Source organism: Methylobacterium sp. DB0501, assembly GCF_011043735.1.
Lineage (GTDB): Bacteria > Pseudomonadota > Alphaproteobacteria > Rhizobiales > Beijerinckiaceae > Methylobacterium > Methylobacterium alsaeris.
Map to the genome: position 1 here is coordinate 229,984 of NZ_JAAKGV010000005.1, position 57,671 is coordinate 287,654.

A 57,671-nucleotide genomic window follows, 5' to 3' on the forward strand; every position below is an offset into this window, starting at 1 on the left:
TCGACGCCGTCAGCGCCATGACGGTGGGCTATGCCAACGAGCGCCGGCAGTTCGGCCGCGCCATCGGCCAGTTCCAGGCGGTGCAGCAGAGCCTCGCCGTGCTCGCCGGCCAGGCGGCCTCGGCGGCGGTGGCCGCCGGCCTCGCGGCGGAGGCGGTGGCGGCATGGGCGGGGGCATCGGGGCCGGGCCTGCTGCCGGCGGTTGCCGCCGCCAAGGTCCGCACGGGCGAGGCGGCGGGCCAGGGCACGGCCATCGCCCACCAGGTCCACGGTGCGATCGGGTTCACGCAGGAGCACCGGCTCCACCGCTATACGGGCCGGCTCCGGGCCTGGCGCGACGCGTTCGGACGCGAGGCCGAGTGGGCGCAGGTGCTCGGCCGCCACCTGATCGCCGCCGGCCCGGACGGGCTGTGGCCGGCGATCACGGCCGCCTGAGGGTTCTGTCGATGTCCCAATTCACCATGTCTCAATTCGCCTTCCCGCCGCCGCCGCCCTCCCCCGCGGCGGACGCCTTCCGGGCCGAGATCCGGGACTTCCTGGCGGCCGAGGTCGAGCACCGCCCGGCACTCGACCGGGCTCAGAGCTGGAACGGCCTCGACCCCGCCTTCTCGCGCAAGCTCGGGGCACGGGGCTGGCTCGGGCTCACCTGGCCGAAACGGTATGGCGGGCAGGAGCGCTCGGGCCTCGAACGCTACGTGCTTCTGGAAGAGCTGCTCGCGGCCGGCGCGCCGGTCGGGGCGCACTGGATCGCCGAGCGCCAGAGCGGCCCGAGCCTGCTGCGCTACGGCACCGAGGCGCAGAAGGCCGCGATCCTGCCGCGGATCGCCGCCGGCGAGTGCTTCTTCTGCATCGGCATGAGCGAGCCCGATTCCGGCTCCGATCTCGCCTCGGTCCGCACCAGGGCGGAGCGCGAGGGGGACGGCTGGCGGGTCAACGGCACCAAGCTGTGGACCACCAACGCCACCCACTGCCACCTCATGATCCTGTTCTGCCGCACCGGCCCGCTCGACCGCGAGCACCGCCACGCCGGCACGAGCCAGTTCCTGGTCGACCTCACGCTGCCGGGCATCACCATCCGGCCGGTGCGCAACCTCGTCGGCGAGCATCATTTCAACGAGGTGGTATTCGAGGACGTCCGCTTGCCCGGGGACGCGCTCCTCGGGCGCGAGGGCGAGGGCTGGGCCCAGGTCACCGGCGAGCTCGCCTACGAGCGCAGCGGGCCGGAGCGTTTCCTGTCGTCGTTCCGGCTCCTCGTCGAGCTGGTGCGGGTGCTCCGGCCGGCGGCCGATGCGCGGGCCGAGATCGCGCTCGGACGCCTCGGGGCCGAGATCATCACGCTCCGGCGCATGTCGCGCTCGGTCGCGGGCCTGCTCCAGGCCGGGGCCGACCCGGCGCTCGAGGCCGCGATGGTCAAGGATCTCGGCGCGCTGGTCGAGCAGGCGATCCCCGAGATCGCCCGCGACCTCGTCGCCGACGGGCCGCCGACGCCGCAGGCCCGGGCCTTCGCGGAGGTGCTCGCCTATACGACGCTGCACGCGCCGTCCTTCTCGCTGCGCGGCGGCACCCGCGAGATCCTGCGCGGCATCATCGCCCGCGGCCTCGGGCTCAGATGACCGGAGAACAACCATGACCGACGCGGTGCTCTACGAGCAGAATGGCGGCATCGTCACCCTGACGCTCAACCGGCCGGAGACGCGCAACCCGATCTCCGAGCGCGACGTGGTCGACGGCCTCGTCGCGTCCCTCGGCCGGATCGGCGCCGATCCGACGGTCCGGGTCGCGATCCTGACGGGAGCCGGCAGCGCCTTCTCGTCGGGCGGCGACCTGCGGGCGATGCAGACCGCCCTGGAGGAGCGCGCCCGGGATCCGAGCGCCACGATCGCCTACTACATGCAGGGAATCCAGCGGATCCCGCTCGCGTTCGAGGCCCTCGACGTGCCGGTGATCGCCGCCGTCAACGGCCCGGCGATCGGCGCGGGCACGGACCTCGCCTGCATGTGCGACCTGCGCATCGCCGCCGACACGGCGCGCTTCGCCGAGAGCTTCGTCAAGATCGGCATCATCCCGGGCGACGGCGGCGCCTGGCTCCTGCCGCGGATCGTCGGCTGGTCGAAGGCCTGCGAGATGGCGCTGACCGGCGATGCGATCTCGGCCGCGGAGGCGCTGGCCTGCGGGCTGGTCTCGCAGGTGGTGCCGGCGGGCGAATTGGCGGCGGCGAGCCGGCGGCTCGCCGAGCGCATCGCCGTCAACCCGCCCCAGGCGGTGCGGGCGACGAAGCGCCTCCTGCGCGAGGGCCGCTTCTCCAGCCTGCCGACGCTGCTCCAGCTCTCCGCCACGGCCCAGGCGATCGCCCACACGACGGAGGAGCACCGGGAGGCGCTGGCCCGGGCCCTGGCGCGGCCGTCGAAGGGGTAGGAACCAACCTCGAACGGTGCCGTGCGAAGGGCGGCAGGGGGTGAGCGGCAGGCGTCGCCGGATCCGGGCCGTGCAGTCCCCGGCGATGTCCCCGCCGCTTCATCCCCCGCATTCTGAAGTTCTTGTGGGAGTTGCATTTTTACAGCAGGCAGGTCGGCCGGCATCGTCTCTAAGCAGGGAGTCCGAACCACTTCACGCCTGAGGCCGTCGCGCGATCATGACCGGAAGCATCCAGCCCATCCGACGCAAGTCGGCCGCGGCGGTCGCCCTGCTTGCCCTTTCGGGTCCGGCGCCGGTTCAGGCGCAGCCGGGCGGCACGCCCGGGACGCACCGGGATGGCACGCGTGAGGGCGGCCAGGACAAGGCGGAGAAGTCCGGCAAGGGGAACGGCGAGAAGGATGTCGATACCGAGCACCTGTTCGGCTTCACGGAAGGCGCCGATGCCGGCGAGAAGGGGGAGCAGGAGGCGGTGGTCGATACCGTCACGCGCATCGGCAAGCGCAGAGACGGCCCCGGCTCATCGACGTTCCGCGTGCTCGACACCCGGTTCGCCTACCAGTTCAATCCCATCGACAAGCTGAGCGTCGAGCTCAGCGCCTTCGGCATGCTGCGGCGGCAGCGCAACATCCTGGATCTGGACGACAAGTCCTACGGCACCTTCGACGGCGTCTCCATGGAGGTGAAGTACCAGTTCCTCAAAGGCTCGAAGGAGCAGCCGCTTGGGCTCGCCCTGGAGGTTCGCCCCCGTTTCACGCGCATCCTGCCGGTGGAGGGCAACGGCGCCGACATCTTCGACATCGAGAGCCTGCTCCAGCTCGACGTTCAGGTGGTCCCGGACAAGCTCTGGTACGGCAGCAACATCAGCTTCGAGCCCGCCGCCGGTCGCCAGCGGGGTGGCGGTCCCGGCTACCGCTCCTCGACATTCCTGTGGTCGAACGCGCTCGTGGGGCGGGTCGGGGAGAACACCTATTTCGGTCCGGAAGTCCGCTACCTGCGCGGCTACGACGGAACCTTCCTGAACAAGCTGGAGAGCGTCGCGCTCACCGTAGGCCCCGCGCTGCATCACAGGTTCACCGAGAAGATCTGGCTGACCGCCGCCTATGCGGGGCAGGTCTGGGGCCGCGACGCCGATCCGTCCCTGATCGGCCGCGCCCTCGGGCTGAACCAGTTCGAGCGGCACAACGTCCGGGTCAAGTTCGGCATGGAGTTCTGACCGACGGTCGCACTCATCGTTCGGCGCCCGCCCAAGTCACGAGGCCGTCGGGCGGAATCTTCGGATGGCCTGTCGCGCGCCTAAGGTCGACACCCAATCAGTTCGACCGTGCAAAGGGCCTTTGAGGGTGGTTTCCCGCCTGTCGGCTTGGACGCCTAGGAAGAGTGGATCTCGGAATGAGAGTTTTGTTCTTGACCCATCCCGAGGTCACGATCGACCCGGCCGTGCCGGTGACCGACTGGGGGCTTTCGGCACGAGGTCGTGAGCGCATGGCGGCCTTCTGCGCACGACCCGAGGCAACGAGCATCGGCCGTATCTTCGTCAGCGATGAGCGCAAGGCGCGAGACGGAGCCGATATGCTGCACGCGCGACGTGGGTGTCCTGTCACGACCAATTCGCGCCTCGGCGAGAACGACCGCTCGGCCACCGGCTACGTTGCGCCGCCTCGCTTCTGGGAGATTGTGGATCGATTCTTCGCCGAGCCGGAGACGAGCGTTTTAGGTTGGGAGCGAGCGGTGGACGCGCAGGAGCGTATCAAGGCAGCGGTGCGGGACTGTATCGCCACCCATGGCGACGGTGCCGGTGACCTGTGCATCGTTTCGCATGGAGGGGTCGGCACGCTGCTTCTGTGTGACCTGCTGGGCGAGCCCATCTCACGGGACCATGGTCAGCCGATAGCAGGGGGCGGCTGTTTCTTCGCATTCGACGGCGCGACATGGATGCTGGAGCATGGTTGGCGCGACATCGTGCCATGATCACGTGGCCACAATGGAGAGTGCCAGGGTTCTCATTGCATGTCTCGAACGCCGCCGTTCGCACGGTCAAGCTGACCGGGTTTTGACCCTCGATCATTTTCCGACGAGGCAGATACTGGTTCGTCGTAGAAACGCGGCAAAATCGAAGATCTAGAGCAGCGCTCGATTGCATCGCGATCGGGCGCTGCTCTAGCCAATTCGATCGTCGCCCCGACGGGCATCATCCGAATGCGTCGCGAACGGACGATGCCCGAGTTTTGGATCGCGCCGCATCCCCGGTAACGTCACGATATTCCAAGCAGATCTTGCACAGGCGGCTGCCGGTTTTGCAATAAAAATCTGCGGTTACAAGAACCCAAGCGGATGAAGCGTCGGCCTGCCGATGCTTCATCCGCTTAGGCCGAGAGCGCCTCGCCCCGCGTCTCGGGCGTGGCCAGCATCGTGGCGACGCCGACGAGGCTCGTCGCGATGACGTACCAGGCGGGCGCGAGGGGATCGCCGGTGACGCCGATCAGCCAGGTGACGACGAGCTGCGTCGTGCCGCCGAACACGGTGACGACGAAGGCGTAGGCCACCGACAGGCCGGCGCTGCGCACGCTGCGCGGCAGAAGTTCGGGGATCGCCACCAGGCTCGCCGCGCCGCTCATCGCGCCGAGCGTCGCGATCAGGGCCGAGACGCCGAGCAGGGTGGCGGGGCCGGGATGCTGCGTCATCACCAAGAAGGCCGGGTAGGCGGAAAACAGCAGCAGGACCCGCGGCACGATCATCACCAGCCGCCGGCCGTAGGCGTCGGCGAGGCGCCCGGCCAGCAGCGAGAAGACGAGGACGCACACCCCGACCACCGCCGTCGCGGCGATCGACAGGCTCGCCGGCAGCTTCAGCGTGGTGATCGCGTAGGTGGTCATGTAGTTGCCGACATAGGTCGAGACCGTGCCGCAGAGCAGGATCGGCACCATCAGCGCCAGCGTGCCGCCGTGGTCGCGCAGCAGCCGGGAGAGCACCGCGCCGGTGGTGGCCTCCGCCTGACCGGCGCACTCGCCGGCGGTCTCCGGCATGGCGCGGCGGATGTAGAACCCGACCGGGATGATGAGGAGGCCGATGAGGAACGGGACGCGCCAGCCCCAGTCCTGCATCTGTTCAGGAGTCAGCGCCAGGGACAGGGCGAGGCCGATGGTGCCGGCTGCGAGGGTCGCGATGCCCTGGCTCGCCAGCTGCCAGCTGGCATAGAGGCCGCGCTTGACGGGTGGCGCGCTCTCGATGAGGTAGGCCGTCGAGGGGCCGACCTCGCCGCCGAGCGCGAATCCCTGGATCAGGCGCCCGATCACGATCAGGATCGGGGCGGCGATGCCGATCGTGGCAAAGCCGGGCGTCAGCGCCAGCATCAGCATGCCGACCGCCATCAGGCCGATGGTGAGCATCATGGCGGGCTTGCGCCCGGCGCGGTCGGCATAGGCGCCGATGAACACGCCGCCGATCGGCCGGGTGACGAAGCCGACCCCGAAGGTCGCCACCGAGGCGAGCAGGCTGAGCCAGGCGTCGCCGGCCGGGAAGAAGGTGCGGCCGATCGTGACGGCGAAGAAGGCGTAGGTGGTGAAGTCGTAGAATTCGAGGGTGTTGCCGACCACCGCGGCGGCGACGCCGCGCCGGCGCGCGGCGTCGTCCGGGGCGGGGAGCGCGGCATGCCGCAGGCCGGCATCGGGCAGCGGCGCGGGTCCGGCCGTGGTCACGGCCGTCTCGATGGCTGTATTCATGGCGTTCCTCCGGCCGCGTCGCGGCTCTATATTTTGTAAATCAGGTCTTTATTTCCCGATGTTGTCTCGATCCGCGGCACGGCCCGCGATGGGCCGTGCCGCGGCCGTCTCGCGACGGAGCGGCCCGCGCCGGGCGCGCGGGATCAGGCGGCGAGCCGGCGCCCCTCGACCGGGAGGCCGCCCTCGACCGCGTCGGCGGCGATCTGCGCCGTCGCGGCCGACAGGGTCCAGCCGAGATGCCCGTGCCCGGTATTGTAGAAGATGCCCCGCTGCCGGCCCGGCCCCACCCGCGGCAGCATGCCGGGCATCATCGGCCGCAGGCCGCTCCAGGCCACCACCCGGTCGGTCGCCACGCGCGGGAACTGCTCCCGCGTCCAGCGCACCAGGGGCTCGATCCGGTCGTGCCGGATGTCGCGGTTGAACCCGTTGAACTCGGCGGTGCCGGCGACGCGGAACCGGTCCGGCCCGAGGCGGCTCGTCACGATCTTCGTCGCGTCGTCCAGGATGCTGACCTGCGGCGCCGCCTCCTGGCTCTCGGGCGTGTGCAGCTGCACGGTGATCGAGTAGCCCTTCACGGGATAGATGTTCAGGCGGTCGCCGAGCGCGGCGGCGAGATCGCGGCTGGCGCAGCCGGCGCAAATCACCACCCCGTCGACGTCGAGCAGCTCCGGCCGGGGGATCGCCGCGGCGCCGTCGTCGCGCGCCGCCGGCCGCCAGCGGAGGCGCCAGCCCCCGCCCGCCGGCTCGATCGCCTCGATCGCGGCGTCGTAGCGGAACCGCACGCCGCGCCGGGCGCAGGCCTCGGCGAGGCCGCGGGTGAACTTGTGGATGTCGCCGGTCGAATCCGAGGGCGTGAAGAAGCCGCCGTGATACGAGCCCTGCAGGGTCGGCTCGATCCGCCGGATCTCCTCGGGCGTGACCGCATCGCGGGCGAGCCCGCCCTTGCGCAGCAGGGCGTTGACCGCGAGCGCCTTCTCGAACCCGGGCCGGTCCCGGTAGAAGTGCAGGATGCCGCGCTGCTCCAGGTTGAAGTCGATGTTCTCCCGCTCGGCCATGGCGAACATCTGCTCGCGGGCGGCGAGCGCCAGGCGCACCGTCTCGACCGTGTTGGCCTCGTAATGCCGGATCTGGCCGATGAACTCGGCCATCCAGGAATACTTGTGCCAGCTCGGCTTCGGGTTGACGAGCAGCGGCGCGTCGCGCCGCATCATCCACTTGAGGCCCTGGAGGATGGTCGCCGTCTTGTTCCAGACCTCGGCGTTGCTGACCGAGAGCTGGCCGCCATTGGCGAACGAGGTCTCCATGCCGGCGTAGCGGTGGCGGTCGAGGACCGTCACGTCGTAGCCGCGCTGCATGAGCGCATAGGCGGTGGTCACGCCGGTGATGCCGGCGCCGATGACGGCAATGTGGGACATGGATCAGGCTTTCCGTGAACGAGGGCGACCGAAGGCGGGGTGACCCCGCCCATGCGCCCCCTCTGTCACGGTACCTGAGAGCGTCATCCGCCCGCTGGCGCAGGCAGACATCCCCTTCGGTGGACGGCCTGTTTCAGCCGCCTCTCTCCAGAGCGTCCTGACGATACGGTCCGTTTGCCTGAGAGTTTCCGGGGCGGTTGCTCCGTCGGCGTCGGGGTAGCGCGAAGCCCCCCGATCTCTCCCGCATCGTCGTCGTGGACGTCGATACCCGTATCCGCACCGACCGCATCCGTCAAGCTTCGTTTGAAGAAAGATCCGATTCAGGGATGGATCAATGAAGAACAATACAGACTCCCGACCGGCGAGATCAGCTTATCGATCAACGCAAGCTGAAAATCCCGTGCCTTGGGGCAGGACGGGCACATCATCGACCGGACGACGACGGCAATGGCCACCACCGGGACAGGCCTGTCCGGCAATCCGGCGTGCAATGCCGTCCGGGTGCAGTCTGGATGGCCGGCCCGCCGCCGTCCAAGACCGATCGGGAACGATACCATTCCTGCGAGGAATGAATCCGCCAGGAGTCACGCCTGCGCGGCGCTTCCCGCTCCCCGGCTGCGCAAATATCGGGCAGGCCGGCGGAGGCTCGGCCCCGCGGACGCATCGTCGCTCCCGTGCGATCGCCCCGGATCCCCTGCCGCAACGGTTGCCAGGCGGTCCCGCGCAGCCGAACCCGGAATCCATCGGCGGGAACGCGCCGGAATGAGGCGGAAAGCGGTGCGGATTGCCTGATTTTTTCTCAGGCCGGGACCTGCCCAACGATTGACATCCGATCCGGAATGGCGACGATATGTCTAATCATAATCCCGATCGGCGACCGTCAGCCGCCCCGTTTACTCCGTCCTGCCTTGATCCGCCGGCTTATCTCTTGGGAGACCTGCATGAACAAGCGTTTCTTCGTACAGATCACCCTCGGGCTCGGCCTGGCGATGACCCTGCCGGGGATGGCGCACGCTCAGGACGCCCTGGCGCGCGTCAAGGCGGCGGGTACCCTGAAGGTCGGGACCGAGACGGCGTTCGCGCCGTTCGATTTCATCGACGCCGCCGGTGAGCATGCCGGCTTCAACGTCGATACCTTCGCGGAAGTCGGCAAGGAACTCGGCGTCAAGATCCAGTGGGTCGAGCTGCCCTGGGACGGCGTGCTGCCGGCGCTCGAGGCCGGGCAGTTCAACATGGTGGCGGGGCCCGCCACCATCACCAAGGCGCGGATGGAGCGCTACCGGTTCCTGTCGCCGGTCGCCGAGGCGACCGTCGCCGTCCTGCGGCGCGCGAAGGACGACACGATCAAGGCGCCCCAGGACATCGCCGGCAAGACCGTCGGCGCCGGCAAGGCGACGGCGCAGCTCGCCCAGCTGAAGACCTACAGCGCGACGCTGCCCAAGCCGGTCGAGACGCGCGAATATCCCGGCTTCAACGAGGCCTATGCCGATCTGGCGGCGGGGCGCATCGCCGCCGTGGCGAACTCGCTGCCGAACATCGCCTACGTCGCCTCGAAGCAGCCGAACGTCTTCGCGGTCGTCAAGCCGCCCTTCGGCCAGAAGAGCTATTTCGGCTATATCGGCACCAAGAAGCCGGACGATCAGCCGCTGCTCGACGCCGTGCAGGCGGCGCTGGTGAAGATCAAGGCCGACGGCCGCATGAAGAAGCTGCAGGAGAAGTGGTTCGGCACCGCCTTCGACACGCCGGACGTGGCGCCGGAGCCGAGCTTCTGACGCGGCCGCGACCGTGAGAGCGCGATGACCGTCCGGCTGTTCGAACTGATGCTGAAGGCGGCCGGGTACACGGTCGTCATCAGCGTCGCGTCGATCGCGATCGGCCTCCTGATCGGCATCCTGGTCTGCGCGGCCAAGCTCTCGCCGCGGCCGTGGCTGCGCTGGCCGGCGAGCCTGTTCGTGAGCTTCTTCCGCGGCGTGCCGCTCCTCGTCCAGCTCCTGCTGATCTACAACCTGCTGCCGGCGATCGGCATCGCGGTGCCGAGCGTCGTGGCGGCGCTGATCGGCCTGTCGCTCTGCACCGCCGCCTACCAGGCCGAGAACCTGCGCGGCGGCTTCCTCAGCGTGCCGCGCGGCCTGCTCGAGGCTGCCGACATGGCGGGCCTGTCGCCCTGGCAGCATTTCCGCCGCATCCGCGCCCCGATCGCCCTGCGTCTCACCGTCCCGGCTCTCGTCAACGAGGCGATCCTGATCCTGAAGGCGTCGTCGCTGATCTCGGTGGTCGGGGTCATCGAGCTGACGCGCACGGCACAGAACCTCGCCGCCTCGACCTACGAGCCGCTGCTCTTCTACTCGGTCGCCGGCGGCCTGTACCTGGCGATCAACTGGGTCGTGGCGGCCGGCGGCAGCCTGGCCGAGCGCGCGCTACGCCGGGGGCGGCTCGCATGAGCTTCGACGGATCGGTCATCCTCGCGGCGCTGCCGGCGATCCTGTCCGGGCTCAAGGTCACGCTCGGCATCTGGGTGGCGGCGACCGCCCTGGGCATCGCGCTCGGCTTCGTCGTCGCGGCGTTCCGGCATTTCGGGCCGCGGCCGCTCGGCCTCGCCTTGCGGCTCGCCGTCGAGGTGCTGCGGGGCACGCCCTTCCTGATCCAGATCTTCCTGCTCTATTTCGGCGGTCCCTTCATCGGGCTCAGCCTCGATCCGGTGCCGGCCGGTCTCCTGGGCCTGAGCCTCTACGCCGCGGCCTACTTCTCCGAGATCTTCCGGGCGGGCTTTCTCGCCGTGCCGCGGGGCCATGTCGAGGCGGCGCAATGCGTGGGCTTGAGCCAGGCCCAGATCGTCCGGCGCATCCTCATCCCCGAGATGACCATGCTGGTCCTGCCGCAATGCGTGAACATGGCGGTGATCCTGGTCAAGGAGACGGCCGTCCTGTCGATCATCGCGGTGCCCGAGGCGACGGCGGTCATCAGCGCGCTGGGCTCGCAGCAATACGCCTTCGTGGAATCGCTCTTCCTGCTCGCCGTCATCTACTGGGGCTTGGTCGAGGCCTGCGGCCGGGCCGGCCGGGCGCTCGAAACCCGGCTCTCGAAGTTCAGGTTCGCATGACGCTCCCCGCCCCCGCCATCGCCATCCGCCGCCTGTCGAAGAGCTACGGCCGAACCGAGGTCCTGCACGGCATCGACCTCGAGATCGCCCGCGGCGCGACCACCTGCCTGATCGGCCCGTCGGGATCGGGCAAGTCGACCCTGCTGCGCTGCATCGCGTTCCTGGAGGAGGCGACGAGCGGCACCATCCTGATCGACGGCCAGCCGCTCGGCTTCGAGGAGCAGGCGGCCGGACGGCGCGTCCGCCTCCCGCCGCAGCGCATCCGCAAGGTGCGGTCGGGCATCGGCATGGTGTTCCAGCAGTTCAACCTGTGGCCGCACATGACGGCGCTCGGCAACGTCACCGAGGCGCTGGTCACCGTGAAGGGCCTGTCGCGCCAGGAGGCCGATGCCCGCGGCATGGCGCAGCTGCGCCGCGTCGGGCTCGAGGCGCGGGCCCGGCACTACCCGTCCGAATTGTCCGGCGGCCAGCAGCAGCGCGTCGCGATCGCCCGCGCTCTCGCGCTCGAGCCGGAGATCCTGCTGTTCGACGAGCCGACCGCCTCGCTCGATCCCGAGCTGACCGGCGAGGTGCTGAACGTGATGCGCGATCTCGGCGGCGAGGGCATGACGATGGTGGTCGTCACGCACGAGATCGGATTCGCCGCGACCGTCGGCCAGCGCATCGTCTTCCTGGATCACGGGCGCGTCCTCCTGAACGGCACGCCGGCCGAGCTGTTCGCCGCGCCGCGCCATCCGCGCCTGACCCAGTTCCTCGAAACCTACCTCGACCGCGGGGCGGCCATGTTGCTGAAGCCCGCGTGAGCGCCCCCGCCCAACCCGGTTCCCCTCCGGCCGGCCTCCGCAAGGGGGCGACCCGGCACGACCACATTGTCGAGGACATCCGGTCGTTCATCGTCGACGGGCGCTGGCCGCCGGGTTTCCAGCTCCCGGTCGAGACCGACCTCGCCGAGCGCTACGGCGTGTCGCGCATGACCATGAACAAGGCGCTCGGCCAGCTGGCGCGCGAGGGCTTCCTCGTCCGGCGCAAGAAGAGCGGCACGCAGGTCGCGCAGCCGCGCGCCGAATCCGCCGTGGTGGCGATCGCCGACATCCGCGACGAGGTGCGCCGCTCGGGCCGGGCCCACCGCTTCCACCTGCTCGCGCGCCGCGCCCGGCCGGGCCGGGAGGAGGACGCGCTGCTCCTCGGCGACGCGCCCGGGAGCAGGGAGGTGCTGTGGCTGCAGGGCTTGCACCTGGCGGACGACCACCCGTTCTGCTTCGAGACCCGCCTCATCAATCCCGACGCCGCCGAGGGCGCGAAGGAGCAGGATTTCGCCGACCTCGCGCCCGGCGCCTGGCTGCTCGGGGCCGTGCCCTGGAGCGTGGCGAGCCACCGCGTCCGGGCGGTGAACGCGACCGCGGCCGAGGCCAAGCTGCTCGAGCTCGAGGTCGGCGAGGCCTGCCTGGAAATCGTCCGGCGCACCCAGGCCGCCGGGGACTGGGTCACCGGCGTCCGGCTGCTCTATCCCGGCAGCGAGCACCAGCTCGTGGCGAATTTCGGCCCGGATGCCGGCGGCGGACCCTCCCGGGGGTGAAACCCGCCCGTCCGGCTCCCTTGGCCCGGCGCGCGGCGCCGAGTCGTCGGCCGCGCCGACCGGCTGCGGCCGCCCCGCGACCAGGCCCTCGGCGGCATCCGAGCCGGCGGCAAGAGTCGGCCACGGCCGTCCCGAAGCCCGGCATCGCCGCCCACTTCCTGGTTCGCTGACGGGTTCTCGCCGGCCTTTCCCCCGCCCCGGACGACTGGAACGAAGCGGAAGGCGGTCCGGGATCCAGCATACAGAAGCCGCTTCGCGGCACGTCTCCCCTGGATCCCGGCGCCCTTTGGCGGCCCCGGGATGAGGACGGGTGAAAAATCCGCTCAGCCGAAGACCCGGCTCAGCGCAGCGTCGATCGCCTCGACGATCCGGTCGATGTCGTCCGGGGTCGCGATCAGCGCCGGGCTCAGGCAGAGGGTGTTGTTGAACCCGTCGAGCGAGCGGTTGGTGGCGCCGATGATGACGCCGTTCGCCATGCAGTCGGCGACCACGGCCTGGACGCGGCGCTCGTCCATCGGCTCCTTCGTCGACCGGTCGGCGACGAGTTCCGCGCCGCAGAACAGGCCCTTGCCGCGCACGTCGCCGATGACGGCGTGGCGCCCGGCGAGGTCGTGGAGTCCCGCCATCAGCCGCTCGCCCATCGCCGCCGTGTTCTCGAGCAGGGCCTCGTCCTCGATGATCCGCATGTTCTCGAGCGCCGCGGCCGGGCCGGCGACGCAGCCGCCGAAGGTCGAGATGTCGCGAAAATAGGACATCGGGTCGGACGGATCGTCCTTGAACAGCGAGAACACCGCCTCCGTCGTCGTCGTACAGGCGATCGCCGCGTAGCCCGAGGCCACGCCCTTCGCCATGGTGACGAAATCGGGCTGCACGCCGTAATTCTGGTAGCCGAACCACGCGCCGGTGCGGCCCATGCCGCAGACCACCTCATCGATGTGGATCAGGATTCCATGCCGGCGGCAGATGTCCTGCACCTTCTCCCAGTAGCCCGCGGGCGGGGGAATGACGCCGCCGCCGGCGGTGACGGGTTCGAGGCAGATCGCCCCGATGCTGTCGGGCCCCTCGCGCAGGATCACCGCCTCGATCGCGTCGGCGGCCCTCTCGCCGTAATTCTCCACCTGTCCCCACTGGCTGCGATATTCGAGGCAGTGGGGCACCGCCACGAAGCCGTCGGGGAACGGGCCGTAATGGGCGCGCCGCTGGTCCTGGCCGGCCGCCGCCAGCGCCCCGATCGTGGTGCCGTGATAGTCGCGCTCGCGGTAGAGGATCTTCCACTTGCGTCCGCCATGGTGCCGGTGCGCGATCTGGCGCACCATCTTGAACACCTTCTCGTTCGCCTCCGACCCCGAGTTGGAATAGTAGACCCGGGTCATGCCCGGCATCTTGGCGATCAGCCGCTCGGAGAACAGGGCCGCCGGGATCGAGCCGGCCGAGCCCGCGAAGTAATTGAGCTTGACCAGCTGGTCGCGCACCGCGTCGGCGATGCTGGTGCGGCCGTAGCCGACATTGACGGTCCAGACGCCGCCGGAGACCGCATCGAGGTAGTCGCGGCCGGTCGCGTCCCAGACGCGCATCCCCTTCCCCTCGACCATCACCCGCGGATCGGCGGTCTCGTAGCCTTTGTGCTGCGAGAGGTGATGCCAGACATGGGCCCGGTCGGCCTCGATGACGTGGCGCAGGTCGTTGGTGCGGTGCATGTCGTTCATCGGGCGCCTCTGGCAACGGGCAGGACCGTCGCATTGTATCTGGTCGGGGCGCCGGGCGCTGCCCTCGCCGCGCACCGGACGGGCGCGGCGCGAGCGTCCGCGGGCTCGCGGCCGCCAGCGACCGTCAGAGGGCCGCCGGCTCGCACACCGCCCGCAGGATGGTGAGCGAGATGGAGGCCGGCTCGCTCGGCGCATGGATCCAACCGGCGACGGGGTCGCAGGCGCCGGATTCCCGAGGCCCGAGCCCGGCCGTCACGGGCGCGGTCCGGCCACCACGCCGTCGTCGTGCAAACGGGCGACCTCGGTGTCGCTGTAGCCGATCTCGGCCAGGATCTCGTCGGTGTTCTCCCCCAGGCTCGGCGCCCGCACCGGCGGCACGCGCGCCGCGTCCGAGAAGGCGACGGGGCTGCCGGGCGTCAGGTAGGCGCCGATTCCCGGGTGCTCCAGGTTCGAGAACATCGGATTGTCGGTCGAGCAATCGGGATCCTCCTCGACGACCTGGCGGAAGGAGCGGTAGCGGGACCAGGTGACGCTCCGGGCCTGGAAATCCCCGGCGAACTCATCGAGCCGCCGGCTCGCGAAGAAGGGGGCCAGAACCGCCGTGATGTCGTGGCGGTGGAGGTACCGTTCGCCCTCGCGCTGCAGGTCGGCGCCGAGCCGGGCGGCGAGCGCATCCATCTCCGCCTTGGTGCCGGTCGCCGCCTGCAGGGTGTCCCATTGCCGCTGCGTCAGGGCCACCACCATCACCCGCTCGCCGTCCCGGCAGGTGAAGTCCTGGGCGTAGGCGCCGTAGAGCGCATTGCCGACCTTGGGACGGTCGACGCCGTTGACCGTCACCTCGCCGATGATGCCGAGATTGCCCAGCATGGCGAGCGCCATGTCCTTGAGCGCCAGCTCGACCACCTGGCCGCGGCCGGTAAGGCGGCGGTGGCGTTCGGCCGCCAGGATGCCGAGGGCGGCCTGCTGGCCGGTGATGCAGTCCCAGGCCGGCAGCACGTGCCCGACCGGCTCGGACGAGCCCTCCGCCCCGGTGGCGCCGGGAAAGCCCACCGCGGGGTTGACCGTGTAGTCCACCTGCGGCCCGCCGTGGCGGTCGCCGGTGACCGACATCATGATGAGGTCCTCGCGGTGCTTGCGGAGCGCGTCGTAATCCATCCAGCCGCGTACGCGCAGGTTGGTGAGGAAGATGCCGTTGCCCTCGCCGGGCTGGCAGATGAGGCGGGTCACCACCTCCTGGCCGCGGGGCGTGGCCACGTCGACCGCGAGGCTGCGCTTCCCCTTGTTCAACCCGGCCCAGAACAGGCTGCGGCCCTGGTCGGTCACCGGCCAGCGCGCATGGTCGAGCCCGCCGCGGATGCGGTCGAATCGGATCACGTCCGCGCCCATCTGCGCGAGCGTCATGCCGGCCAGGGGGGCGGCCACGAAGGCCGAGCCCTCGACGATGCGCAAACCCGCCAAGATCTTGACCATGCCCGCCTCCCCGCGCCTCGCCGCCCCGGGCGATGCCATTCGCCCTAGCTTCGGCCGGCCCGAGCTTACGGACGGAGATGCTGCGGTAAAGACCGGAGGAGTGCCGGCGCGTTCATCGGCACGTGGCACCGGGATCGTCCCACCGGCCGGTTCACCGTCGACGAGGGCTTCGCCCGGTCCGCCGGGAGGGGGATTCCGCAGGCGCAGATCGTCGCCACCGTCCATTCGATGCTGCGCCCGGAAGTCCGGGACCTTGCGTCCGGCGAAAATTCAAGAACGAAATCAAGGGCAAATCCCGAATAGCCGGCGACCGTCACCATCGGCCGGCCCTCGGAAACAGGCGCCGCAAGACCCGGTTTTCCGCGACGATCGCTTTGACAGCCGCGTCTGCCTATGAGACCGCTGAGGCAAGCGGAGCCGGCACGCGCTCGACTCCTTCCCCAACGGCCGGTCCCGATCCGCCCGAGGCCTCCCGAGTGATCACCGAAAAGTCAAAGAGGTGGCGCTCATGGTTCCTTGGCCGTTCGCGGATCCTTGGCCGTTCGTGCGACGGGCGGGACCGGCTCGGCCGGGGGGCGCCCGGTCGACCGGGGGCGCCGCAAGCAGCCGGTGAGGCAGGGACAGGACGTCATGCACGGCAGATCTGACGCCAACCTCTACGTCCCGGCCTTCCTCGCCGACGACGGCACGATGGGCGCGCTCATCCGCGAGCACGCGTGGGGCGCCTCGCCGCTCGGCGATCCCGCGACCTGGCCGCCCGCGCTGACGACGCTCGTCGGCGTGATGCTCGGCTCGCACCAGCCGACGTTCCTGATCTGGGGGCCCGAGCGGACGCTCCTCTACAACGATCTCTACGCCGGACTCCTCGGCGACCGGCATCCGGCGGCCCTCGGGCGCGACTATCTCGAGGTCTGGTCCGAGCTGAGGGCCGAGCTCGGCCCCCTCGTCGAGCAGGCCGCGTCCGGCAGCCCGGTCCATACCGACGACGCCGTGCACGTCCTGAGCCGGGGGAGCGGGCAAGAGACGAAGCACCAAGGGACAAAGCACCAAGGGGCGGGCCGGGCGGAGACGCGGTTCTCGCTCTTCTACGCGCCGGTCCGCGATGCGGCCGGGCGCGTCGAGGGCCTCTCGGGCGCCTGCATCGAGACCCCGGGCGAGGCGCTCTTCGCGCGCGGCCGGCGCGAGGCGGAAGCGCTGCTGCACGACAACGAGGAGCGGCAATCCTTCCTGCTGGACCTCAGCGACGCGCTGCGGCCGCTGACCTCGCCGGCGGACATCGCCGAGGTCGCCGCCCGGCGGCTCGGGGAGCGGGTCCATGCGAGCCGCGTCTTCTACGCCGAGATCGGCGGCAGCCTGATGACGGTCGAGCGCGACTACGCCCGGGGCGTCGAGTCGATCGTGGGCAGGCACTCGCTCGCGGCGTTCGGCCCGGACCTGCTGGCCGCCTACCGCGACGGCGCGGTCGTCGCGGTCGAGAACGTGGCGGCGGATCCGCGGTTCAGCGACGAGGCGCGAACCGGCCTGGCCTCGCGGCAGGTCGCCGCCTTCGTCGACATCATCCTGTTCCGCGAGGAGCAGTGGGTCGGCCTGCTCGCCGTGCAGAGCGCGACCGCGCGCGCCTGGACCCGGGCCGAGGAGAACCTGATCCGGGAGGTGGGCGAGCGGGTCAAGGCGGCGATCGAGCGGGGCCGTGCCGAGACGGCGCTGAGCGAGAGCGAGGAGCATCTGGCGGCGATCTTCGCCGGCGCCTCGATCGGCCTGTCGGAGGTGAGCGCCGACGGCCGCTTCCTGCGGGTGAACACCGAATTGTGCCGCATCCTCGGACGATCCGCGGACGACCTGCTGCAGCTCGACCTCGCCGCCGTCACCGACCCCGACGATCACCGGCCGAGCCTGGCGGCGGTCGCGGAGGCGATCGGGACCGGACGCAGCGTCTCGCTCGACAAGCGCTACCGGCGTGCCGACGGCACGGCGATCTGGGCCCATAGCAGCATCAAGCGCCTCGACGACGCCGACGGCCAGCTCAAGAACCTGCTGGTCGTGACGGCGGACCTGAGCCAGCGCAAGGAGGCCGAGCAGCGCCTGGCCGAGAGCGAGCGCCGCCTGCAGGAACTCAACGAGACCCTGGAGCAGCAGGTCTTCGAGCGCACGGCGGAGCGCAACCTGTTCGCCACCATCATCGAGCGCACCGACATCATGGTGATGGCGGCCGACCTCGACTACACCATCCTGGCCATCAACAAGGCGAATGCCGACGAGTTCGAGCGCATCTACGGTGTGCGGCCCGCGGTCGGCGACAACATGCTCGCCCTGCTCGCCGACCAGCCCGAGCACCAGGCCCAGGTGCGGGCCGGCTGGGGCCGGGGCCTCGCCGGCGAGGAGGTCACCCTGGTGGAGGAGTACGGCGACGCGAACCGCGCCCGCCCGTGCTACGAGATCAGCTTCCGCACCTTGCGCAACGCGGAGGGCGAGCGCACCGGCTGCTACCAGTTCGTGATGGACGTGACCGAGCGGCTGCGCGGCCAGGCCGAGCTGGCCCAGGCGCAAGACGCCCTGCGCCAGTCGCAGAAGCTCGAGGCGGTCGGCCAGCTCACCGGCGGGGTGGCGCACGACTTCAACAACCTGCTCACCATCATCCGCTCCTCGGTCGACTTCCTGCGCCGGCCCGACCTGCCGGAGGTGCGCAAGCGCCGCTACCTCGACGCGGTGTCGGAGACCGTCGAGCGCGCCGCCAAGCTCACCGGCCAGCTGCTGGCCTTCGCCCGTCGCCAGGCCCTCAAGCCGGAGGTCTTCGACGTGGGCCAGAAGGTGCGGGGCATCGCCGACATGCTCGACACCCTGACCGGCGCGCGGGTGCGCGTCGTCACCGAGGTCCCGGCCTGGCCCTGCCTCATCCGGGCGGATCTGAGCCAGTTCGAGACCGCGCTCGTCAACATGGCGGTCAATGCCCGCGACGCCATGGACGGCGAGGGCACGCTGACCCTGCGCGTGTCCTGCGGCGCGGCGCTGCCCCCGATCCGTGGCCATGCCGGTTCCCAGAACCGCTTCGCGGCCGTGGCGCTGATCGATACCGGCACGGGCATTCCGGCGGAGCAGGTCGGCCGGATCTTCGAACCGTTCTTCACCACCAAGGAGGTCGGCAAGGGCACGGGCCTCGGACTGTCCCAGGTCTTCGGCTTCGCCAAGCAATCGGGCGGCGACGTCGACGTGCGCAGCACCCCCGGGCAGGGCACCACCTTCACGCTCTACCTGCCGGAGATGGTCGCCGACGAGCAGGCGATCGCCGAGCGGCCGCAGGACGATGGCCTCGCGCCGCTCGGGACCGGCCAGCGGATCCTGGTGGTCGAGGACAATGTCGGCGTCGGCCAGTTCGCGACGCAGATCCTGGAGGATCTCGGCTATCGCCCGGTCTGGGCCGCCAATGCCGAGGAGGCGCTGGCGGAGCTCGGCCGCGACGGGAACCGGTTCGACCTGGTGTTCTCCGACGTGGTGATGCCGGGCATGGGCGGCGTCGCCCTCGCCCGCGAGTTGCACAAGCGCGCGCCGCACCTGCCCGTGGTGCTGACATCGGGCTACAGCCACGTGCTCGCCCAGTCGGACGCGCACGGATTCGAGCTCCTGCACAAGCCCTACTCGGCCGAGCAGCTCGGCCGCATCCTGCATCAGGCGCTGGGTTCACGCCCGGCCTGCGGGACGGTCCGCAGCGTCTCGCGTCCCGTCCCGACGGAACTCGGCCTCCAGGTCGCGGGGTAACGACCCGGATCGCGGCCGGCTGTGGCGCTTCGCTCACCAAAGCACGGCCCGACCGCGTTGCAGCACGATACACGACGCTGGCGGATGGGCCTGCCGGCGGCGAGCGGCTTGTCGTAAGCCACCCCCTTTCCCGAACGACTGAAGCGCCAGCGGAAGAAGGTCCGGGATCGAGGAGAGACGTGCCGCAAAGCGGCTCTGAATGCTGCACCGTGGCAGACAGGCGGCCGCTTCGCGACGTCTTGTGCCGGATCCCGGATCTCCTTTCACGTCGTTCCAGTCGTCCGGGACAGGGAAGTGGCTTACGAGAACCCTCGTGCCTCCCAGTTTCACAGATGCCGGTTTTATGCATCGTGGCGTTGCAACCCGAAGACGCTTCAGCTCATTGATCGCCCCGCCTGTCCCGCGATGAACCGGCATCGGCCTCGGTGAACAACGCTCGAGAACTGTCCGATGCCGGCACGACGCGGTGCTCAGCCGCGGATGCTCGCCAGGGCGTGATAGGCCTTCTTGTAGCGCTCGTAGATCGGCCGGTACTGTGCGTGGGCCGCCGGATCCGGCTCGATGCGGCGCTCCACCGCCACCATCGCGGCGGCGGCCTCCCGGATCGAGGCGTAGTGGCCGGCCGCCACCGCCGCCAGGATGGCGCTGCCCAGAGCCGGCGCCTCCGCCACCCGGGTCACGGTCAGGGCCCGGCCGCAGACGTCGGCGTGGATCTGCATCCAGAGGTCCGAGCGGGTCGCGCCGCCGCAGATGACGATCTCGTCGGGCCGGTAGCCGCCGTCCCACATCGTCTCGAAGATCAGCTCGGTGCCGAAGGCGACGCCCTCCATCGCGGCGCGGAACAGGTGGGCGCGGCCGTGCGCCAGGGTCAGCCCGGTGATCGCCCCGCGCGACGCGGCGTCGGTATGCGGCGTCCGGTTGCCCTGGAAATGGTCCTGCACCAGGAGGCCGTCCGAGCCCGGCGGCAGGGCGGCGGCCTCGGCGTTGAGCGCATCGTAGGACCAGTCGCTGCCGACGATCCCGCGCAGCCAGTTGACGACCGAGCCGGTGGAGGTCTGCCCGCCCTCGACGACGTGCAGGCCCGGGATCACCGCGTCGGCATAGGTGCCCCAGATGCCGCTTCCGTGGAACGGTTCGGCCGAGAGCCCGAGATGCAGGTGCGACGAGCCGGTGATGAAGGCGAGCTTGCCCGGCGCGGTGACGCCGAGCCCGATCATCGCCACCTCGGCGTCCGAGCCGCCCTGCGCCACGGGGAGCCCCACCGGCAGGCCGAAATGCGCGGCGGCCTCGGGGGTGAGCCCGCCCACGACCTCGCCGAGCGGCAGCACGTCGGCCGGCCACTTCCCGAGGAGTTCCGGGATGCCGAGGCTCTCGACCAGGCTGCGGGCGTAGCCGCCCTCCCGCGCCCGGTAGTGCCAGCGGATCGCCGCGTTGGTGATCGAGGCGGCGCGCCGCCCGGTCATCCGCAGGTTCATGTAGTCCTGGTACTCGCAGATCGTCGCGGCGCGGTCGAAATGCTCGCGCTCGTGCCGGGCGAGCCAGAGTGCCTTCGGGATCATCCACTCGGCCGAGACCGGCCCCGCGCCGGCGGAATTGAGGATCAGTGCCGGGTCGCCGGTGGCGAGCACCAGGGCCGCCTCCTCGGCGGCGCGCACATCCATCCAGATCAGGGCCGGGCGCACCGGGACGCCGTCGCGGTCCAGCGCCACGACGGAGCAGTTGGTGGTGTCGGCAGAGATCGCCGAGACGTCCCGGGGATCGATGCCGGCCTTCCGCACCGCCTCGCGCACCGCGAGACCGGCCGCCTCCCACCAGGCCTGCGGGTCCTGCTCGGCCCAGGACGGCCGCGGGAAGGCGGTGGGGTAGGACCGGGCCGCGAAGGCGAGCGGCCGGCCGGAGAGGTCGAACACCCCGGCCCGGATCCCCTCCGTCCCCCCGTCGAGACCGATGACGACGCTCATGGGGCTTCTCCCTACGGATCGAGGTCTGGGGCAGGATGACGAGGTCGCACACGGTGACGGTGCGCGGCCGCGTCGGCATGAACAGCATGGCGGCGGCGACCTCGCCCGGCACCACCGCGCCGACGCGGATGCCGTGCTTGGCCACCGGGCGCCGGAGCGTGGGGCCTAAGGCCTGCACCGCGTGCTTCGAGGCGGTGTAGATCGGCTCCCGGAGTCGGCATCAGACCGGCGACCGAACCCGTCACCACGATGTCTCCCCTTCCCTGCGCAACCATGGGCGGCAGCACGGCGTGGATCGACCGGAAGAGAGCGGTGACGTCGAGGTTCAGCATCCGGTCCCAGGCAGCGGGATCGCCGTCGCGCACGCCGCCGCCGATATAGGATTCCGCATCGGCGTGGAAGATGTCGAGCCCGCCGGCCGCCGCCAGGGTCCCGTCCGGCATCCCGGCGACGCTTGCCGGGTCGGCCACGTCGACGAGGGAATGGCACCTTGCCCGAACTCGGCGCAGGCCGCGTTGAGCCTTGCCTCGTCCCGGCCGGTCGGGACGACGCGATAGGCCTTGGTGACGCTCTCGATGCTCAGCATCGGCCTCGGCGCATCAAGATCTATCGTAATACGCAGAATTTACCATTATAGCTTCGCAATTAATGTGCAATATTCCAATATATTATCATGATAATTCGACAGTCAGATTGCCAAAGAGCTTCGCGAATGTCAAAATATTATAGAATTGTTTTTTCAGTCGATACTTCCAAAAACAAAAATTTCGATGCCGAAAAATACTCGAATGCTTGACCGGGCATTTGCTGCCACCGGACCCCCGGTGGATCATCGGCGTCTTCTCCCCCGGGGCGCTCCGTGCCGCCTGCAGGCATCCCGCGTCCCGCCGGCATCCCGTCCGGGTTCCGCGGACCGGCGGGCCTCCGCGCTCACGGCGCGATCATCGCGCGGATGCGGGCCGCCAGGGCCTCCACCGCGAAGGGCTTCGTCAGCACCGCCATGCCGGGTTCGAGCCGGCCGTCGGTGACGAGGGCGGTCTCGGCGAAGCCGGTGATGAACAGCACCTTCAGGTCCGGCCGGGCGACCCGGGCGGCATCGGCCAGCTGGCGCCCGTTCATGCCGCCGGGCAGGCCGACATCGGTCACCAGCAGGTCGATGCGCGCATCCGACTGGAGTACCCTCAGGCCCCCCGCCCCGTCGGCGGCCTCGATGGCGGTGTAGCCGAGATCGCTCAGCACGTCGGTCACCAGCATGCGCACGGTCGGCTCGTCGTCGACGATCAGCACCGTCTCGCCGGCCTCGGCCTGGGCCATCGGGCGCTTCTCGGGGTCGAGCCCGTCGTCTTCCGCCTCGCCGCGATGCCGCGGCAGGTAGAGGCACACCATCGTGCCGGCGCCGACCTCGGAGGTGATCCGGACCTGTCCCCCCGACTGCTTGGCGAAGCCGTAGATCATCGACAGGCCGAGGCCCGTGCCCGCCCCCAGGGGCTTGGTCGTGAAGAACGGGTCGAACGCCCGGGCGACGACCTCCGGGGGCATGCCGGTGCCGGTGTCGGTGACGCACAGCGACAGGTACTGCCCCTCCGGCATGTCCAGAGCCTCGGCCTGCCGGCGGTCGATCCAGCGGTTGCCCGTCTCGATGACGACCCGGCCGCCGTCGGGCATGGCGTCCCGGGCGTTGATGCACAGGTTCAGGAGCGCGTTCTCGAGCTGCGAGGGGTCGACCAGCGCCGGCCAGAGATCGTCCGCTCCGGCATGCCGCACATCGATCCCCGGTCCGACGGTGCGCTGGATCAGGTCGAGCATCCCGTCGACGAGCCGGTTCACGTCGACGGCCTTGGGCGCCAGCGTCTGGCGGCGCGAGAAGGCGAGAAGCCGATGGGTCAGCGCCGCGGCCCGCTTCGAGGCTCCCTGCGCGGCGGCGATGTACTTAGCGACGTCCTTGGACCGGCCCTGGCCGATGCGGGTCTCGATCAGCTCCAGAGAGCCCGAGATGCCGGCGAGCAGGTTGTTGAAGTCGTGAGCGAGGCCGCCGGTGAGCTGGCCCACGGCCTCCATCTTCTGCGACTGGCGCAGCACCTCCTCCATGCGGGCGCGTTCCTCGCCGGCTTGCCGCAGGCTCTCGGCCGCGTCCCGCAGGTCCCGCGTCCGGTCCTCGACCCGCGCTTCCAGCGAGGCGTTGAGGCGGCGGATCTCGTCCTGCGTGCGCCGCTGCCGGAACGCCGCGAAGCCCAACAGGGCGGTCGCCAGCAGGCCGCCGCCGCAGACGAGCCCGATCTCCGGCAGCGCCGAGGCGCGCCGCGGGGAGAGGCGCTGCTCGAACGCCACCGTCCAGGTGCGGCCGCCCAGTTCGATCGTCGCCTCGCGGGTGAGCCGGCCGGCCACCGCAGCCGGATCCCGCGCCGACCGGTGCAGCAGCGTCGCCGGCCCCGGCGCGCCGTCGTAGATGGCGAACGCCGCATCCTCCTCGGCCTCGGCCGCCACGATGCTGTTGAACAGGTCGTCGGCCCGGAAGGCGCCGAAGACGAAGCCGAGATACCGCCGCCGCCGCTCCTCGACCTCGGCGGGCACCGTCCCGCCGGCATAGACCGGCATGGCGACGAGGAATCCGGCCTGCTTGTTGGCGTCGATCTCCTGCACGAGTTGGATCCGCGCCGAGGCGGCCGGCAGGCCGGTGTCGCGGGCGCGCTCGACCATGTCGCGCCGGACGGGATCGGACATCACGTCGTAGCCGATGGCGGCTTGGTTGCGCGCGTTCGGCGGCTCGGCGAACAGGACCGGGCTGAGCAGCGGGTTGTCGCTCGGCGGGCGCACGCGGAATCCCGGCACGCCCAGGGTCTGCGCCCTCTCGGCGAAACGCTCACGCTCGGAGGCCGGGACGGCCGGGGTGAAGCCGATGCCGAGGAAGCCGGGATAGAGGGTCTGGAACTCGATCCGCTGCACGTAGGCCCGGAACTGCGCCAGCGTGACGGTGTCGGCGTGGGCGGCGAACAATCCGGCGCCGCCGCGCAGCAGGGCGGTGTAGGTGCGGAACTGGTCCTCGACCGTGCGCAGCTCGATGTCGGTGGCGTGCAGGAAGGTCAGGCGGTCGCGCATCTCCGCCGACCGCCAGATCAGGGCGGTGCTGAACCCCGTCGCGAGCAGGCCCGCCGCCAGGATCAGGTGCGGGATCCAGCGTGCCGCCCGCGGCGCCGGCGGGATCGGGGGCGCCGTCGTCTCTACAGGGGCCTGCGGTGGGGGAAGTTCGTGCAACGGAAAGACCAGACGGATGGAGCGGCCTGCCGGGCCGGTCCGGCGGTGGCATGCGGGCGCATGATGGCGTCATAGGGGCAGTTTCGCGAGCCGGATCCGGCCGAGCGCCGCGAACCGTCGACAGGCTTTTCGGGACGGGTTCCCCGCGACCGGGGCGGCCATCCGGCCCGGAACGCCGCCCGATCGCGTCGCGGTCGGACGGCGGTCCGGGTTTTCGATTTTGCCGCATTCTCTTCGACGAACCGGTATCCACTTCGTCGGACAATGCTCCGGCCGGCGGCATCGCCGCCGCCGGCGCGTCCCACCGAGCCCCCGAGGCCGCGACCATGAACCCGCTCCGCCGCATGCTGCCGTCCAACCACGCCCTGTTCGTGTTCGAGGCGGTGGCGCGCAACAGGGGCTTCACCCGGGCGGCGGCGGAGCTGAACGTGACCCAGCCGGCGGTCAGCAAGGCGATGGCGCAGCTCGAGCGCCATCTCGGCGTTCGCCTCGTCGACCGCTCGGGCGACGGCATCGCGCTGACCGAGGACGGGGCGATCCTCTACCGCCGGGTGGCGGACGGCTTCCGGGGCATCGAGGCGGCGCTCCGCGAGATCGACATCCGCCGCACCGGCATCGACACGGTCACGCTCTCCCTGTCCTCGGCCTTCACCACCCACTGGCTGATGCCGCGCATCAACACCCTGCAGGAGGCGTTCCCGTCGGTCGATTTCCGCTTCCAGCTGATCCCCGGCGCGCTCGCCGGCCCGGTCGACGACGTCGATCTCGGCATGCGCTTCGTCGAGGGCCCCGACCTCGACCACGAGGCCGTGTTCCTGATGAACGAGGTGATGCTGCCGGTCTGCAGCCCGGCCTACCTCGCCGGCCGGGACGCCGCGACGGAGGCGGGCGGCGGCCGCACCACCTTCGTGAACCTCACGGCCACCTCGCCGATGTGGACCGGCGGCGTGGATCCGGGGCCGGACTGGAACGGCTCGCGCGCCTCGCTCAACTTCTCCGACTATGCGGTGGTGCTGCAGGCCGCCCTGCTCGGCCAGGGCGTCGCGCTCGGCTGGGCCAGCGTGGTCTCGCACTGGCTCGCCACCGGCGACCTCGTGCCGGCCGCGCCCCGCCTCACCCGCACGGCGCGGATGTGCCAGCTCATCCACCTGCGCTCGCGGCCCCTGCGCCGCTCCGTCGCCGCCGTGCGCGACTGGATCGCCGAGGAGATGCGCGCCGATATCGCGAAGGTCGACCGGCTCTATCCGGAGCTGGGCCTGAGCCGGGCGTGCTTCGCCACCCCATAACCTGGAGTTATGAACCCGCGGATTCTTTCGACATTGAACAGGCGCGGCGCTTTTGTGAGCATCCGGTCCATCGGCGGCACCGGACGCGAAGGCGGCACCCTACGATGGCGGCAGCGGGATCGAATTCGGGCGTGAGCGGCGGAGCGCTCGCCGGCGGCAGCGTCGGGGTGTCGATCCGCAACGCGACCCGGCGCTACGGCGCCTTCACGGCCCTCGACGACGTCTCGCTCGACGTCGCGCCGGGCGAGTTCCTGTCCCTCCTCGGGCCGTCGGGCTCGGGCAAGACCACGCTGCTCGGCATCCTCGGCGGCTTCATCGTGCCCTCCGCCGGCAGCGTCCATTTCGGCGGAACCGACGTGACGGTCCTGCCGCCGCACAAGCGCGACATCGGCGTGGTCTTTCAGAACTACGCCCTGTTCCCGCACCTGAGCGTCGCCGAGAACGTCGCCTTCCCGCTGCGGGCCCGGCGCGAGCCCAAGGCCTCCTGGGGGGCCCGGGTGGCGGAGGCGCTCGCGATGGTGGAACTGGCCGGCTACGAGGACAGGGCGATCTCGCAGCTCTCCGGCGGCCAGCGCCAGCGCGTGGCGCTCGCCCGCGCCATCGTGTTCCGGCCGCGGCTGATCCTGATGGACGAGCCGCTCTCGGCCCTCGACAAGCACCTGCGCGAGACGATGCAGATCGAGCTGCGGCGCCTGCACCGGCAGCTCGAAGCCACCATCATCTACGTCACCCACGACCAGCGCGAGGCGCTGACGATGAGCGACCGCATCGCGATCCTGCGCGGCGGGCGCCTCGCCCAGGTCGACACGCCCGAGCGCCTGCACGACCGGCCGACGAGCGCCTTCGTGGCGAGCTTCATCGGCGAATCGACCCTGGTGCCGGTGACCCGCGCCGGCGCGGATGCCGTCGCGCTCGGATCCACCCCCTTGCGCAGCGCCCGGCCCCTGCCGGCGGGCGAGGCCCTGCTCCTCGCGATCCAGACCGAGAAGCTGATCGTGGCGGGCGAGGCGTCGGCGGACGGCTACAACCGCCTCACGGGCCGGGTGACCGACGTCGTCTACCAGGGCGAGAGCCTGCGGGTGTTCGTCGCCCTCGATCACGGGCCGGAGATCTCCCTGCGCCAGCCGGCCCACCATGCCGGGCGCCTCGCGATTCCCGCCCCTGGCGGGGCAATCACCGCCCTCCTCCACCCGCAGGACACGATCGTCGTCCCGGCGGAGCCCGCCTGACCCCTCCCCTCTCCACCGTCGCAAAGGACAATCCATGCCTGCTCCCGCCCTCGATACCTTCAAGATCCTCACCTTCGACGTCGTCGGCACCCTGATCGACTTCGAGAAGGGCATCCTCGACCATCTGCGCGCCGTCTCCCGCCGCAGCCCTGAGGAGTTGAGCGACGCCCGGATCTTCGCCTCCTACCTCAAGGGCCGCGAGTTGAACTACGAGCGGTCGAGCGAGGTCTTCGCCGACGTCTACCGCCACGTCGCCAAGGAACTCGGCTTCCCGAATTCCGACGCCGATGCCGACGCGTTCCAGCTCTCGGTTCTGCGCTGGCCGGCCTTCTCGGATTCGGTCGCGGCGCTCAAGCGCCTGCGCAAGCATTACCGGCTCGTCGCGATGACGAATGCCGACCGTTCGGCCTTCTCGTTCTATTCCCACACCCTCGGGATGCCGTTCCACGACAGCGTGACCTACGACGATACCGGCGTCGCCAAGCCGAACCCGCAGTTCTTCGCCTTCAACCGCGGCCGGCAATCGGCCCTCGGCTACAAGCAGAGCGACATACTCCACGTCGCCCAGAGCCAGTACCACGACATCGGCATCGCCCGGGACCTCGGCTACACCGTCTGCTGGATCGAGCGCCGCCAGGGCCTGGAGGGCTTCGGCGGCACGCCCGAGCCCGAGCGGCTGACGAAGCCCGACTATCACTTCCCGACGCTCGAGAAGCTCGCCGACGCCGCCGATGCGGCCTTCGCCGCCACCCGGCAGGCGGCCTGACCATGGAAGCCCTCCCGAAGCCTCCGGCCGCCTCGCTCTGGGCCGCTCGCGCGGTGCCGGCCGGACGCTTCGGGCCGCTCGATCGCGACGTCCAGGCGGATGTCGCGATCGTCGGCGGCGGCTATACCGGGCTGTCGGCGGCCCTGGCGCTGGCGGAGCGCGGCGAGCGGGCGGTGGTGCTGGAGGCCAACGCGATCGGCTGGGGCGCCAGCGGGCGCAACGGCGGCGTCGTCTCGGCGAAGTACCGCCCGTCGTTCCAGGCGATCGCGAGCCGCCACGGGCTCGGCGTCGCCAAGCGCATGCACGCCATCGCGTATGCCTCGGTCGAGACCCTGGAACGGCTGATCGACGAGCACGGCATCGCGGACGCGAATTACGCCCGGGTCGGCCAGCTCAAATGCGCCCACACGCCCGCCACCCTGGCGGCGACGATCGCCGACGGCGAGTGGATGCGCCGGGAGATGGGCGACGCGTCCGTCTCGGTCCTGTCCCGCGATGCGGTGGCGGCGGAGACCGGCTCGCAGGATTTCGTCGGCGGCGTGCTCTCGGCGAAGGCCGGGGGGCTGCATCCGCTCAACTACGCAAGGGGTCTGGCCCGGGCGGCGTCGGACAAGGGCATCGCGATCCACGAGGCGAGCCCGGCGCTGCGCTTCCACCGCGAGGCGGGCGGCATCCGGGTCGAGACGCCGGGCGGCTCGGTGCGGGCGCGCCAGGTGATCGTGGCGACGAACGGCTACACCGACCTCACCGGGGCGGGCTCGGCCCTTCGCACCCGCCTGATCCCGTTCCGCAGCGCGATCCTGGCCACCGAACCTCTGTCCGACAACCTGCGCGCCGCGATCCTGCCGAGCCGGCGGATCTACGTCGAGACGCGGCGGATGATGCGCTGGTTCCGCATGGTCGATGGCCGCATGGTGTTCGGCGGCCGCGGCGCCTTCGGGCGCCACGATTCCGAGGCCGCCTTCGCCACCCTGCGGCGGGCGATGGTGCGCACCTTCCCGGCGCTCGCCGATACGCCGGTGGCCTATCGCTGGTCGGGCCTCGTCGGGATGACCCTCGACGCGCTGCCGCATGTCGGCCGGCTCGACGACCGGGTCAGCTTCGCCATGGGCTACAACGGCGCCGGGGTCGCGATGTCGAGCCATCTCGGTGGCTTGGCAGCCGCGTTCGCCCTCGGCGAGAGCCCGGACGTCGCTTTGCTCGGTGCCGGCAGCTTCCAGCCCGTGCCGTTCTACGGCTTGCGCGAGCCGGTGATCCGGCTCGTCGCCGGCTGGTACCAGTTCCTGGACGCAATCGGCCGCTGAGGCGGCCTGCAACAACAGAGGAGAAGTCGAGATGGCGTCACTGCTTCGTTGGACCGCCCTGGCCTGCCTCCTCGGCACGGCCGCACCGGCCCTCGCCGCCGAGCAGATCACCTTCGTGTCGCAGGGCGGCGCCTACCAGCAGGCCCAGACGAAGGCGATTCTCGATCCGGCCGCCAAGGCGCTCGGCATCACGATCAACCAGGACAGCGCCCCCGACGCCTGGCCGGTGATCCGCACCCAGGGCGCGACCGGCAAGCCGACCTGGGACGTGGTCGATACCCCGACCCAGGATTGCGTGCGCGGCGGCAAGGCCGGGCTGATCGAGAAGCTCGACTTCTCGAAGATCCCGAATGCCGCCGCGATCCCGGCCTCGTACAAGACCGAGTACTCGGTTCCCTACGAGTTCTATTCGAGCGTCCTGGCCTACAACAAATCCAAGTACGGCAAGAACCCGCCGCAGGGCTGGGCCGACTTCTGGGACGTGAAGAAGTTCCCGGGCGCCCGCGCCCTGCGCAACCATCCCCTCGCGACTCTCGAGGCCGCTTTGATGGCCGACGGCGTGGCGCCCGACAAGCTCTATCCCCTCGACGTCGACCGGGCCTTCCGCAAGCTCGAGGCGATCAAGCCGCACATCTCGGTCTGGTGGACCTCCGGCGGCCAGTCGGCGCTCCTGATCCAGGGCGGCGAGGTCGACATGGAGATGATGTGGAACGGCCGCGTCTCGGCGGTGATGGAGGCCGGCGCGGATGCCGATTACACCTACAACCAGGGCATCCTGCAGAACACCTCGCTCTGCATCCTGAAGAACGCCCCGAACCTCGCGACTGCCGTGAAGTTCGTCAACGAGGCGATTGACCCGAAGCTCCAGGCCAACCTGCCGCTCAACATCCCCTACGGCCCCGGCAACCCGGCGGCCTTCGACACCGGCATCATCCCGGCCGCGCTGGCCGCCAAGCTGCCGAGCGCGCCCGACAACGCCAAGAAGCAGGCGGTACTCTCGGCCGAGTGGTGGACCTCCGAGGCCGGCGAGGCGGCGCTGAAGCGCTGGGCGGATTTCGTGCAGAAGAAGTAAGCGCGACGCTTCAGGGTTCTCTTCCGGAAGCGTGGTTCCCCTCTCCCGCCCGGCTTTCGCCGGGTTCCTTTCCCCGCAGAGGGGGGAGGGTTCAGGGCGGCGCCCGTCTCGCCTTGGTCGTCATCGTCCCGCTGACATCGTCCCGGACACCCCGCCATGACCCCATCCAGCCCCGCCCTGCGGCGGCACGAGCGGCGCGAACAGATGCTCGTCCTCGCGCTGCTCAGCCCCGCCCTCGCGGTCGTCGCGGCGCTCCTCGTGGTGCCGCTCGCCTGGCTCGCCGTGCAGTCGGTCACCAGCGACGGGGCGTTCACGCTCGAGCATTACCGGCGCTTCCTCACCGAGGACATCTACTGGCGCAGCTTCCTGCTCACCTTCCGGATCGCGCTGACCGTCACGGTGCTGGCGGTGCTCCTCGGCTATCCCGTCGCCTACGCCGCGGCCACCTTGCCGCGGCGCTGGAGCGTCGTGGTGCTCGGCCTGGTGATCCTGCCGTTCTGGACCAGCGTGCTGGTGCGCGCCTATGCCTGGATGGTGCTGCTGCAGCGCCGCGGCCTGGTGAACGGGATGCTCCAGGGCCTCGGCCTCACCGACCAGCCGATCGCGCTCATCAACAACGAGTTCGGCACGGTGCTGGCCACCCTGCACATCCTCCTGCCCTTCATGGTGCTGCCGCTCTACGCCACGATGCAGCGCATCCCCCGCGACCTGATGCTGGCCGGCGCCAGCCTCGGCGGCGGCCCCCTCCACGTCTTCCTGCGTGTGTTCCTGCCGCTCTCGATGCCGGGCGTCGTCGCCGGCACGGTGCTGGTCTTCGTGCTGGCGCTCGGCTTCTACATCACGCCGGAGCTGCTCGGCGGCGGACGCACCTTCATGGTGTCGATGCTGGTGAGCCGCAACGTCGAGATCTACAACCAATGGGGCGCGGCGAGCGCCATCGGGGTCGTGCTGCTGGTGTGCGTGGCCGCCCTGTTCTGGCTCGCCTCCCGGGTGGTCCCCCTCGAACGCATCATGGGAGCCCGCTGATGACCAGCTCGCTTGCCCCCCGCCTCGCACTCGGCACCGTCGTCGCCCTGGTGCTGCTGTTCCTGGTGCTGCCGATCCTGATCGTCGTGCCGATGTCGTTCTCGAACGCGCGGTTCCTCACCTTCCCGCCCCCGGGCTATTCCCTACGCTGGTACGAGGCGTTCTTCGGCAACCCGGCCTGGATGCAGGCGGCGCGGGTGAGCCTCGGGGTCGCGGCGGCGACCGCGATCGGCGCGACGCTGATCGGCACGGCGGCGGCCTACGCGCTCAGCATGAGCGGGTCGCGGCTCGCCCGCAGCCTGACGGTGATCCTGCTCCTGCCGCTGGTCGTGCCGATCGTCATCACGGCGATCGGGGTGTTCTTCGTCTTCGCCAAGACCGGGCTGCTCGCCACCCTGCCGGGGCTGGTGCTCGCCAACGTGATGCTGGCGACGCCCTATGTCGTCACCTCGGTGCTGGCGGGCCTGCGCGGCTTCGACCCGGCACAGGAGATGGTGGCGCGCAGCCTCGGCATGAACCGCCTGCGCGCCTTCCTGTCGGTCACCCTGCCGCAGATCCGCCCGAGCGTGGTCTCGGGCGCGCTGTTCGCCTTCATCTCGGCCCTCGACGAGACCGTGGTGGCGATCTTCATCGCCGGCGGCCAGAACCAGACCCTGACGAAGCGGATGTTCACCTCCCTGCGCGACGAGATCGACCCCACCATCGCGGCCATCTCCTCGCTGCTGACCGCCGCCTCGCTGATGGTGGTGGTGCTGGCGAGCCTGAGCGCCCGCAAATCCAGCACCAACCCGTGACCGCGATCCTGATCCTCGGCGGCGGCTCGGCCGGCTGCGTGCTGGCCGCGCGGCTCTCCGAGGAGCCGTCGTTCCGCGTGACCCTGGTGGAGGCGGGCGACGACCTGACCGCGGCTGCGATGCCGCCGGAGATCCGCAGCCGCTATCCCGGCCGGGCCTATCTCGACCCGCGCAATATCTGGCCGGCGCTGACCGCCCGGATGGGCGCGCCCGCCGGCAACCGACCCGAGGTACCGGCGCCGCGGGCTTACGAGCAGGCGCGCCGCCTCGGCGGCGGCTCGGCGATCAACGCCATGATGGCCAATCGCGGCGCGCCCGGCGACTACGACGAGTGGGGGGCGCTCGGCGCCGAGGGCTGGTCGTGGGAGGCCTGCCTGCCCTATTTCCGCAAGCTCGAATCCGACCGCGATTGCGGCGGCGAGTTGCACGGCCGCGACGGCCCCCTGCCAATCCGCCGCGCGCGCCCCGACCAGCTATCCCCCTTCGTCGCCGCCACGATGCGGGCGCTCGCAGCGCAAGGCCATCCGGCCGGGGCCGACCAGAACGGGCCCTGGCGGGACGGGGTCTATGTCGGCACGACCGCGATCTCGGATGCCGGCGAGCGGGTGCCGGTCTCGGTCGCCTATCTCACCCCGGCGGTGCGGGCGCGGGCAAACCTGACATTGCGCACCGGCCTCCTCGCCGAGCGGGTCCTGTTCGACGGCCAGCGCGCGGTCGGCGCCGTGGTGGCGCCGCACTCCGGCGGCCCGTCGGAAACGATTCCCGCCGACCACGTCGTGGTGGCGGCGGGTGCGATCCACAGCCCGGCCCTCCTGATGCGCAGCGGCGTCGGACCCGGGGCGGCTCTGCGCCGGCACGACCTGCCGGTGATCGCCGACCGGCCGGGCGTCGGGCGCAACCTGATGGAGCATCCCTCGATCGCGGTCTCGGCCTTTCTCGCCCGCGCCGGCCGGGTCCGCGACCCGGGCGAGCACCACGAGCAGGCGATCCTGCGCTACTCCTCGGGCCTGCCCGACACGCCGGACGGCGACATGCACGGGGCGATCCTGTCGCGGACGGGCTGGCACAGCTTAGGCCGGCGGATCGGCGGCATCTTCTTCTGGGTCAACAAATCGTATTCGCGCGGCGAGGTCATCCTCGCCGCGCCCGATCCGCGGACCGAGCCGCAGGTCGATTTCCGCATGCTGTCCGATCCCCGCGACCGTGCCCGCCTGATGGACGCGGTCCGCCTCGGCGCCCGGGCCCTGCGCGATCCCGCCCTCGCGGCGTTGCGCGGCCCGGTCTTCCCGGCGAGCTACTCGCCCCGGGTCGCCCGGGCGGCGGCGCCGAAGCCCTGGCCGGCGGCGCAGCGCGGGATCCTGTCGGGCCTCCTCGATCTCGCCGGCCCGGCTCGTGCCGCGCTGATCCACGGCCTCGTCACGCAGGGCGTCACCCTCGACCGCCTCCTCGCCGACGAGCGGGCGCTGTCCGCCTTCGTGTCCTCGCAGGTCGGCGGGACGTGGCACCCGTCCGGCACCTGCCGCATGGGGGCGGCCGACGACCCGATGAGCGTCTGCGACGGCGCGGGCCGCGTGCGCGGCGTCGACGGTCTGAGCGTCTGCGACGCCTCCCTGATGCCGACGATTCCCCGGGCCAACACCAACATCCCGACGGTGATGATGGCCGAGCGCATCGCCGACCTGATCCGGCGGGATGAGGGCGCGACGCTTCGAAAGTAGGCCGTCATCGCGACGGCCGCAGGCCTGTTCGGAAAGAGGGAGAGGGGGAAACCCGCATCGTCCGTCCCATGGGACCAGCGTCCCCGCCACTCACTCGACCGTGTTCGGCGCCACCACGTTGCCGGTACCGTTGTCGCGGTTGTCGAGGCTGCTGCCGAAGGGATAGCCGGCATCCTCGCCGCAGGTCAGGCGCCAGCCGTTGCGGGAATTGACCACGATCGGCGCGGCCTGGAAAAATCCGCCGGTGCGGAAGACGTTGCCGGTGACGACGTTGTCGGAGGGGGTCTGGTGGCGCACCGTGCCGCCCTCGCCGCAATTGCGGTAGAGGCGCACGCCGCCCTCGCCGCGCAGGATGAAGCGGTTGCCGGTGATGCGGTTGCGGGCCGATCCGTCGACGGCGACGAGCTCGCGGCCGGTCTCGGTCTCGATGGCATTGTCCTCGATGCGGTTCTCCGCGCTCTCGGCGTCGAGGTAGAGCGCCGTCGAGACCGAGCGGCCGGCGAGTCGCGAGCCGCGCAGGGTGACCCGGGTGACGCCGGGCCCGAGATAGAGCGGGATCGGCCCGGCCGCCGTGATGGTGGTGCCGGTAATGGTCACGTCGGTCGGCGCGGCGGCTTGCGCGCGTGCGGTATGGCCGAGGCTGTGCGACGATTCGCGGACGAGCGGCCCCTGCCCGTTCTCGCCCATGCCCCAGATCCGGACATGGCCGAAAACGGTGCAATCGCGGATGCGGATGCCGGAGGGACGGTCCCAGGCCTCGCCGGGGCGGGCGGGGGGACGGGAGCGGATCGCGATCGTGTAGGCGCCGAGATGCGCCGGCTCGCCCGGCACGCCGAGGCCGGCACCGGCGCAGTCGAGGGTGAGGTTGGACGCCGCCGACCCCTCGAGCACCAGGCGCTTCAGGATCCGGTCGCCCGGCGCGAGCCTCAAGGAACAGGTGAGCGAGACCTCTTCCTCGCCCGGCCGAGGTGGGGCGAGCAGGCGGGCACGGACGGCCGCATCGCAGGGCGTGGCCGCCGCCCGCCGCACCAAGGCGGGCGGCTCGGGCGGGAATGCGAGGGCGACCGGCACCGCGCCGGTCACGCGAAAACGGACGGAGCGCGAGCGACTCCGTCCGGTTGCGAGATCACGAAGGGCTGCTTCGCCGGAGGCATGGTCCGGCGACGGCGCCTACCAGCGTCCGCTGCCTGCCGAATGCATGCTGCGCTCGACGGCGGCGAGCGCGCTGGCCTCGGCCTTGGCTTCCGTCGGATGCGGGCGGTCGGACCGCTCGACGAGCTTGCCGTTCCGGCGGATTGCCCACTGGAACTGCCCGGCCGGCTTGGTGATGGGGGAGATCTCGATGGTGTAGGGAGTGGAAGTGCTATCAGTCATGGGACCCATATAGGCGCAAACCGGACCGATTGCCACCCGGGGCGAGCCGCGCAATGTCGCGGCGGCCGCCGCGCACCGCCGACAGGAGGCCCGGAATCGCGATCGACCTCTCCCCGCAGCGGATCCCCACGCGAGGCGGCGCCCGGCCCGGCGAGCCGTTCCGCGCTCGCGCGATGGCGCCGTTCCGCGCCCGCCTCTGGCTCGTCGCGCCCACCATCGGCGCCCTCGCGGGCCTCCTGTACGGCGCCGTCTTCGGCGTCGAGCCCCTGGTCGGGGCGATCCGGGGCGTGTTCATCGGCACGCCCCTGATGCTCTACGAGCGCGACCTCATCCTCGCGCGCTGGCGCGCCCTGACGCGCCGGGCCGCGACCCCGGTCTTCGCACTGGCGACGCTGGCGACCTACGTGGCGATCATCGTGCTGGGCAACGCGGTCGCCGGCACGATCCTGCATCGCGGCTTCGGCTACATGCCGGATGCCCGCACGGCGATGACGATGTCGGAAGCCGCCTTCGCCTACACCCTCGCGATCGCCGCGCTCGCGACCTTCGTCTTCCGCGTCCGCGACCTGATGGGGCCGCGGGTCTTCGCGAGCCTGCTGGTCGGCCGCTACCACCGTCCGATCACCGAGGAGCGCATCTTCCTGTTCCTCGACGTGGCGGGCTCGACGCGCTTCGCCGAGGAGCACGGCGACCTCGCCGCCCAGACCTGGCTCGGGGCGATCTTCGCCGCCCTCGCCCTGCCGGTGCGCCGGGCCCGCGGCTCGATCGACGACTATGTCGGCGACATGGCGCTGGTGAGCTGGTCGATCGACCGGGGCACGCGGGACGCGGCCTGCCTGCGCTGCGTCTTCGACTTCATCCGCACCGTCGAGTCGGAGCCGGACGTCTGGATCGCCCGCTTCGGCGCGCTGCCGCGCTTCCGCGCCGCCTTGCATTGCGGCCCGGTGGTGACGGCCGAGATCGGCCTCGAACGGCGCAAGATCGCGTATTTCGGCGACGCGCTGAACACGACGAGTCGCCTCGAAGGGCTCGCCAAGGAACTCGACGTCCCGGTGATCGTCTCAGGCGATCTCCTCGACCGCCTGGATCCGCTGCCCGGCGACCTTCACGCGGCGGATCTCGGCTGCCGGCCGGTGCGCGGCCGCAAGGAGCCGCTGCGGATCGCGGCGATCCGGGAGAGTGCATCGCCCGCTCCGTCGGGGGCCTCGCGTCAGGCGGGGTGATGGCGCCGGCGCGGCCGACGGGCGTCGAGGTGAGGCCGGCCAGCCGCCGACCGTGCCGATGCCGGACGGCGCGGCGTAGTCTTGGCACGGTGCCCTCCTCGCCCAGGCCGACGCGTCGGTGGCGAAGGTCGAGGCCTCACGGCGACGGGTGTTCCCGGCCGTGACCGCGCTGTTCGGGAAGAGAGCGAGACGCGGGCTTTCTCTTCTCCCCGCGGGCGGGGAGAGGGGGAACCGGCGCATCAACGTCCTGAAACAGCCCTTGTCCGGCACGCCAGTCGTTGCATCCCGGCAACAATCCCGGGATTTCACCCGCCGTCCTCCGCCACGCCGTCCGCGAGACCCGGCCCGCCCACGGATTATTTCCGGCAGAAACACAGAGGCTTACACAGCGACAGACCACACAGCTTAGAACCATATGAAATAAGATGAAGACTTGACCCGCGCCACCCTGCTTGTGCAATCGTATCCGGGATGTTTTCCTGAGATCGGGAGAGTTGAACGGGTCTGGAGTTGGGTCATGCAGCCAATCTCGATCGATGCGCTGCATCGGGGCGACGGCGTGAAGCTGCGGCGCTTCCTGGCGCGGCGGCTCGGCAACCCGGCGGACGCGGCGGATGCGCATCAGGAGACCTATCTGCTGATGCTGGCGGCGTTGTCCCGGACGACGATCGAGCAGCCCTCCGCTTTCCTGTTCCAGATTGCCAGCAACGTGGCCCGCCGCATGCGCAACCGGCAGCGGCTCGAAGGCACGATCTTCCAGGCGGTCGGCGACGACGACTGGGCCGGCCTCGCCGACGGCCACGCTTTGCCCGAGCGCCAGGCGATGGCACGCCAGGAGCTGCGCCGCCTCGCGGAGGCGATCGACGACTTGCCGCCGCGCTGCCGCGAGGCGTTCCTGCTCGCGCGGATCGACGGGCTGTCGAACGGCGAGGTCGCGGCGCGGCTCGGCATCAGCCGCAACATGGTCGAGAAGCACCTGATCAAGGCGCTCCTGCATTGCCGGCGCCGCTGCGGCGATCTTTTCTAGCCAACGGACGTCAGGAATCCGGCCGCTCGTCGATCATGGTGGGTAGGGCTTGCATCCACGGACCGTCCGGGCCTTGGTGAGACCCTGAACAAGGGTGCTTGGCCGTGGCCACCAGAGACGGGACCGACGCGCAGGACCGGGACGACCCGATCGACGAGGATCCGGTCGAGGCGGAAGCGGCGGCCTGGGTCGTGCGCCTGTCCTCCTCCGATGCGACCGCGGCCGACCGGGCGGCCTTCGAGGCCTGGCGCGCCGCCGACCCGGCCCATGAGGCGGCCCACGCGGAGATGGCGGCGTTCTGGCACCGGCTCGGCCAAGTTCCGGACGTGGGTGCGCCGGACGCGGGTGCGCCCGATGCGAGTGCGCCCGATGCCGGGCGGCGGCGCACCGAAGGGCCTGCCGAGGCCTCGACGACGGGATCGGCGAAGGGACCCGCGGGCCTCGCCGCCCTCGTGGTGCTCGGCGGCGCCCTGGCCTGGCAGGCGGGCCTCGCCGACTGGCTGCGGGCCGACCTGTGGAGCGGCGTCGGCGCCATCACCCACGCCACCCTGGCCGACGGCAGCCGCATCGACCTGAATACCGGCACGGCGATCGCGCTCCGCTTCACCGGGACGGAGCGCCGGGTCGAATTGCTGCGCGGCGAGGCGGCGTTCGAGGTGGCGCACGATCCCGGCCGGCCCTTCGTGGTCGAGGGCGGGGGCGTGAGCGTCCGGGCGGTCGGCACGGTCTTCGTCGTGCGCGCCGACGAGGCCGGCCGGCCGGTCGACGTCGCCGAGGGCCGGGTCGATGTCGCGATCGCGGGCCGGCACCTCGACGTCTCGGCCGGCGAGGCGGTCGTCGAGCCGCGTGGCGCGGCACCGAGCGTCGTGAAGGCGGATATCGGGCGGGCCATGGCGTGGCGCGACGGGCGCCTGACCGTCTCGGGCGAGCCCCTGTCCGAGGTCCTGGCCACGCTCGGCCGCTATCGCCGCGGGCGCATCCTCCTCCTCGACGCCAACGCCGGCGCGCGGCGCGTCACCGGCGTCTTCGACCTGCGCGACACCGACGAGGCGCTGGATTCCATCGCCGCGAGCCTGTCGCTCCGCATCACCCGGGTCACTCCGCTCCTCGTCCTGGTCGGCTCCCCGCTCTGAAAATTTTTTCGCGAAATCGTGCGAACCGACGTCAGGAGATCGCGGCCCCGTTGATCTCAAGCCAGTGAAGGGGACGAGAGCGCACCGACGCGCCGCCCCTGATCGAGCAGACGGACGGGGTTTTCGGAATGGCGGCGCGGGAGCGTGGGGTTGCGTGCGGACGACTGGCGGGGCTCGCCCTGGCCGGCGTGTCGCTGCTGGCATGGGTGCCCACCATGGCACAGGCTCAGGCGACGCGTGCGCTTCCGAAACGGACCGGGGCGACCCCCGTCGCCGCGCCGGCCGCCGACGCGGTCGCCCTGTCGATTCCGGACGGGCCGCTCGAACCCGCCCTCGTCCGCTTCACCGAGCAGGCCAAGGTCAAGCTGGTCTACGGCACCGACCTGACCCGGACCCTGACGACGGCCGGGCTCGAGGGCACGTTCCCGCCACTGGAGGCCCTCGGCCGGCTCCTCGACGGAACCGGCCTGAGCTACCGTAGGGTGAGCCCGTCGACCCTCACCCTGGTCAACCCGCGCTACGCCCAGCTCGGGGGGCAGCCCGGGGAGGCCGTGCGCCTCGACGAGATCGTCGTCGAGGGACGACCCGCCGGGCGCGCCGCGGCCGGCCTGCCGCCGCCGACCGGGACGGTGGGACAGCCGCCCCCGCCCTTCGCCGGCGGCCAGGTCGCCACCGGCACCCGCGTCGGCTTCCTCGGCAACCGCTCGGTCCTGACGACGCCGTTCAACGTGACCGGCTTCACCGAGAAGCTGATCGCCGACCAGCAGGCGCGCAGCCTCGCCGACGTGGTGCTGAACGATGCGTCGGTGCGCAACGACGCGCCGCCCTTCAGCGAGCGCGACTCGTTCTTCATCCGCGGCTTCCCGGTCACCAGCCTCGACGTCGCCTTCGACGGGCTGTTCTACCTCGCCAACCCGCGGCGCACGCTCACGGAGGGCCTGGAGCGGGTCGAGATCCTGAAGGGCCCCTCGGCGCTCATCAGCGGCGGCACCGGCCGCGTCGGCGGCACGATCAACCTGATCCCGAAGCGCGCCTACGACGAGCCGCTGACCCGCCTCACCACGACCTACCTGAGCGACTCGCAGGTCTGGACCCATGCCGATCTCGGCCGCCGCTTCGGCCCGTCGAAGGAATGGGGCGTGCGGACCAACCTGTCCTACCGCAACGGCAACACGGCGCTCGACAAGAACGCCATCGAGGTCGGCGTCGCGACGCTCGGCCTCGATTATCGCGGCGAGCGCCTGCGCGCCTCGCTCGACCTCGTCCACAACACCCAGAACATCACGGCGCCGACCTCGCTGTTCAACTCGGTCGCGCCCGGCGTTCCGGTGCCGCGGGCGCCGAATCCCCATCTCAACACGGCAAGCTCGCTCGAATACATCGACACGCGCTACAACATGGCGGCGGGCCGGGTCGAGTACGACATCCTGCCCGACACCACGCTGTACGCCGCCGGCGGCGTCAGCCGCTACAACGAGGACTTCCTGACCTCGGCCTACCGGATCACCAGCGTGACCGGCAGGGCGACCAACACCCTGTCGATCCAGCCGCAGGAGATCACCGGCATGACCGGCGAGGTCGGCCTGCGGGCGAAGTTCCAGACCGGCTTCATCGGCCACCAGATCAACGTCGCGGCGGTCGAGGCGGACAACCGGAACTATCGCGGCGGCTTCCTCGCGCCGACCCTGCCGGTCTTCCAGACCAACATCTACGATCCGGTCCACCTGCCGCGCGGCTCGGTCGCCACCGCCCTGCTGCCGCGCTCCGACGGTGGCCGGCCGCTCTTCGTCAAGCTCGCCGTGCGCAGCGTCGGCATCGCCGACACCCTGTCACTCGGCGACGACCGCTTCCTGCTGACGCTGGGCGGACGCTTCCAGCAGATCGACCAGCAGAGCTACAACACCCGCCTCGGCGCGGGCTTCGGCAGCCTGTCGACGAGCTACGACCAGGGCCGGTTCAGCCCGGCGCTCGCGGCGGTGTTCCGCCCGACCGACAACCTCTCGTTCTACGGCAACTACATAGAAGCGCTCGATCCCGGCCCGTCGCCGCCGCCCACGGCCGTCAACGCCAACGAGATCTTCGCCCCCGTCGTCAACCGGCAGAAGGAGTTCGGCGCCAAGTACGATTTCGGCACGGTGGCGGTCACCGCCTCGCTGTTCGAGATCGAACAGCCCAACGCCTTCACGGATTCCGGTACCGGTCGGTTCTCGGTGAGTGGTCTGCAGCGCAACCGTGGTCTCGAACTGACGGCTTTCGGCGAGCCGCTGCCGGGCGTGCGCCTGGTCGGGGGCGTTACCTTCATCGACGGGCGCCTCGTCAACACGCTCAACCGCCAGTTCGACGGCAACCGCGCCCCCGGCGTCCCCGACGTGGCGTTCAACCTCTACGGCGAGGTCGACCTGCCGCCGTGGCTCGCCCCCGGCCTGACGCTGACCGGCCGCGCCATCTACACGAGCGGCCAGTTCTACAATCAGGCCAACACGCAGAGCGTGCCCGACTGGACCCGCTTCGATGCCGGCCTGCGCTACACCTTCGAGGGCGCGTCCGGAAAGCCGGTGACGGTCCGGGCCGTGGTCGAGAACGTGTTCGACAACGCCTACTGGGCCTCGGCCGCCCGGGGCTTCCTGGCGGTGGGCGCGCCCCGCACGGTCATCGTCTCGGCAACGATGGATTTCTGAGGAGGGGGCCGGACCGGGACGAGGATGGCCCGCTCCCCTCTCCCGTGTGGGAGAGGGGAGCGCACTCGCTTCTGAGACCGTCGCCGTCGTCGCTGTCCGGCGGCCGCGGCAGCGAAACGGGCGGCGCCTCGCAGACCACAGACTCGCCAGGCATTGGCCCCATGATGATACCGATCACCAAGCACTCGATATTCAGGTAGAGTTGCTTTTAATAGTTCGAATATACGTGTCTATACGCGTATTTTCGGTGTTTTACCTTGACCGAGCTCGCCATGAAGGCGATAGACACAGCCACGACGGAGATCGACGCGCCTCTCGCGCAGGCTCCGCAGCCCGGTCGATCCGATCCCGCTCCCGATCGCGAGATCCGCGCCGCCGGCCCGGCATCTCCTCCGGAGGCCAGAACGAGGTTTGGTCGTCATGCCCCCATCATCTCAAGGAGCCGCCGAGGCGGCGGCGTTCCGCAGCTTCGCCAACGGGTACCGGCGCGAGATCGATGCCGGGATCCCGGTGCGCCACGCGCTCGCCGACGGGCCGCCGGCTCGTTGCGTCGAGTGGAACCTGCGCAGCCAGCGGGTCGCGATCCGGGCCGAGATCGTCGCCCCCTCGCTCTGCGGCGCGCAGGGATTCGGCCGGCTCTGGACACGCCACCTGCACGAGCCGCGCTGGCGCGCGATCGCGCCGATGCGGGCGCTGCAGGACCTGCTCGGCGAGGCCTACGCGCGCTGCGACGAGAGCGGGGGCGACGGCGCACGGGAGCGCGAGCTGGACCTGCTGGGCCGGGTGCTCGACAGCTACCGCGAGACCGCCCGCCAGCTCGCCCTCGCCCCGCCCGAGGGCACGGACTTCATCGCTGCCGAGCGCGCCCTGGTCTTCGGCCACTGGCTGCACCCGACGCCGAAGAGCCGGCAAGGCCTGACGCCCTGGCAGGCCAAGGCCTACGGGCCGGAGGAAGGCGGGGAATTCCGCCTCGTCGCCTTCGCGGCGGACGCCTCCCGGGTGCGGCACGATTCGGCCGTCGCCCGCTCGGCCCCCGCGATCGCCCTCGACCTCCTCGGCACGGATGCCGGGCGGCTGGGCTTGCGGCCCGGCGAAATCACCCTGCCGATGCACCCGCTCCAGGCCGAGGCGCTGCTGCTCTCCCCACATATCGCCGCGATGGTGGAGGCCGGGACCTTGCGCCCCCTCGGCGCCGTCGGTCGGCGTTTCACCGCGACCTCGTCGCTGCGCACCGTCTACGCGCCGGAGAGCGACTGGATGGCGAAGTTCTCGCTGCCCGTGACGCTCACCAACTCGCTGCGGGTCAACCGGATGGCCGAGCTGCAGGCCGGGGTGGCCGTCGCGCGGCTGCTCGCCCGCAGCAACGAGGCGGAGCACCCCGCCTTCCGAATCCTCGCCGATCCCGCCTACCTGACGCTGGCCTGCCCGGGCCGGGAAGAGAGCGGGTTCGAGACGGTGTTGCGCGAGAGCCCGTTCCGGGGCGAGGCGGCGCGCGGCATCGCCACGGTGGCGGCGCTGACCGCCGAGCCGGTGCCGGGCCGTCCCTCGCGGCTGGAAGCCCTGCTGCGGCGCCTCGCGCCCCAGGATCTCGCCCAAAGGGACTTGGCCCATGCGGCGCGGACCTGGTTCAGCCTCTACCTCGACTGCATGGTCGAGCCGGTGGTCGCGCTCTACGACCGGCACGGCATCGCGCTGGAGGCGCACCAGCAGAACGCGCTCCTCGACGTCGCCGAGGGCTGGCCGCGCCGCGGCTTCTACCGCGACAACCAGGGCTTCTACCTGTCGCAGGCCGCCCGCCCGCGCATCGAGCGCCTGGTGCCGGAGGCCGGCGCCATCGCATCGCTGTTCTTCGACGACCGCGAGATCCGGCGGCGCCTCGCCTATTACCTCGTGGTCAACCAGGTCTTCTCGGTGATCGCCCGCCTCGGCCATGACGGGCTGGCGCGGGAAGACGTGCTCCTCGACGACCTCGCCCGCCGGCTGGAGACGATCGCCCGCCGCATGACCGGTCCGGGCCGGGCCTTCGCCCGCTCGGTCCTCGAGGGGCCGGTGCTCTGCACCAAGGCCAACCTGCGCGTACGCCTCGCCGCCCGCGACGAGCTGGCCGACGGCGAGAGCGCCGGCACCTATATCGACATGCCGAACCCGCTTGCCGAGCGGCACGGCAGCCCGATCCGGTCGGACCGTGTCCTTGCCTCCTGAGCCGCCCGAGGACCGGGTCCTGCGGCAGCTCGCCGAGGCGGTCCTGTTCGAGGGGCTGGGCGAGGCGATGCCCGGCGACGGGCGGCTCCGCTGGCGGCTCGGCGGGCAGAGCTTCCGCGCCGCCGGGACGATCGGCCCGTTCGGCCGCCCCCGCCTCGTTCCGGGCACGGTCGAGATGGCGGGTGCGGCCGGGGACTGGCGCCCCGCGCCGCTCGCCGCCCTGGTCGAGGCCCTGCCGGCCGAGCGGGAGCGGCTTGCACGCCTGCTGGCCGAACTTCGCCAGACGGTCGCGCTGTGCCGCTGGAATCTCGAAAACCGGCCAGCGCCGGAGCGCCGGGGGCTCCCGTTCGCGGCGCTCGACGGGGCGTTGGGGGAGGGCCACCCCTACCATCCCTGCTTCAAGGCGCGCACCGGCTTCACCCTGGACGACCACGCCGCCTACGGGCCGGAAGCCGCCCGGCCGTTCCGCCTCGACTGGCTCGCCCTGCCGCGCGACGCCGTCGCGCCGTCGTGGCCCGGCAGCGAGGGGACGTGCTGGCGCACGACGCTCGGCGCCGACCGGGACGGGCTGCTGCACCGCCTGCACGCGGCCGGCCATTCCCCGGCCACGCACGCGATCCTGCCGGTCCATCCCTGGCAGATGCGCCACCTCTCGGGCGAGGAGCCGCTGCGCTCCCGCCTCGCGGCGGGCGAGGCGGTGGCCCTCGGGCCGGCCGGGCCGCGCTACCGCGCGAGCCAGTCCCTGCGCAGCCTGCACGATGCCGACGACCCGCGCCGCGCCAGCGTGAAGCTGGCCTTGAGCGTCGTCAGCACGTCGAGCCTGCGGATCCTCGATCCGCATTTCGTCCTGACCGCGCCGGCGCTGTCGGAGTGGCTCGCGGCCATCGTCGCCGGCGATCCGGCCCTGGAACGGATGACCGTCCTGCAGGAATTCGCCGCCGTCCTCGCCGACCGGGACGGCCCGCTGGCGGGCCGGCTCGCGGCGATCTGGCGCGAGAGCCCGGACCTCGCGCCCGGCGAGGCGGCCCTGCCGTTCAACGCCCTCGGCGTCCACGAGCCCGACGGCGGCACCTTCGTAGGGCCGTGGCTGGCGCGGTACGGCCTCAAGGCCTGGCTCGACCGGCTGGTCGAGGTCGCGGTCCTGCCGGTCTGGCACCTCCTGGTGGCGCACGGCGTCGCGCTGGAGGCGCACGGCCAGAACATGATCCTGGTCCACCGCGACGGCTGGCCCGAGCGGGTGATCCTGCGCGACTTCCACGAGAGCGCCGAATACGCGCCGGATTTCCTCCGGCACACGCCGCCCGTGCCGGATCTCGGCGCCATCGACCCGGCCCATGCCGGCCCGCCCGACGACCGCTTCCATGCCATGCGCTCGGCGGCGGTGCTGGCCGAGCTGGTGACCGACAGCCTGTTCGTCTTCAACCTCGCCGAGATCACCCACGTGCTGGCCCGCCGGCACGGGCTCGACGAGGCCTGGTTCTGGGCCGGGCTCGGCCGGCGCCTGCGCCGCCACGCGTCCGGGCACGGACTGACCGGCCGGCTCGCCGCCTTGGGCGTCGAGGCGCCGGTCTTGCGGGTCGAGGCGCTGCTGGCGCGCAAGCTCGGGCTCGACGAGGCGCGCTGCAGCCGTCTCGTGCCCAACGCCCTGTTCCCCTCCCCCCTCCCCCTCCCCCTCCCGCGGACAGGCTCATGATCGAGATCGACGGACGCATCCTCGCGACGGACGAGATGGAGGCGGCCCTCGCCCATTTCACCGCGAAAGCCGGACTGCGGGGCGGCAGCGGCGAGCGCGTCGCGGCGCGGTTCCGCGACAACGCGTCGAGCCTCGCCTTCATCCTGGCCGCCCGCCGGGCCGGGGCGACGCTGCTGCCGATCCACCCGGCCCTGCCGAATGACGGCGCGCGGCGGCTGGCAGTGCGGGCCGGCTGCCACCGGGTCTTCCTCGACGACCTGGTGGCCGAGCCCCTGGACCGGGCGCCCCCGCCCGTGCCGGGCGAGGGCCACCTGCTCCAGATGAGCTCCGGCACCACCGGCGAGCCGAAATGCATCGCCCGGCCCTGGGGCGCGGTCGAGCGCGAGATCGAGAGCTACGTCGCCGCCTTCACCGAACCGGACGGGATGACGCCGGTGATCGCCTGCCCGATCACCCATTCCTACGGGTTGATCTGCGGCCTGCTGGTCGGCCTGCGCCGCGGCCGGGCGCCGGTGGTGCTCGACACCGCCAACCCGAAATACCTGCTGCGGCGCCTGCGCGAACTCGACCGCCCGCTGCTCTACACCTCGCCCGCCATGCTGCACACGCTCGCCCGGCTGATGCCGGAGGGCGAACGCATCCACGCGGCGATGACCTCCGGCACGCTGCTGCCCGCGCCGTGGTTCGCCGCCATCCGCGCCCGGGTCGCGCATTTCTTCCAGCAATACGGCTGCTCGGAGACCGGCTGCATCGCGGTCAACCCGGACCTCGACCGGGCCGACGCGATCGGCCGCCCGCTGCCCCACCACCGCGTCACCGCCGGATCGAGCGCCGAGGCGCCGGCGGAGATCGTCGTCGAGGGCGAGGCGGGCACGGTGCGGACAGGCGACCTCGGCTACCAGCGGCCCGACGGCATGCTGGTCTTCGTGGCACGCTCGAGCGACACGATCAACGTCTCGGGCCTCAACGTCTATCCGGGCGAGGTCGAGGACGTGGTGATGGGCATGCCCGGCATCACCGATGCCGTCGCCTTCGCCAGGCCCGACGCCTTCGCGGGCGAGCGGGTGACGCTGCTCTTCAGCGCCGAGGCGCCGGTGGCGCCCCGCGACCTCCAGGATTGGTGCCGCCGCTGGCTCGCCGGCCATCAGGTGCCGGTCGAGGCAGCGCAGGTGGCGGCGATCCCGCGCCAGGCCAACGGCAAGATCTCCCGCCGCGAGGCCGCCGACCTCTACCGCAGCGGCGCCCTGGAGGCCGCGCAATGACCCGGGAGGAGGCCGTCGCGGCCATCGGCACGGTGCTGCGCGAGGAGATGCATCACCCGCATCTCGACCGGTTCAGCCCGCAGGCGCGGCTCAACGAGGACCTGTACCTCGACTCGGTGCAGGTGCTGCAGCTCGTCCTCTCCCTCGAGATGGGCCTCGGCCTGTCGATCCCCGAGGAGGCGATCGCGACCCGCGACCTCTCGACGGTGGCCGACCTCGCCGGGCTGCTCGCGCGCGAGCCCGACGCCGCCCCGGCCCCCGTCGCCGCCCCGCCTTCTGGCGTGCACGGCGAACTGGCCTACGACCTGAAGATCCACTGCTTCGTCAGCTGCGTCTGCGACGGGCTGAAGGCGCGCGGCATCGACCACCGGCCGTTCTACGCCCTGATCTGGGACGCCGAATTCGCCATCACCGACGGGTTCCGCCTCGCCTACCACTCGGACGCCATGGACCACGAGGGGTTCCGCTACTGGTTCACGCGGCTCTACAGCGTGCCGCTCCACGCCTGGTACGACCATTCGCGCTCGAAGGACGACAATGTCGCGACCCTGCTCGACCTGCTGGCGACGGCTACGCCGGACGAGGGGATCATGGTGATGCTCGACATGTTCCACCTGCCGGAGCGGGAGAACAAGTTCAACCAGAACCCATTCCCGCATTACCTGCTGGTGGGCCTCACCGACGACCCGGACGTCTGGCAGGTGCGGGATCCGGACTTCCGCTGGGAAGGCACGATTCAACGCGACCGGGTGCTGAACGCCATCCGCCAGCCGAGCGTCGCCGGCGGCTACCGGTTCGATCCGTCCCTCGCCCGCCCGCCGGCGGAGGCCGACCTGGCGGCGTTCTTCGAGGCCTGCTTCGTCCTGGACTCGAATCCGCTGGTCGACGCGGTGCGGGCGATCGTGGCGGCCCATGCCGAGGGCCGCGGCGGGCTCGGGCTCGCCGGTCTCGACGGGGCGTTGCGCGAGCTCCCGGTCATCACGATCCGCAAATGGGCCTACGAGCACGGCTTCGCCTTCTTCTGGCGCGCCCTGCACTGGCCCGATGCCGGGTTCCAGCGGATCTGCGACGAGATCGAGACCCTGGTGAACGGCCTCACCGCCCTGCACTACGCCGTGCTGAGGCTCGCCCGAACGGAAGACCCGGCGCAGGTCGCCGACGTCATGGCGAAGCTCGACGCGCTCGACGCGGTCGAGTCCTCGCTCAAGCGCCAGCTCGGCGCGGCCTACCGGGCCTGGCGCGCGCCGCACCGGGCGACACCCCTCCACCGCCCCGTCGAGGAAGGATGCCTGTCATGATCCACTCCCGCGCCGTCGTCGGCACCCTCCACGCGAGCCGCTACCTGCAGCAGCTCGCCAAGCACTGGGCGCACAAGTTCGAGACCACGTTCGATCCGCATTCCGCCCGGATCGCCCTGCCCCTCGGGGAAGCCCGGCTCGCCGCCACCGACGAGGCCCTGACGATCGACCTGTCGGTGGACGACGTGACCAAGCTGCCGGACTTCCAGGCCGTGCTGGTGCGCCACGTCGAGCGCTTCGCGTTCCGCGAGACGCTGCACTTCGACTGGACGTGACGGGCATGCAAGCGATCGGATTGAACGTGACCTTGCGCGCCATGCGCGACTCCGACGTGACGGACCTGTACGAGATGTACAACCAGCGGTCCTTCCGCGACGGGACCCTGGCGCTCCCCTACGAATCCTTCGAGGCGGTCAGGGACTGGGCGACGCCGCGCTCGCCGCGCGACCTGCATCTCGTGGCCGAAGCCGAGGGCCGGGCGGTCGGCGCCGCGGCCCTGCGCCCGTTCTACGGCCGGCGCGCCCACGCGGCCGAGTTCTGGATCGGCGTGAACGACGGTTTCGCCGGGCGCGGCATCGGCGCGACGCTGCTCTCTGCGATCATCGACACCGCCGACAACTGGCTCAACGTCACCCGGATCGAGATGACGGTGTTCGTCGACAATGCCCGGGCGATCGCGCTCTACCGGCGGTTCGGGTTCGAGATCGAGGGCACGCATCGGGCCGCGAGCTTCCGCAACGGCGCGTTCGCGGACGTGCACTGCATGGCGCGGCTGCGGCCGGGGGGCGTGCGGTGACGGGGCCGAGTGCCGGGGCGGCGTCTTGCGAGCCACGCCCCTGTCCCGGACGACGGGAGCGTCGGCGCAAGGAGATCCGGGATCCGGCACGGAAAGTGCCGCGAAGCGGCTCCATCGCTGCAACGTCGCCGACGCACGGCCGCTTCGCGAAGTTTAATGGACGGATCCCGGATCTCCTTCCACGTCGTTTCAGTCGTCCGGGACAGGGGCGTGGCTTGCGAGAAATCTTGCGACTGCCGATGCCGCCGATGCCCTTCCTGTGGGCAGTCATGCCGCGCAGGGTGTCCAGGATCGGGTCTGCCACCTCTGTTTTCGCAATCGAACATCGGCCCACCAGGAGATCCGTCTTGCCGTTACTCAGGATGCTCAGGGTCCCGATCGCGACCTTATTCCTGGCCCTCCTCGCCGCCCCCCTCGCCGCCGCCGAGATCACCGTCCGGCACGCCAGCGGCCAGACGGTCCTGCCGGCTCCCCCGAAAAAGATCGTCGTCTTCGACCTCGCCGCCCTCGACACGCTCGACGCCCTCGGAATCCCGGTCCTCGGGGTGCCGGGCGGGGCCAAGCCCCCCTCCCTCGCGCAATACGACGCTTCCCGCTACCGCCGGATGGGCACGCTGTGGGAGCCCGACTACGAGGCGCTGAACGAAGCCGGGCCCGACCTGATCGTGGTCGGCGGCCGCTCGGGCCCGCGCTACGCGGCCTTGTCGAGGCTGGCCCCGACCATCGACCTGTCGAGCGACCCCGCCGATCCCCTCGGCAGCGAATTGCGCAACATCCGCACGCTCGCCCGCCTGTTCGGCAAGGAGGCCGAGGCCGAGGCGCGGATCGCCCGGATCGAGAGCACCATCGCGACGATCCACGACAAGGCCGGGAAGGCCGGCACCGCCCTGTTCGTCCTCTCGACCGGGGGACGCCTCAGCGCCTTCGGCCGCGGCTCGCGCTTCGGCCTCCTCCACGGCGCCCTCGGCTTCCGGCCGGCGGCGCCGGACCTCGATGCCGGCATCCACGGCCAGCCGGTCTCGTTCGAGTTCATCGCCAAGACCGATCCCGACTGGCTGTTCGTGCTCGACCGGGACGCGGCGATCGGCGCCCGCGGCCAGCCGGCGCGCCAGCTCCTCGACAACGAGCTGGTGCGGCAGACCAAGGCTTGGCGTGAGGGCCGGGTGGTCTACGTCGATGCGGCGAGCTGGTACCTCGCCGCCGGCGGCCTGCGGTCGCTCGAGACGGTCGTCGACCAGATCGCCGCCGCCCTCGACGGCGCGCGCTGACGATGGGATTTCCGCTTCGGCGCACCGCCCTCGCCGGCCTCGCGCTCTTGGCACTCTTGGCCCTCGCCGCGGCGAGCCTCCTCGTCGGCGTCGGCGACCTCGCCGGGGCCGGGATCCTGCTGGCGAGCCGGGTGCCGCGCACGCTGGCGCTGATCCTCGCCGGCGCCGGCCTGGCGGTGGCGGGCGTCATCCTGCAGCTCGTCGTCCAGAACCGCTTCGTCGAGCCCTCGACCGCCGGCACCGCCGAATCCGCGACGCTCGGCATGCTGCTGGTCACGCTGCTGGCCCCCGACGCGCCGGTCGTCGTCAAGATGCTGGCGGCGGCCGCGACGGCGCTCGCCGGCACCGCCCTGTTCCTGCGGGTGCTGCGCGCCATGCCGCTGCGGGCACGGCTGACGGTGCCCCTCGTTGGGATCATGCTCGGCGGGGTGGTCGGGGCGGCCTCGACCTTCATCGCCATCCGCACCGACATGCTGCAATTCCTCGGCACCTGGCAGGCGGGCGACTTCTCGACGGTCCTGCGCGGGCGCTACGAGCTTCTGTGGCTCGCCGCGGTCCTGACCGTCCTCGCCTATGCTCTGGCCGACCGCATCACCATCGCGGGCTTGGGCCGCGACGCGGCGGTCAATCTCGGGCTCGATTATCGCGGCGTCGTGGCCGTGTCGGTCGCGATCGTGGCGATGATCACCGCCGTCACCATCGCGACCGTCGGCACGGTCCCGTTCCTCGGCCTCGTCGTGCCGAACCTCGTCGCGCTCGCCGCCGGCGACAACCTGCGCCGCACCCTGCCGCTCGTGGCAGCCGCGGGCGCCGGGATGCTGCTGGCCTGCGACGTGCTCGGGCGGGTGGTCCGCTACCCTTACGAGATCCCGGTCGGCACCGTGATGGGGGTCGTCGGCAGCGCCCTGTTCCTGGTCCTGCTGCTGCGCCGGGACGCCGGCCATGCATAGCGCCCATTCCGGGATGAGGTCGGTCCACGTCCTGGCCCTCCTCGCTGTCGCGCTCGTCGCCGTCGCCATCGCCTTCATGACGATCGGGGCCAACGGCCGCTGGGGCTTCGTGCTGCCCTTCCGCGGCACCAAGCTCGCCTCGCTGCTGCTGGTCGGCTGCGCCGTCGCCACCGCGACGGTCCTGTTCCAGACCGTGTCGGGCAACCGCATCCTGACGCCGGCGATCATGGGCTTCGACGAGCTCTACCGCCTGATCCAGACCGGCCTCGTCGTCGGGATCGGGACCGGGGGGTTCGGCGATCCGCGCCTGCGCTTCCTCGCCGAGACCGGCGCGATGGTGCTGTTCGCGCTCCTGCTCTACCGCTGGCTGCTGGCCCGGAACGCGGGCGGCCTGCATCGCCTGCTGCTCGTCGGAGTGATCGGCGGGGTGCTGTTTCGCAGCCTGTCGCAGTTCCTGCAGCGGATGCTCGATCCGAACCAGTTCGTCGTGCTGCAGACGAGCTTCTTCGCCAACTTCAACGCCGTCCGCCCGGATCTTCTGGCGCTCGCCGCCCTCCTGGTGCTGGCCGCCGGCCTCGCGACGTGGCGGCTCCTTCCCCGGCTCGACGTGCTGCTGCTCGGGCGCGACGCCGCCATCGCCCTCGGGGTCGATCACCGCCGCACCCTGACCCAGGCGCTGGTCCTCGTGGCGCTGCTGGTCTCGGTCTCGACGGCGCTCGTCGGGCCGGTGACCTTCCTCGGCCTCCTCGTCGCCCACCTCGCCTACCGGATGATCCCGACCTACCGCCACGCCGTCGTGCTGCCGGCCGCCGCCCTCGTCGCGGCGATCACCCTGGTCGGCGGGCAACTGGTGCTGGAGCGGGTCTTCTCGCTCAACGCCGCCCTGTCGATCGTGATCGAGTTCCTGGGCGGCCTCACCCTCCTCGTCCTCCTGGCGCGACGCCCCCGATGAGCGACACGCGATGATCGAAACCCAGGACCTCACGCGCCGCTACGGCGACACCGTCGTGGTGGACGGCGTGTCGTTGCGCCTGCCGGAGCGCGCCTTCGTCTCGGTGATCGGGGCGAACGGCGCCGGCAAGTCGAGCCTCCTGTCGATGGTGAGCCGGCTCCTGCCGATGAGCGCCGGCCGGGCCTTCGTCGACGGACTCGACGTGGCGACGACCCCGGGCGACGTGCTGGCGCGCCGCCTCGGCATCCTGCGCCAGGACAACGGCGTCGCGGCGCGCGTGACGATCCGCGACCTCGTCGCCTTCGGGCGCTATCCCCATTCCAAGGGCCGGCTGAATGCGGCCGATCGCGGCCACATCGCCGACGCGCTCGCCTTCCTCGACCTCGAGCCGCTGGCCGACCGCTTCCTCGACGAGGTCTCGGGCGGGCAACGCCAGCGCGCCTACATCGCCATGGTGCTGGCGCAGGACACCGACTGCATCCTGCTCGACGAGCCGCTGAACAACCTCGACATGCGCCACGCCGCCGCCATGATGGGCCTGCTGCGCCGGGCGGTGGACGAGCGCGGCCGCACGATCGTCGCCGTGCTCCACGACATCAACTTCGCCTCCTGCTACTCCGACCGGATCGTGGCGATGCGCGACGGCAAGGTGGTGGCGATCGGCCCGCCGGAGGAGATCGTGACCCCGGAGGTCCTGCGCGCGGTCTACGGGATCGACGTCGAGGTGGTGGTGGTGAAGGGCTACCGGACGGTGTTCTTCTACCGCTGAGCGCCGGCAAAGCCGGCGGTCACGCCGCCCCCCGCACCGCCAGCCGCGACAGGCTGACCACGCTGGCGATGCCCGCGAACGCCGCGCCGAGCCCGAGCGCCACGGCCGGGCCGCTCGCGGCGGCGACCGCGAAGCAGGCCGCCACCAGGGCCGCGCCGGCGGTCTGGCCCAGGAGCCGGGCCGTCGCCACGATCCCGCTCGCCCCGCCCGCGCGCGAGGGCGGGGCGCTCGTCATGATGGCGCGCAGGTTCGGCGCCTGGAAGAAGCCGAAGCCGGCCCCGCAGAGCGCCATCCGCCAGGCGAGCCCGACGACGCTCGGCTCGGGCGGCAGGGCGGCGAGGAGGCCCATGCCGAGCGCCAGGATGGCGAGGCCGATCCCGCCGAGCACGCTCGGCGGGTATCGGTCCGACAGGCGGCCGGCGACCGGTGCCATCAGGGCGACCACCACCGGCCACGGCGTCATCAGGAAGCCGGTCTCGACCTGCGAGCGCCCGAGATCGTGCTGGAACAGGAACGGCAGCGACACGAAGGCGAGGCCCTGCGCGGCGAAGGAGCAGACCGCCGTCGCGGCCGACAACGCGAAGAGCGGTCGCTTGAGCAGGTCGACGGCGAGCATCGGCGCCGGGTGGCCGGCCTGGCGGCGCAGGAGGGCGACGCCGCAGGCGAGCGCGCCGGCGAATTCCGCCAGCACCCGCCAGAGCGGGCCGGCATGGGCCGCCTCGCCGAGGCCGAGCACGAGAAGCGCGAAGGTGCCGGCATTGAGGACGGCGCCGACCCGGTCGAAGGCGTGGCCGGCACGCGGCGTCTCGGGCAGGGCGCGCCGGGCGAGCGCCAGGGCCGCCAGCCCGATCGGCAGGTTGACGGCGAAGAGCCACGGCCAGGACGCCGCCACCAGGATCAGCGAGGCGACGGTCGGCCCGAGCGCGAAGCCGATGCCGACCACGAAGGCGTTGAGCCCGAGGCCCCGCCCGAGCTGGCTCGTCGGGTAGATGAAGCGGATCAGCGCGACGTTGACCGCCATCAGGGCGCTCGCGCCCAACCCCTGCAGGATGCGCGCGGCGACGAGCGCCGGCAGCGACCAGGCCAGCGCACAGACGAGCGAGGCCACGGTGAACAGGGCGAGGCCGGCGAGGTAGACCCGCCGCTGCCCGACGATCTCGCCGAGCGCCGCGACCGGCAGCAGCGTCGCCACCACGGCGAGTTGGTAGGCGTTGACGATCCAGACCGAGTCGGCCGGATCGACGCCGAGATCGGCCGCGATGGTCGGCAACGCCGTGTTGGCGATGGCGGTGTCGAGCGTGGCGAGGGCCACGCCGGCGAGCACCGCCGCCATCGCCTGCCGGCGTTGCGCCGGCGGCAGGCCCTCGCGTGAGGGCGGGTCGGATTGCGTCATGGCGGCGGCGGGAGGAGGCGGGGCAAGGTGTGACACCCGCCCTGGATGTGTCCCGGCGGCGCGGTTGGCAAGCGGTTTGGACGCGGTGCTCCGCGGGGCGGCGATGACGAATCTGCACGGCCGTCCTGCACGGCCATGCCCGGCGGCCCACAGAAACGCCTCCATGACCCGGCCGCGACCCAGCCGCCGGGAGGCCGGCCCGCTCGCGCCCCGGCGGATTCCGATCCGCGGCGTCGACGACAGTCATCCCGATCGCCGGGAGGCTGCCGGGGCCGCGGGGTCTCCGCCGGAAGGGACGCCTCGCCCCGACCGGCATCGGGACCGGCGCGGCCGCCTGCCGGGCAAGCCCGCATCTCGCGGCTCGCCCGAATCGAGGGAGCGGCATCACGAATATACGTGCAAAATCATAGGATAAAAATTAAAATTACTTCACATGATAACTATCCAAACTCTAACGAGATTTGAATTTATTCGTCGCGTAGGACCATAGTTATGACGATGATCTGAAGCCATTCACGTCTCGCAGGTTGCGCCGCCCGACGTTTGCGGATACGACCTCGGCCAACCGGGGAGGAGAACGGCAGTCGTGGCGCCGGACAACACAGCAACCCATCTCGACGAATTGCTCAGCAAGGATCGCTCCTGGATCCAGAGTCGCCAGGACCTCGATCGTGACATGCAGACGGTCGAGATCGACGGTGAGATCCAAGCACTTAATATATCCATCCATCTCCGGCATGCTGGACGTCACCACGAGGCTCTGACCATCCTCGAGAGGATCCGAGCCAAGTACCCGCTGAGCGATCTCGCCTATTACCAGGCGGCGATGAACTACGCGATGATCGGAGATCTCGGCAGGACCGCGCAGCTCGGACGCCGAGCCATGCAGCTCCAGCCCTCGAACGTGGAATACCGCTCGCTGGTCGCCCGAGCCCTGTCGATCGCAGGGCAGACGGGAGCGGCTCGCCGCCTGTTGCTGACCTCGCACGAGACCGACCCGGATCGTCGCAGCCTCCTCGAGCGGATCGGTCAGTTCATCGACTATTGCGAGGCCTATCCGCTGCAAGGCGCGCGGGACACCCTCGAGCGCTTCGTCGATGACGGGCTCTACCTGGAGGCCGAGGCCGTGCGCCAGCACATCCTCCAGGCGGTGGCCCAGGGACGGCCCTTCTCGTTCGTTCGCCTCGGCGACGGCGAAGGGGCGTGGTTGTCGTTCAACGACTACGACGAAGGCCGCTACGCCGCGATGTATCGCGGGCACCGGGTCGAGTTCCTGCGCGACTGGTTCGGCACCGACCAGCTGATCCATTCCGAGGATTTCTTCCGCTTCTCGATCGATCTGCAGACCGGGTTCTCCGGCCACGACCTGATCGGCATTCCCCCCAAAGCCCGCCTCGACCAGGAGCAGGGATTCCTCAGCACGCGGGGGATCGCGTCCTCGGTGAACGTCTATCGACTGCTGGATGGCAGGGCGGGGCCGGCCAGCAAGCGTTTCACCTCGAACAGCATGAACCTCACGCTGCATGAGACGTCGTTCTACCGCGACCTGATCGCGACGGGGCGCCCGCTCGGGGTCATCACGAGCCAGGCCGGCCTCGCCGACGTCCTTCGCGCCGGAGGCGCCACCGTGGATCACGCCTTTGTGGTGCCCGGAGACAGCCGGAACTTCACCCGCGGCGAAGGCTCGGACGAACCGGTCTGCCAGTATCCGCGGTTCCTCAGCGAGGTCGATGCCCAGATCGGCGCCGAGAGCCAGGAGGGCCGGATCTGGCTCGTGGCGGCGGGCTACGTGGGCAAGCGATACATCCAGACGGTCAAGAACCGTCGCGGCGTCGCCATCGATCTCGGCTCGCTCGCCGACTTCTGGGCGCGGCACGGCTTGTGACGAGCGCGGCGCCTCGGGGTTGCGGTCCTCGACGCGCCGCGGGCGGCCGGCATCGTCATCCGCGACGACGCGAGCCGGCTCGATCGCATGCCATCGGGCGGCGCTCCGGGGCGCCACGAAACGATGCCGTCGCCTGAATTCTCCGAGAGCCGCGGGCGGTGCGAGAGAGAGGGCGGCGATACTCGGTGCGGACTGCTCCGCCGCATCGACGGGAGCAAGTGTCGCTCAGACGAAAAATGCGACGGCCATATCTCAGCGCGCACCATGGCGTGACCACGCTCAACCGAGCGAAGCCTTTGCCAGCTGAACGGCAGCTGCTCTAATTCAGCACGTCCGGCGCAATCGCGATGGCTCCACTCTTCGTCAGCTGGTCGCACTGGAAAAGACTGATCTTATCGTTGGGGACCGACCAGGTATAATAGAACGAGGCCTGGAGCTTCCCTGTCCGGTGAAGCTCGCGCATGAACGTGCGCCAGTTGTTCACGATCGCGACCCGGCGGCGGTCGTCGGGAGGGCAGGTCGCCGTCTGCGTATCCACCCCCCATTCGGTGAGCCAGCACGGCTTTCCCCCCTCGCCCCCGCAGAACGAGAAGGTCCGGCGCACCAGGCGGTCGGCATGGTCGGCGGATTCGACGCCGGCGATGTCATAGGTGTGGATGCCGTAACCATCGACGAGGTCGTCGAGGCCCAGCGACTTCAGGTACTGGATGGTCGCAACCGGACTCACGACGTCGAGGTCCGATCCGGTATTGGGGCCGACAGTTCCGGGATCGGACAGCCCGGCCGAGATGATCGGCGTCGTCCGATTGACGGTGAGGAGCGCCCGAACGGCCTTTATCTCACGCAGCGCCCCGATATAGGCCTGGAAGCCGCGTGCGATGTCGCGGACGCGGGCATCGTGCTGCAACTCGTCGAGGCTGATGATCCGGCCGCGGCCCGGAACCTGGAAATCGCCGTTGAACTGCGTCCAGTTGATCTCGTTCGCGACCTCGATGGCGGCGAGCTTGATGGCCTGCCGGTCGAGTTCCTGCAGGACTGACTGGGTGAAGGCCCGGGTTTCCGGGAGGTCGATGGCCGAATACCCGTGGGCGGCCCAGAGGCCGTGCGGCTTCGGGTGAGCGGGCCGCGGCGGCAGGTCGGCGCGGAAGACCGGATAGAGGTTGAGGGTGATCCGGAGGCCTGCGGCGCTGAAGCGCTTGATGAGATCGATCGATGGCTCATGGTTCGCCCCCTGGCTCGGCGGCAGGAGCGGGATGCGAATGGTCGTCACGCCGGAGCGTACCAGTTGCTGGATGACGGCGTCCTGCGTGGCGCGGTCGAGCCATTGCGGGTTGGTGACGTTGACGCCGACGATCCCGCTCCCGGCCTGCACCGCCGGGCTCGCAAGCAGCAGGCCCGCGACGAGAAGAGCGCGCCACGCTCCGGCGGGCCGGCACCATCGATCACGATCTCTCATCGGTCCTCCCGTCTTCCGAGGCGTCCTGCGAAATCCGGCTGATGGCAGCCGGCGATCCTGTCGGATCGCTTTCGCACTGCGGATTCCGGCGTCGCTCAGGCGTGCGGAGCGAGGCTCCGCCGCCGCAGGTCATGACGCGCGACGCCGCCTGATGGACCGGCACAACTAGAGTACCATCCGGCGAAGGATAGCGTGTGCCGACGAGAATGCGGCGGGGCCGACGCCCGGGAGTTGCACCCGATCGCAGCGGGACGCGGGAACGCGACCTCGGAGCCGGCGGCGTCGGCGCCCTCACGCCGCCCGGGCATCCCCCTCCGCCTCACGGGCGGCCGCCTGCGCGTCGAAGGCGTGGATCCAGCTGAAATCCTCGGGGAAGCGGGCCATCCGGGCGTCGCGCTGCGCCAGCATCGCGGCGCCGACGGAGTCGGCGAGGTGCAGCAGACGGTTCGTCGCCCAGGCGCTGCGCTGGATCGTGCGGGTGCGCTGCTGCCGCAGGTCCTGGTAGTGCCGCATCATCCCGTCCAGGTCGCGGGTGCCGCTCGCGGCCGAGAATCCGGACAGGAGTTCGGCCAGGGTCACGGCATCCTCGATCGTGGTGTTGGCGCCCTGGCCGTGATGGGGCAGCATCGCGTGGGCGCTGTCGCCCATCAGCACCGCCCGGCCGCGGTGCCAGCGCCTGAGAGGATCGGTGACGAACAGGCCCCAGCGCTGGGTCTGGGGCAGGGCGTCGATCATCTCGATCACCGCCGGA

45 protein-coding genes, 1 pseudogene and 2 riboswitches (2 of these 48 only partly in view) are annotated in these 57,671 nt (G+C 71.0%); of the genes and pseudogenes, 34 read left to right on the forward strand and 12 right to left on the reverse strand.

Annotated elements, in window-relative coordinates:
* The 5 genes from G4G93_RS09870 to G4G93_RS09890 all read left to right on the forward strand — a co-directional run.
* Positions 1–434 carry the 3' portion of an acyl-CoA dehydrogenase family protein gene (locus G4G93_RS09870; protein WP_165083591.1) on the forward strand. Its footprint begins 655 nt before the window's first position, so 434 of the gene's 1,089 nt are visible here — the last part of the coding sequence; its start codon lies beyond the left edge, outside the window; its stop codon occupies positions 432–434.
* Positions 435–460: 26 nt separating this feature from the next.
* A complete protein-coding gene (locus G4G93_RS09875) occupies positions 461–1,612 on the forward strand; it encodes an acyl-CoA dehydrogenase family protein (protein WP_165083754.1) in 1,152 nt (383 codons plus the stop codon).
* 13 nt (positions 1,613–1,625) lie between these two features.
* Entirely contained in the window at positions 1,626–2,414 is a 789-nt protein-coding gene (locus G4G93_RS09880) for a crotonase/enoyl-CoA hydratase family protein (protein ID WP_165083593.1), read from the forward strand.
* A 217-nt stretch (positions 2,415–2,631) separates the two neighbouring features.
* The gene (locus G4G93_RS09885; protein ID WP_165083595.1) at positions 2,632–3,627 is read left to right on the forward strand and encodes a hypothetical protein; all 996 of its coding nucleotides are present in this window, start codon (positions 2,632–2,634) and stop codon (positions 3,625–3,627) included.
* A gap of 191 nt (positions 3,628–3,818) precedes the next feature.
* Positions 3,819–4,382 (forward strand): histidine phosphatase family protein, encoded by a 564-nt coding sequence (locus G4G93_RS09890; RefSeq protein WP_246736647.1) that lies wholly within the window; start codon positions 3,819–3,821, stop codon positions 4,380–4,382.
* Between the two features lie 395 nt (positions 4,383–4,777).
* Here the strand turns inward: G4G93_RS09890 and G4G93_RS09895 are convergent, their stop codons facing one another.
* Positions 4,778–6,133 carry an MFS transporter gene (locus G4G93_RS09895; RefSeq protein ID WP_165083599.1) on the reverse strand — a complete coding sequence of 452 codons (1,356 nt, stop codon included), beginning with the start codon at positions 6,131–6,133 and terminating at the stop codon, positions 4,778–4,780.
* 143 nt (positions 6,134–6,276) lie between these two features.
* On the reverse strand, positions 6,277–7,548 hold the full coding sequence (locus tag G4G93_RS09900; protein WP_165083601.1) for a D-amino acid dehydrogenase: 1,272 nt from the start codon (positions 7,546–7,548) through the stop codon (positions 6,277–6,279).
* A 60-nt stretch (positions 7,549–7,608) separates the two neighbouring features.
* A riboswitch (glycine riboswitch) is annotated at positions 7,609–7,701 on the reverse strand.
* 3 nt (positions 7,702–7,704) lie between these two features.
* Positions 7,705–7,802: riboswitch (glycine riboswitch) on the reverse strand.
* A gap of 735 nt (positions 7,803–8,537) precedes the next feature.
* Here G4G93_RS09900 and G4G93_RS09905 point away from each other — a divergent pair.
* From G4G93_RS09905 to G4G93_RS09925, 5 genes are read left to right on the forward strand one after another with little or no spacing between them, the layout of a single operon-like run.
* Positions 8,538–9,320 carry a transporter substrate-binding domain-containing protein gene (locus G4G93_RS09905; protein WP_246736672.1) on the forward strand — a complete coding sequence of 261 codons (783 nt, stop codon included), beginning with the start codon at positions 8,538–8,540 and terminating at the stop codon, positions 9,318–9,320.
* Positions 9,321–9,344: 24 nt separating this feature from the next.
* On the forward strand, positions 9,345–9,989 hold the full coding sequence (locus G4G93_RS09910; RefSeq protein WP_165083605.1) for an amino acid ABC transporter permease: 645 nt from the start codon (positions 9,345–9,347) through the stop codon (positions 9,987–9,989).
* Positions 9,986–10,648 carry an amino acid ABC transporter permease gene (locus tag G4G93_RS09915; protein WP_165083607.1) on the forward strand — a complete coding sequence of 221 codons (663 nt, stop codon included), beginning with the start codon at positions 9,986–9,988 and terminating at the stop codon, positions 10,646–10,648. The genes G4G93_RS09910 and G4G93_RS09915 overlap by 4 nt, the downstream gene beginning before the upstream one ends.
* Positions 10,645–11,451 carry an amino acid ABC transporter ATP-binding protein gene (locus G4G93_RS09920; RefSeq protein WP_165083609.1) on the forward strand — a complete coding sequence of 269 codons (807 nt, stop codon included), beginning with the start codon at positions 10,645–10,647 and terminating at the stop codon, positions 11,449–11,451. The genes G4G93_RS09915 and G4G93_RS09920 overlap by 4 nt, the downstream gene beginning before the upstream one ends.
* Positions 11,448–12,224, forward strand: a complete 777-nt coding sequence (locus G4G93_RS09925; protein WP_165083611.1) for a UTRA domain-containing protein — start codon at positions 11,448–11,450, stop codon at positions 12,222–12,224. The genes G4G93_RS09920 and G4G93_RS09925 overlap by 4 nt, the downstream gene beginning before the upstream one ends.
* Before the next feature lie 323 nt (positions 12,225–12,547).
* On the opposite strand, the gene G4G93_RS09930 is transcribed toward G4G93_RS09925, so the two are convergent.
* Together G4G93_RS09930 and G4G93_RS09935 are read right to left on the reverse strand one after the other, a co-directional pair.
* The gene (locus G4G93_RS09930; RefSeq protein WP_165083613.1) at positions 12,548–13,930 is read right to left on the reverse strand and encodes an aspartate aminotransferase family protein; all 1,383 of its coding nucleotides are present in this window, start codon (positions 13,928–13,930) and stop codon (positions 12,548–12,550) included.
* A gap of 252 nt (positions 13,931–14,182) precedes the next feature.
* Complete coding sequence (locus tag G4G93_RS09935; RefSeq protein WP_165083615.1) at positions 14,183–15,400, reverse strand: CoA transferase; 1,218 nt, start codon at positions 15,398–15,400, stop codon at positions 14,183–14,185.
* A gap of 630 nt (positions 15,401–16,030) precedes the next feature.
* Between G4G93_RS09935 and G4G93_RS09940 the strand changes: the two genes are divergently transcribed.
* A complete protein-coding gene (locus tag G4G93_RS09940) occupies positions 16,031–19,153 on the forward strand; it encodes a PAS domain-containing protein (protein WP_165083617.1) in 3,123 nt (1,040 codons plus the stop codon).
* 470 nt (positions 19,154–19,623) lie between these two features.
* On the opposite strand, the gene G4G93_RS09945 is transcribed toward G4G93_RS09940, so the two are convergent.
* The 3 genes and pseudogenes from G4G93_RS09945 to G4G93_RS09955 all read right to left on the reverse strand — a co-directional run bounded on the left by G4G93_RS09945 (position 19,624) and on the right by G4G93_RS09955 (position 24,210).
* Entirely contained in the window at positions 19,624–21,114 is a 1,491-nt protein-coding gene (locus G4G93_RS09945; RefSeq protein ID WP_165083619.1) for a ribulokinase, read from the reverse strand.
* Between the two features lie 22 nt (positions 21,115–21,136).
* Positions 21,137–21,724: pseudogene (locus tag G4G93_RS09950) on the reverse strand (SDR family oxidoreductase); the annotation flags it as partial.
* A 320-nt stretch (positions 21,725–22,044) separates the two neighbouring features.
* Positions 22,045–24,210, reverse strand: a complete 2,166-nt coding sequence (locus G4G93_RS09955; RefSeq protein WP_246736674.1) for a CHASE domain-containing protein — start codon at positions 24,208–24,210, stop codon at positions 22,045–22,047.
* Between the two features lie 482 nt (positions 24,211–24,692).
* Here G4G93_RS09955 and G4G93_RS09960 point away from each other — a divergent pair, with 482 nt between their 5' ends.
* The 8 genes from G4G93_RS09960 (at position 24,693) to G4G93_RS09995 (ending at position 33,561) form a co-directional block, all read left to right on the forward strand.
* On the forward strand, positions 24,693–25,652 hold the full coding sequence (locus G4G93_RS09960; protein WP_165083621.1) for a LysR family transcriptional regulator: 960 nt from the start codon (positions 24,693–24,695) through the stop codon (positions 25,650–25,652).
* A gap of 104 nt (positions 25,653–25,756) precedes the next feature.
* A complete protein-coding gene (locus G4G93_RS09965) occupies positions 25,757–26,881 on the forward strand; it encodes an ABC transporter ATP-binding protein (protein WP_165083623.1) in 1,125 nt (374 codons plus the stop codon).
* 34 nt (positions 26,882–26,915) lie between these two features.
* Positions 26,916–27,647 carry an HAD-IA family hydrolase gene (locus tag G4G93_RS09970; RefSeq protein WP_165083625.1) on the forward strand — a complete coding sequence of 244 codons (732 nt, stop codon included), beginning with the start codon at positions 26,916–26,918 and terminating at the stop codon, positions 27,645–27,647.
* Between the two features lie 2 nt (positions 27,648–27,649).
* Positions 27,650–28,951: an FAD-binding oxidoreductase gene (locus G4G93_RS09975; protein WP_165083627.1), complete on the forward strand. Its 1,302-nt coding sequence runs from the start codon at positions 27,650–27,652 to the stop codon at positions 28,949–28,951.
* A gap of 31 nt (positions 28,952–28,982) precedes the next feature.
* A complete protein-coding gene (locus G4G93_RS09980) occupies positions 28,983–30,023 on the forward strand; it encodes an ABC transporter substrate-binding protein (RefSeq protein WP_165083629.1) in 1,041 nt (346 codons plus the stop codon).
* Between the two features lie 156 nt (positions 30,024–30,179).
* Positions 30,180–31,049, forward strand: a complete 870-nt coding sequence (locus tag G4G93_RS09985) for an ABC transporter permease (RefSeq protein WP_165083631.1) — start codon at positions 30,180–30,182, stop codon at positions 31,047–31,049.
* Positions 31,049–31,843: an ABC transporter permease gene (locus G4G93_RS09990; RefSeq protein ID WP_165083633.1), complete on the forward strand. Its 795-nt coding sequence runs from the start codon at positions 31,049–31,051 to the stop codon at positions 31,841–31,843. The genes G4G93_RS09985 and G4G93_RS09990 overlap by 1 nt, the downstream gene beginning before the upstream one ends.
* Positions 31,840–33,561: a GMC family oxidoreductase N-terminal domain-containing protein gene (locus G4G93_RS09995; RefSeq protein ID WP_165083635.1), complete on the forward strand. Its 1,722-nt coding sequence runs from the start codon at positions 31,840–31,842 to the stop codon at positions 33,559–33,561. Before G4G93_RS09990 ends, G4G93_RS09995 begins: the two co-directional genes overlap by 4 nt.
* 90 nt (positions 33,562–33,651) lie before the next feature.
* Here the strand turns inward: G4G93_RS09995 and G4G93_RS35850 are convergent, their stop codons facing one another.
* Together G4G93_RS35850 and G4G93_RS10005 are read right to left on the reverse strand one after the other, a co-directional pair.
* Positions 33,652–34,632 (reverse strand): right-handed parallel beta-helix repeat-containing protein, encoded by a 981-nt coding sequence (locus G4G93_RS35850; RefSeq protein ID WP_165083637.1) that lies wholly within the window; start codon positions 34,630–34,632, stop codon positions 33,652–33,654.
* Between the two features lie 99 nt (positions 34,633–34,731).
* On the reverse strand, positions 34,732–34,935 hold the full coding sequence (locus G4G93_RS10005; protein ID WP_165083639.1) for a hypothetical protein: 204 nt from the start codon (positions 34,933–34,935) through the stop codon (positions 34,732–34,734).
* A 173-nt stretch (positions 34,936–35,108) separates the two neighbouring features.
* Between G4G93_RS10005 and G4G93_RS10010 the strand changes: the two genes are divergently transcribed.
* The 14 genes from G4G93_RS10010 (at position 35,109) to G4G93_RS10075 (ending at position 52,186) form a co-directional block, all read left to right on the forward strand.
* Positions 35,109–36,158: an adenylate/guanylate cyclase domain-containing protein gene (locus G4G93_RS10010; RefSeq protein WP_165083759.1), complete on the forward strand. Its 1,050-nt coding sequence runs from the start codon at positions 35,109–35,111 to the stop codon at positions 36,156–36,158.
* 517 nt (positions 36,159–36,675) lie between these two features.
* A complete protein-coding gene (locus tag G4G93_RS10015) occupies positions 36,676–37,185 on the forward strand; it encodes a sigma-70 family RNA polymerase sigma factor (protein WP_165083761.1) in 510 nt (169 codons plus the stop codon).
* 104 nt (positions 37,186–37,289) lie between these two features.
* The gene (locus G4G93_RS10020; RefSeq protein ID WP_165083641.1) at positions 37,290–38,318 is read left to right on the forward strand and encodes a FecR family protein; all 1,029 of its coding nucleotides are present in this window, start codon (positions 37,290–37,292) and stop codon (positions 38,316–38,318) included.
* A gap of 215 nt (positions 38,319–38,533) precedes the next feature.
* A complete protein-coding gene (locus G4G93_RS10025; protein ID WP_246736648.1) occupies positions 38,534–40,996 on the forward strand; it encodes a TonB-dependent receptor in 2,463 nt (820 codons plus the stop codon).
* A gap of 420 nt (positions 40,997–41,416) precedes the next feature.
* Positions 41,417–43,198 (forward strand): IucA/IucC family siderophore biosynthesis protein, encoded by a 1,782-nt coding sequence (locus G4G93_RS10030; RefSeq protein WP_165083643.1) that lies wholly within the window; start codon positions 41,417–41,419, stop codon positions 43,196–43,198.
* Positions 43,182–44,891 carry an IucA/IucC family protein gene (locus tag G4G93_RS35855; protein ID WP_395414279.1) on the forward strand — a complete coding sequence of 570 codons (1,710 nt, stop codon included), beginning with the start codon at positions 43,182–43,184 and terminating at the stop codon, positions 44,889–44,891. Before G4G93_RS10030 ends, G4G93_RS35855 begins: the two co-directional genes overlap by 17 nt.
* Positions 44,888–46,153, forward strand: coding sequence for an AMP-binding protein (locus tag G4G93_RS35860; RefSeq protein WP_165083646.1), 1,266 nt, complete (start codon positions 44,888–44,890; stop codon positions 46,151–46,153). Before G4G93_RS35855 ends, G4G93_RS35860 begins: the two co-directional genes overlap by 4 nt.
* Positions 46,150–47,451 (forward strand): DUF6005 family protein, encoded by a 1,302-nt coding sequence (locus G4G93_RS10045; protein WP_165083648.1) that lies wholly within the window; start codon positions 46,150–46,152, stop codon positions 47,449–47,451. The genes G4G93_RS35860 and G4G93_RS10045 overlap by 4 nt, the downstream gene beginning before the upstream one ends.
* Positions 47,448–47,726, forward strand: coding sequence for a DUF2218 domain-containing protein (locus G4G93_RS10050; RefSeq protein WP_165083650.1), 279 nt, complete (start codon positions 47,448–47,450; stop codon positions 47,724–47,726). Before G4G93_RS10045 ends, G4G93_RS10050 begins: the two co-directional genes overlap by 4 nt.
* A 5-nt stretch (positions 47,727–47,731) precedes the next feature.
* The gene (locus G4G93_RS10055; RefSeq protein ID WP_165083652.1) at positions 47,732–48,247 is read left to right on the forward strand and encodes a GNAT family N-acetyltransferase; all 516 of its coding nucleotides are present in this window, start codon (positions 47,732–47,734) and stop codon (positions 48,245–48,247) included.
* A 362-nt stretch (positions 48,248–48,609) separates the two neighbouring features.
* Positions 48,610–49,515, forward strand: a complete 906-nt coding sequence (locus tag G4G93_RS10060; RefSeq protein WP_165083767.1) for a siderophore ABC transporter substrate-binding protein — start codon at positions 48,610–48,612, stop codon at positions 49,513–49,515.
* Between the two features lie 2 nt (positions 49,516–49,517).
* A complete protein-coding gene (locus tag G4G93_RS10065; protein ID WP_165083654.1) occupies positions 49,518–50,465 on the forward strand; it encodes an ABC transporter permease in 948 nt (315 codons plus the stop codon).
* Positions 50,458–51,417 (forward strand): iron chelate uptake ABC transporter family permease subunit, encoded by a 960-nt coding sequence (locus G4G93_RS10070; protein ID WP_165083675.1) that lies wholly within the window; start codon positions 50,458–50,460, stop codon positions 51,415–51,417. Before G4G93_RS10065 ends, G4G93_RS10070 begins: the two co-directional genes overlap by 8 nt.
* Before the next feature lie 10 nt (positions 51,418–51,427).
* Positions 51,428–52,186, forward strand: coding sequence for an ABC transporter ATP-binding protein (locus tag G4G93_RS10075; RefSeq protein ID WP_165083677.1), 759 nt, complete (start codon positions 51,428–51,430; stop codon positions 52,184–52,186).
* Positions 52,187–52,205: 19 nt separating this feature from the next.
* On the opposite strand, the gene G4G93_RS10080 is transcribed toward G4G93_RS10075, so the two are convergent.
* Entirely contained in the window at positions 52,206–53,579 is a 1,374-nt protein-coding gene (locus G4G93_RS10080) for an MFS transporter (RefSeq protein WP_206289663.1), read from the reverse strand.
* Between the two features lie 586 nt (positions 53,580–54,165).
* On the opposite strand from G4G93_RS10080, the gene G4G93_RS10085 reads away from it, so the two are divergent.
* The gene (locus G4G93_RS10085; protein ID WP_165083679.1) at positions 54,166–55,464 is read left to right on the forward strand and encodes a hypothetical protein; all 1,299 of its coding nucleotides are present in this window, start codon (positions 54,166–54,168) and stop codon (positions 55,462–55,464) included.
* A gap of 319 nt (positions 55,465–55,783) precedes the next feature.
* On the opposite strand, the gene G4G93_RS10090 is transcribed toward G4G93_RS10085, so the two are convergent.
* Both G4G93_RS10090 and G4G93_RS10095 read right to left on the reverse strand, forming a co-directional pair.
* Positions 55,784–56,920 (reverse strand): glycosyl hydrolase 53 family protein, encoded by a 1,137-nt coding sequence (locus G4G93_RS10090; RefSeq protein ID WP_165083682.1) that lies wholly within the window; start codon positions 56,918–56,920, stop codon positions 55,784–55,786.
* A gap of 291 nt (positions 56,921–57,211) precedes the next feature.
* Positions 57,212–57,671, reverse strand: the end of a protein-coding gene (locus tag G4G93_RS10095) for an FAD-dependent monooxygenase (RefSeq protein ID WP_246736650.1). Its footprint extends 764 nt past the window's final position; the window shows 460 of its 1,224 coding nt (coding positions 765–1,224); its start codon lies beyond the right edge, outside the window; the stop codon is at positions 57,212–57,214.

Coding starts and splice junctions, on each gene's coding strand:
- G4G93_RS09875 (WP_165083754.1), top strand. CDS start 461: ATGTCTCAATTCGCCTTCCCGCCGCCGCCGCCCTCCCCCGCGGCGGAC.
- G4G93_RS09880 (WP_165083593.1), top strand. CDS start 1,626: ATGACCGACGCGGTGCTCTACGAGCAGAATGGCGGCATCGTCACCCTG.
- G4G93_RS09885 (WP_165083595.1), top strand. CDS start 2,632: ATGACCGGAAGCATCCAGCCCATCCGACGCAAGTCGGCCGCGGCGGTC.
- G4G93_RS09895 (WP_165083599.1), bottom strand. CDS start 6,133: ATGAATACAGCCATCGAGACGGCCGTGACCACGGCCGGACCCGCGCCG.
- G4G93_RS09900 (WP_165083601.1), bottom strand. CDS start 7,548: ATGTCCCACATTGCCGTCATCGGCGCCGGCATCACCGGCGTGACCACC.
- G4G93_RS09905 (WP_246736672.1), top strand. CDS start 8,538: ATGACCCTGCCGGGGATGGCGCACGCTCAGGACGCCCTGGCGCGCGTC.
- G4G93_RS09910 (WP_165083605.1), top strand. CDS start 9,345: ATGACCGTCCGGCTGTTCGAACTGATGCTGAAGGCGGCCGGGTACACG.
- G4G93_RS09915 (WP_165083607.1), top strand. CDS start 9,986: ATGAGCTTCGACGGATCGGTCATCCTCGCGGCGCTGCCGGCGATCCTG.
- G4G93_RS09920 (WP_165083609.1), top strand. CDS start 10,645: ATGACGCTCCCCGCCCCCGCCATCGCCATCCGCCGCCTGTCGAAGAGC.
- G4G93_RS09930 (WP_165083613.1), bottom strand. CDS start 13,930: ATGAACGACATGCACCGCACCAACGACCTGCGCCACGTCATCGAGGCC.
- G4G93_RS09935 (WP_165083615.1), bottom strand. CDS start 15,400: ATGGTCAAGATCTTGGCGGGTTTGCGCATCGTCGAGGGCTCGGCCTTC.
- G4G93_RS09940 (WP_165083617.1), top strand. CDS start 16,031: ATGCACGGCAGATCTGACGCCAACCTCTACGTCCCGGCCTTCCTCGCC.
- G4G93_RS09945 (WP_165083619.1), bottom strand. CDS start 21,114: ATGAGCGTCGTCATCGGTCTCGACGGGGGGACGGAGGGGATCCGGGCC.
- G4G93_RS09955 (WP_246736674.1), bottom strand. CDS start 24,210: ATGCGCGACCGCCTGACCTTCCTGCACGCCACCGACATCGAGCTGCGC.
- G4G93_RS09960 (WP_165083621.1), top strand. CDS start 24,693: ATGAACCCGCTCCGCCGCATGCTGCCGTCCAACCACGCCCTGTTCGTG.
- G4G93_RS09965 (WP_165083623.1), top strand. CDS start 25,757: ATGGCGGCAGCGGGATCGAATTCGGGCGTGAGCGGCGGAGCGCTCGCC.
- G4G93_RS09970 (WP_165083625.1), top strand. CDS start 26,916: ATGCCTGCTCCCGCCCTCGATACCTTCAAGATCCTCACCTTCGACGTC.
- G4G93_RS09975 (WP_165083627.1), top strand. CDS start 27,650: ATGGAAGCCCTCCCGAAGCCTCCGGCCGCCTCGCTCTGGGCCGCTCGC.
- G4G93_RS09980 (WP_165083629.1), top strand. CDS start 28,983: ATGGCGTCACTGCTTCGTTGGACCGCCCTGGCCTGCCTCCTCGGCACG.
- G4G93_RS09985 (WP_165083631.1), top strand. CDS start 30,180: ATGACCCCATCCAGCCCCGCCCTGCGGCGGCACGAGCGGCGCGAACAG.
- G4G93_RS09990 (WP_165083633.1), top strand. CDS start 31,049: ATGACCAGCTCGCTTGCCCCCCGCCTCGCACTCGGCACCGTCGTCGCC.
- G4G93_RS10005 (WP_165083639.1), bottom strand. CDS start 34,935: ATGACTGATAGCACTTCCACTCCCTACACCATCGAGATCTCCCCCATC.
- G4G93_RS10010 (WP_165083759.1), top strand. CDS start 35,109: ATGGCGCCGTTCCGCGCCCGCCTCTGGCTCGTCGCGCCCACCATCGGC.
- G4G93_RS10015 (WP_165083761.1), top strand. CDS start 36,676: ATGCAGCCAATCTCGATCGATGCGCTGCATCGGGGCGACGGCGTGAAG.
- G4G93_RS10025 (WP_246736648.1), top strand. CDS start 38,534: ATGGCACAGGCTCAGGCGACGCGTGCGCTTCCGAAACGGACCGGGGCG.
- G4G93_RS10030 (WP_165083643.1), top strand. CDS start 41,417: ATGCCCCCATCATCTCAAGGAGCCGCCGAGGCGGCGGCGTTCCGCAGC.
- G4G93_RS35860 (WP_165083646.1), top strand. CDS start 44,888: ATGATCGAGATCGACGGACGCATCCTCGCGACGGACGAGATGGAGGCG.
- G4G93_RS10045 (WP_165083648.1), top strand. CDS start 46,150: ATGACCCGGGAGGAGGCCGTCGCGGCCATCGGCACGGTGCTGCGCGAG.
- G4G93_RS10050 (WP_165083650.1), top strand. CDS start 47,448: ATGATCCACTCCCGCGCCGTCGTCGGCACCCTCCACGCGAGCCGCTAC.
- G4G93_RS10055 (WP_165083652.1), top strand. CDS start 47,732: ATGCAAGCGATCGGATTGAACGTGACCTTGCGCGCCATGCGCGACTCC.
- G4G93_RS10060 (WP_165083767.1), top strand. CDS start 48,610: ATGCTCAGGGTCCCGATCGCGACCTTATTCCTGGCCCTCCTCGCCGCC.
- G4G93_RS10065 (WP_165083654.1), top strand. CDS start 49,518: ATGGGATTTCCGCTTCGGCGCACCGCCCTCGCCGGCCTCGCGCTCTTG.
- G4G93_RS10070 (WP_165083675.1), top strand. CDS start 50,458: ATGCATAGCGCCCATTCCGGGATGAGGTCGGTCCACGTCCTGGCCCTC.
- G4G93_RS10075 (WP_165083677.1), top strand. CDS start 51,428: ATGATCGAAACCCAGGACCTCACGCGCCGCTACGGCGACACCGTCGTG.
- G4G93_RS10080 (WP_206289663.1), bottom strand. CDS start 53,579: ATGACGCAATCCGACCCGCCCTCACGCGAGGGCCTGCCGCCGGCGCAA.
- G4G93_RS10090 (WP_165083682.1), bottom strand. CDS start 56,920: ATGAGAGATCGTGATCGATGGTGCCGGCCCGCCGGAGCGTGGCGCGCT.